53 protein-coding genes (1 of these 53 cut by a window edge) are annotated in these 55,730 nt (G+C 69.5%); 30 read left to right on the forward strand and 23 right to left on the reverse strand.

Going from position 1 to position 55,730, the window contains the following annotated elements; translation table 11 throughout:
- Positions 1-9: 9 nt before the first annotated feature.
- Positions 10-582, forward strand: coding sequence for a hypothetical protein (locus A3AG_RS0112735; RefSeq protein ID WP_018005770.1), 573 nt, complete (start codon positions 10-12; stop codon positions 580-582).
- Between the two features lie 84 nt (positions 583-666).
- Here the strand turns inward: A3AG_RS0112735 and A3AG_RS0112740 are convergent, their stop codons facing one another.
- Both A3AG_RS0112740 and A3AG_RS31630 read right to left on the reverse strand, forming a co-directional pair.
- Entirely contained in the window at positions 667-1,041 is a 375-nt protein-coding gene (locus A3AG_RS0112740; protein ID WP_012357073.1) for a hypothetical protein, read from the reverse strand.
- Between the two features lie 142 nt (positions 1,042-1,183).
- Positions 1,184-4,078: a M16 family metallopeptidase gene (locus A3AG_RS31630; RefSeq protein ID WP_181955795.1), complete on the reverse strand. Its 2,895-nt coding sequence runs from the start codon at positions 4,076-4,078 to the stop codon at positions 1,184-1,186.
- Positions 4,079-4,197: 119 nt separating this feature from the next.
- Here A3AG_RS31630 and A3AG_RS0112750 point away from each other — a divergent pair, with 119 nt between their 5' ends.
- From A3AG_RS0112750 to thpR, 3 genes are read left to right on the forward strand one after another with little or no spacing between them, the layout of a single operon-like run.
- Positions 4,198-5,679, forward strand: coding sequence for an AlkA N-terminal domain-containing protein (locus tag A3AG_RS0112750; RefSeq protein ID WP_018005771.1), 1,482 nt, complete (start codon positions 4,198-4,200; stop codon positions 5,677-5,679).
- Positions 5,676-6,176, forward strand: a complete 501-nt coding sequence (locus A3AG_RS0112755) for a methylated-DNA--[protein]-cysteine S-methyltransferase (protein WP_018005772.1) — start codon at positions 5,676-5,678, stop codon at positions 6,174-6,176. The genes A3AG_RS0112750 and A3AG_RS0112755 overlap by 4 nt, the downstream gene beginning before the upstream one ends.
- Positions 6,177-6,191: 15 nt before the next feature.
- On the forward strand, positions 6,192-6,773 hold the full coding sequence (gene thpR / locus A3AG_RS0112760) for an RNA 2',3'-cyclic phosphodiesterase (RefSeq protein ID WP_018005773.1): 582 nt from the start codon (positions 6,192-6,194) through the stop codon (positions 6,771-6,773).
- On the opposite strand, the gene A3AG_RS0112765 is transcribed toward thpR, so the two are convergent.
- On the reverse strand, positions 6,757-7,380 hold the full coding sequence (locus tag A3AG_RS0112765; RefSeq protein ID WP_018005774.1) for a LysE family transporter: 624 nt from the start codon (positions 7,378-7,380) through the stop codon (positions 6,757-6,759). The genes thpR and A3AG_RS0112765 overlap by 17 nt on opposite strands.
- A 134-nt stretch (positions 7,381-7,514) precedes the next feature.
- Between A3AG_RS0112765 and A3AG_RS0112770 the strand changes: the two genes are divergently transcribed.
- From A3AG_RS0112770 to A3AG_RS0112780, 3 genes are all read left to right on the forward strand, one after another.
- Positions 7,515-8,396: a LysR family transcriptional regulator gene (locus tag A3AG_RS0112770; protein WP_018005775.1), complete on the forward strand. Its 882-nt coding sequence runs from the start codon at positions 7,515-7,517 to the stop codon at positions 8,394-8,396.
- A gap of 207 nt (positions 8,397-8,603) precedes the next feature.
- Positions 8,604-9,374, forward strand: coding sequence for a flagellar brake protein (locus A3AG_RS0112775; protein WP_026164149.1), 771 nt, complete (start codon positions 8,604-8,606; stop codon positions 9,372-9,374).
- A gap of 86 nt (positions 9,375-9,460) precedes the next feature.
- Positions 9,461-10,636, forward strand: coding sequence for an NAD(P)/FAD-dependent oxidoreductase (locus A3AG_RS0112780; protein ID WP_018005777.1), 1,176 nt, complete (start codon positions 9,461-9,463; stop codon positions 10,634-10,636).
- Between the two features lie 25 nt (positions 10,637-10,661).
- On the opposite strand, the gene A3AG_RS0112785 is transcribed toward A3AG_RS0112780, so the two are convergent.
- The 4 genes from A3AG_RS0112785 to A3AG_RS0112800 form a co-directional block, all read right to left on the reverse strand.
- Positions 10,662-11,510: an IclR family transcriptional regulator domain-containing protein gene (locus A3AG_RS0112785; RefSeq protein WP_018005778.1), complete on the reverse strand. Its 849-nt coding sequence runs from the start codon at positions 11,508-11,510 to the stop codon at positions 10,662-10,664.
- Positions 11,511-11,602: 92 nt separating this feature from the next.
- The gene (locus tag A3AG_RS0112790) at positions 11,603-12,028 is read right to left on the reverse strand and encodes a DUF6691 family protein (RefSeq protein ID WP_018005779.1); all 426 of its coding nucleotides are present in this window, start codon (positions 12,026-12,028) and stop codon (positions 11,603-11,605) included.
- Between the two features lie 3 nt (positions 12,029-12,031).
- A complete protein-coding gene (locus A3AG_RS0112795; protein ID WP_018005780.1) occupies positions 12,032-12,466 on the reverse strand; it encodes a YeeE/YedE family protein in 435 nt (144 codons plus the stop codon).
- A gap of 239 nt (positions 12,467-12,705) precedes the next feature.
- Positions 12,706-15,003 (reverse strand): patatin-like phospholipase family protein, encoded by a 2,298-nt coding sequence (locus tag A3AG_RS0112800; RefSeq protein WP_018005781.1) that lies wholly within the window; start codon positions 15,001-15,003, stop codon positions 12,706-12,708.
- Positions 15,004-15,256: 253 nt separating this feature from the next.
- On the opposite strand from A3AG_RS0112800, the gene A3AG_RS0112810 reads away from it, so the two are divergent.
- The 3 genes from A3AG_RS0112810 (at position 15,257) to A3AG_RS0112820 (ending at position 17,659) form a co-directional block, all read left to right on the forward strand.
- Positions 15,257-15,463, forward strand: a complete 207-nt coding sequence (locus A3AG_RS0112810) for an oxidoreductase-like domain-containing protein (protein WP_018005783.1) — start codon at positions 15,257-15,259, stop codon at positions 15,461-15,463.
- Between the two features lie 59 nt (positions 15,464-15,522).
- On the forward strand, positions 15,523-16,386 hold the full coding sequence (locus tag A3AG_RS0112815) for an NAD-dependent protein deacetylase (RefSeq protein ID WP_026164150.1): 864 nt from the start codon (positions 15,523-15,525) through the stop codon (positions 16,384-16,386).
- Between the two features lie 382 nt (positions 16,387-16,768).
- Positions 16,769-17,659 carry a DMT family transporter gene (locus A3AG_RS0112820; protein ID WP_018005785.1) on the forward strand — a complete coding sequence of 297 codons (891 nt, stop codon included), beginning with the start codon at positions 16,769-16,771 and terminating at the stop codon, positions 17,657-17,659.
- A gap of 47 nt (positions 17,660-17,706) precedes the next feature.
- On the opposite strand, the gene A3AG_RS0112825 is transcribed toward A3AG_RS0112820, so the two are convergent.
- From A3AG_RS0112825 to A3AG_RS0112835, 3 genes are all read right to left on the reverse strand, one after another.
- Positions 17,707-18,264: a DUF1439 domain-containing protein gene (locus tag A3AG_RS0112825; RefSeq protein ID WP_018005786.1), complete on the reverse strand. Its 558-nt coding sequence runs from the start codon at positions 18,262-18,264 to the stop codon at positions 17,707-17,709.
- Positions 18,265-18,361: 97 nt separating this feature from the next.
- Positions 18,362-18,565, reverse strand: a complete 204-nt coding sequence (locus tag A3AG_RS0112830; RefSeq protein ID WP_018005787.1) for a SlyX family protein — start codon at positions 18,563-18,565, stop codon at positions 18,362-18,364.
- An 83-nt stretch (positions 18,566-18,648) separates the two neighbouring features.
- The gene (locus A3AG_RS0112835) at positions 18,649-19,074 is read right to left on the reverse strand and encodes a VOC family protein (protein WP_018005788.1); all 426 of its coding nucleotides are present in this window, start codon (positions 19,072-19,074) and stop codon (positions 18,649-18,651) included.
- A gap of 245 nt (positions 19,075-19,319) precedes the next feature.
- Here A3AG_RS0112835 and A3AG_RS0112840 point away from each other — a divergent pair, with 245 nt between their 5' ends.
- Positions 19,320-20,267, forward strand: a complete 948-nt coding sequence (locus A3AG_RS0112840; protein ID WP_018005789.1) for a LysR family transcriptional regulator — start codon at positions 19,320-19,322, stop codon at positions 20,265-20,267.
- A 14-nt stretch (positions 20,268-20,281) separates the two neighbouring features.
- Here the strand turns inward: A3AG_RS0112840 and A3AG_RS0112845 are convergent, their stop codons facing one another.
- From A3AG_RS0112845 to A3AG_RS0112855, 3 genes are read right to left on the reverse strand one after another with little or no spacing between them, the layout of a single operon-like run.
- A complete protein-coding gene (locus A3AG_RS0112845) occupies positions 20,282-21,058 on the reverse strand; it encodes an enoyl-CoA hydratase (protein WP_018005790.1) in 777 nt (258 codons plus the stop codon).
- Between the two features lie 15 nt (positions 21,059-21,073).
- Entirely contained in the window at positions 21,074-22,033 is a 960-nt protein-coding gene (locus A3AG_RS0112850; protein WP_018005791.1) for a Bug family tripartite tricarboxylate transporter substrate binding protein, read from the reverse strand.
- 43 nt (positions 22,034-22,076) lie between these two features.
- On the reverse strand, positions 22,077-23,240 hold the full coding sequence (locus tag A3AG_RS0112855) for a CaiB/BaiF CoA transferase family protein (protein ID WP_018005792.1): 1,164 nt from the start codon (positions 23,238-23,240) through the stop codon (positions 22,077-22,079).
- 323 nt (positions 23,241-23,563) lie between these two features.
- Here A3AG_RS0112855 and argG point away from each other — a divergent pair, with 323 nt between their 5' ends.
- The 4 genes from argG (at position 23,564) to A3AG_RS0112875 (ending at position 28,318) form a co-directional block, all read left to right on the forward strand.
- The gene (argG, locus tag A3AG_RS0112860; protein ID WP_012357049.1) at positions 23,564-24,889 is read left to right on the forward strand and encodes an argininosuccinate synthase; all 1,326 of its coding nucleotides are present in this window, start codon (positions 23,564-23,566) and stop codon (positions 24,887-24,889) included.
- A 230-nt stretch (positions 24,890-25,119) separates the two neighbouring features.
- Positions 25,120-26,475 (forward strand): MFS transporter, encoded by a 1,356-nt coding sequence (locus A3AG_RS0112865; protein WP_018005793.1) that lies wholly within the window; start codon positions 25,120-25,122, stop codon positions 26,473-26,475.
- Between the two features lie 17 nt (positions 26,476-26,492).
- Positions 26,493-27,086, forward strand: a complete 594-nt coding sequence (locus A3AG_RS0112870) for an RBBP9/YdeN family alpha/beta hydrolase (protein ID WP_018005794.1) — start codon at positions 26,493-26,495, stop codon at positions 27,084-27,086.
- Positions 27,087-27,154: 68 nt separating this feature from the next.
- Positions 27,155-28,318, forward strand: a complete 1,164-nt coding sequence (locus A3AG_RS0112875; RefSeq protein ID WP_018005795.1) for a porin — start codon at positions 27,155-27,157, stop codon at positions 28,316-28,318.
- Positions 28,319-28,384: 66 nt separating this feature from the next.
- On the opposite strand, the gene A3AG_RS0112880 is transcribed toward A3AG_RS0112875, so the two are convergent.
- Entirely contained in the window at positions 28,385-29,389 is a 1,005-nt protein-coding gene (locus A3AG_RS0112880) for an AraC family transcriptional regulator (protein WP_018005796.1), read from the reverse strand.
- Between the two features lie 117 nt (positions 29,390-29,506).
- On the opposite strand from A3AG_RS0112880, the gene A3AG_RS0112885 reads away from it, so the two are divergent.
- From A3AG_RS0112885 to A3AG_RS0112895, 3 genes are read left to right on the forward strand one after another with little or no spacing between them, the layout of a single operon-like run.
- Positions 29,507-30,565 carry a beta-keto acid cleavage family enzyme gene (locus A3AG_RS0112885; RefSeq protein WP_018005797.1) on the forward strand — a complete coding sequence of 353 codons (1,059 nt, stop codon included), beginning with the start codon at positions 29,507-29,509 and terminating at the stop codon, positions 30,563-30,565.
- A gap of 58 nt (positions 30,566-30,623) precedes the next feature.
- Complete coding sequence (locus tag A3AG_RS33370) at positions 30,624-30,815, forward strand: DUF1289 domain-containing protein (protein WP_018005798.1); 192 nt, start codon at positions 30,624-30,626, stop codon at positions 30,813-30,815.
- 10 nt (positions 30,816-30,825) lie between these two features.
- A complete protein-coding gene (locus A3AG_RS0112895; protein ID WP_018005799.1) occupies positions 30,826-31,800 on the forward strand; it encodes a tripartite tricarboxylate transporter substrate binding protein in 975 nt (324 codons plus the stop codon).
- 69 nt (positions 31,801-31,869) lie between these two features.
- Here the strand turns inward: A3AG_RS0112895 and A3AG_RS0112900 are convergent, their stop codons facing one another.
- From A3AG_RS0112900 to A3AG_RS0112910, 3 genes are read right to left on the reverse strand one after another with little or no spacing between them, the layout of a single operon-like run.
- Positions 31,870-33,516, reverse strand: a complete 1,647-nt coding sequence (locus A3AG_RS0112900; RefSeq protein WP_018005800.1) for a fatty acid--CoA ligase — start codon at positions 33,514-33,516, stop codon at positions 31,870-31,872.
- A 14-nt stretch (positions 33,517-33,530) separates the two neighbouring features.
- The gene (locus tag A3AG_RS0112905; protein ID WP_018005801.1) at positions 33,531-34,379 is read right to left on the reverse strand and encodes a TauD/TfdA dioxygenase family protein; all 849 of its coding nucleotides are present in this window, start codon (positions 34,377-34,379) and stop codon (positions 33,531-33,533) included.
- 25 nt (positions 34,380-34,404) lie between these two features.
- On the reverse strand, positions 34,405-35,385 hold the full coding sequence (locus A3AG_RS0112910; protein WP_018005802.1) for a quinone oxidoreductase family protein: 981 nt from the start codon (positions 35,383-35,385) through the stop codon (positions 34,405-34,407).
- Positions 35,386-35,588: 203 nt separating this feature from the next.
- Here A3AG_RS0112910 and A3AG_RS0112915 point away from each other — a divergent pair, with 203 nt between their 5' ends.
- On the forward strand, positions 35,589-36,587 hold the full coding sequence (locus A3AG_RS0112915) for an AraC family transcriptional regulator (RefSeq protein WP_026164152.1): 999 nt from the start codon (positions 35,589-35,591) through the stop codon (positions 36,585-36,587).
- Between the two features lie 12 nt (positions 36,588-36,599).
- Here the strand turns inward: A3AG_RS0112915 and A3AG_RS0112920 are convergent, their stop codons facing one another.
- Positions 36,600-37,730 (reverse strand): oxidoreductase, encoded by a 1,131-nt coding sequence (locus A3AG_RS0112920; RefSeq protein ID WP_018005803.1) that lies wholly within the window; start codon positions 37,728-37,730, stop codon positions 36,600-36,602.
- A complete protein-coding gene (locus A3AG_RS0112925; protein WP_018005804.1) occupies positions 37,727-38,125 on the reverse strand; it encodes a RidA family protein in 399 nt (132 codons plus the stop codon). The genes A3AG_RS0112920 and A3AG_RS0112925 overlap by 4 nt, the downstream gene beginning before the upstream one ends.
- A gap of 153 nt (positions 38,126-38,278) precedes the next feature.
- Between A3AG_RS0112925 and A3AG_RS0112930 the strand changes: the two genes are divergently transcribed.
- The 3 genes from A3AG_RS0112930 to A3AG_RS0112940 all read left to right on the forward strand — a co-directional run bounded on the left by A3AG_RS0112930 (position 38,279) and on the right by A3AG_RS0112940 (position 40,897).
- On the forward strand, positions 38,279-39,166 hold the full coding sequence (locus tag A3AG_RS0112930; RefSeq protein WP_018005805.1) for a LysR substrate-binding domain-containing protein: 888 nt from the start codon (positions 38,279-38,281) through the stop codon (positions 39,164-39,166).
- Positions 39,167-39,233: 67 nt separating this feature from the next.
- The gene (gene pip, locus A3AG_RS0112935; protein ID WP_018005806.1) at positions 39,234-40,190 is read left to right on the forward strand and encodes a prolyl aminopeptidase; all 957 of its coding nucleotides are present in this window, start codon (positions 39,234-39,236) and stop codon (positions 40,188-40,190) included.
- A 53-nt stretch (positions 40,191-40,243) separates the two neighbouring features.
- On the forward strand, positions 40,244-40,897 hold the full coding sequence (locus tag A3AG_RS0112940) for a glutathione S-transferase family protein (protein ID WP_018005807.1): 654 nt from the start codon (positions 40,244-40,246) through the stop codon (positions 40,895-40,897).
- Here A3AG_RS0112940 and A3AG_RS0112945 read toward each other — a convergent pair.
- Positions 40,855-42,162 carry an SGNH/GDSL hydrolase family protein gene (locus tag A3AG_RS0112945; RefSeq protein WP_018005808.1) on the reverse strand — a complete coding sequence of 436 codons (1,308 nt, stop codon included), beginning with the start codon at positions 42,160-42,162 and terminating at the stop codon, positions 40,855-40,857. The two genes, A3AG_RS0112940 and A3AG_RS0112945, sit on opposite strands and share 43 nt — an antisense overlap.
- A gap of 134 nt (positions 42,163-42,296) precedes the next feature.
- Between A3AG_RS0112945 and A3AG_RS0112950 the strand changes: the two genes are divergently transcribed.
- Positions 42,297-43,202: a LysR family transcriptional regulator gene (locus A3AG_RS0112950; protein ID WP_018005809.1), complete on the forward strand. Its 906-nt coding sequence runs from the start codon at positions 42,297-42,299 to the stop codon at positions 43,200-43,202.
- A 19-nt stretch (positions 43,203-43,221) separates the two neighbouring features.
- On the opposite strand, the gene fabG is transcribed toward A3AG_RS0112950, so the two are convergent.
- The 3 genes from fabG to A3AG_RS0112965 form a co-directional block, all read right to left on the reverse strand.
- Entirely contained in the window at positions 43,222-43,953 is a 732-nt protein-coding gene (fabG, locus tag A3AG_RS0112955) for a 3-oxoacyl-ACP reductase FabG (protein WP_018005810.1), read from the reverse strand.
- A gap of 70 nt (positions 43,954-44,023) precedes the next feature.
- Entirely contained in the window at positions 44,024-45,253 is a 1,230-nt protein-coding gene (locus A3AG_RS0112960; protein ID WP_018005811.1) for an NAD(P)/FAD-dependent oxidoreductase, read from the reverse strand.
- A 143-nt stretch (positions 45,254-45,396) separates the two neighbouring features.
- Complete coding sequence (locus A3AG_RS0112965; protein ID WP_026164153.1) at positions 45,397-46,713, reverse strand: MFS transporter; 1,317 nt, start codon at positions 46,711-46,713, stop codon at positions 45,397-45,399.
- Positions 46,714-46,877: 164 nt separating this feature from the next.
- Between A3AG_RS0112965 and cyoA the strand changes: the two genes are divergently transcribed.
- From cyoA to A3AG_RS0113000, 7 genes are all read left to right on the forward strand, one after another.
- A complete protein-coding gene (gene cyoA, locus A3AG_RS0112970; protein ID WP_018005813.1) occupies positions 46,878-47,894 on the forward strand; it encodes a ubiquinol oxidase subunit II in 1,017 nt (338 codons plus the stop codon).
- Between the two features lie 96 nt (positions 47,895-47,990).
- A complete protein-coding gene (gene cyoB, locus A3AG_RS0112975; RefSeq protein ID WP_018005814.1) occupies positions 47,991-49,994 on the forward strand; it encodes a cytochrome o ubiquinol oxidase subunit I in 2,004 nt (667 codons plus the stop codon).
- A complete protein-coding gene (gene cyoC / locus A3AG_RS0112980; RefSeq protein WP_018005815.1) occupies positions 49,987-50,661 on the forward strand; it encodes a cytochrome o ubiquinol oxidase subunit III in 675 nt (224 codons plus the stop codon). The genes cyoB and cyoC overlap by 8 nt, the downstream gene beginning before the upstream one ends.
- The gene (cyoD, locus tag A3AG_RS0112985) at positions 50,658-51,047 is read left to right on the forward strand and encodes a cytochrome o ubiquinol oxidase subunit IV (RefSeq protein WP_018005816.1); all 390 of its coding nucleotides are present in this window, start codon (positions 50,658-50,660) and stop codon (positions 51,045-51,047) included. The genes cyoC and cyoD overlap by 4 nt, the downstream gene beginning before the upstream one ends.
- Complete coding sequence (locus A3AG_RS0112990) at positions 51,044-51,892, forward strand: SURF1 family protein (protein ID WP_018005817.1); 849 nt, start codon at positions 51,044-51,046, stop codon at positions 51,890-51,892. The genes cyoD and A3AG_RS0112990 overlap by 4 nt, the downstream gene beginning before the upstream one ends.
- A 65-nt stretch (positions 51,893-51,957) precedes the next feature.
- A complete protein-coding gene (locus A3AG_RS0112995) occupies positions 51,958-52,995 on the forward strand; it encodes an aldo/keto reductase (protein ID WP_018005818.1) in 1,038 nt (345 codons plus the stop codon).
- Between the two features lie 227 nt (positions 52,996-53,222).
- Positions 53,223-55,730, forward strand: partial view of a transglycosylase domain-containing protein gene (locus A3AG_RS0113000; protein ID WP_018005819.1) — the 5' portion only. It continues 768 nt past the right edge of the window; the window shows 2,508 of its 3,276 coding nt (coding positions 1-2,508); the start codon lies at positions 53,223-53,225; the stop codon falls past the right edge of the window.

The following is a 55,730-nucleotide window of genomic DNA, read 5'->3' on the forward strand; positions in this document are numbered from 1 at the left end:
AGGAGCGACATGGACACGATGCAATACCGCGGGCGCGACGGTGCGCCGCAGGCAGGACATGATGACGGCGCGCCGCACCGGCTGCGCGCGGTGGTGGCGACGTATCGCCCCACGCTGCAGGCGTACACGCTGGCGGTGTCGCCGGCCGAGCTGATCGCGCTCTGCGCGCTGCCGGCCCAGCTGGCGGCCGGCGTCGGCGCCACCCCCGACCCGCGCGTGCAGGCCCACCTGGCGCGGCTGCGCACTGAGGTGCAGGGCAGCGGCATCGCCTTGCCCGGCGCCATCGTGGTGGCGGTCAGCGGCGGTAGCATGCAGTGCGAGTGCGACCACCTGTTTACGCTCACGCTGCAGCCGCGCCGTGGCGACCGGCTGATCGTGATCGACGGCTACGAGCGGCTGCTGGCGCTGGCGCATGGCGAGCGCCGCCAGTGCAAGACGCTGGTGTCGGCGGTGCTGTGGCGCACCGCGCTGGAGAGCGCCGCGGCGGCGCCGGCAGACGATGCCGCCAACGCGCTCATCGACGCGCCGGTGGCGCAGTCATCCGCGGCGCGCTGGGCCAGCGCGACGCGGGTCTGGCATTGATCGCGACGACCGGCGCAACGTAACGAAAGCCGCCTGCAGGGCGGCTTTTTCATTGTTCTGGTGAAACAGGCGCGCGCAGGCCGCTTATTGCGGCCACACGCCATCGACCTCGCGCAGCAGGTGGCCGGCGAGAATATAGTCCCCGAGCCGCGTGGCCTTGGCCTCGAGGTCGAGCAGTTCATGGTCCGCCAGCGTGCCGAGATCGAACTGGCAATAGAGATTGCGTTGACGGAATGTGGCCTTGGGTTTGGCCAGCCCTTCGATCAGGGCTTCGCGGGAACGGACGGCGATGCTTTCTTGTCCGCGGTACTGCACCTTGATACCGCGCTTTTCTCCGAGCCTGCCGAGTTCGACGGCGTCCTGCCATCCGGTCTCGTAGTCCAGCTCAAGCGCCAGCACGCCTTCCGAGGCCAGAAGCCTGAGCGCTTCTGCCTTGCTGCCAGCTCGCACGATTGACATCCACACCTCTTGTATCGACTTATACTGTACGAATATACAGTCAACCCGGGGTCGGGGCAAGGGCCTGGCGCCGCGTTGCCCCGCGCTCGCGGATGGCGCCACCGCCCGGCGAGTATGGTTGCCGATCTATGTCAGGCACATGTCAGAGGCGCGCGGGTGGCGTGTCGCCGCCTTGGTTGTTGCCGGTTCCGTTGTTGCCGGTTCCGCCGCCGCCGTCGTTGCCGCCGGCGCCCGAGCCGGTCGCAGTGCCGGCGGGCGTGCCCGCTGCCTGGCCGGTTGCACCGCCCGGCGCCGCCGCACTGGCGAAGTCGCCCGCATAGGCGCGTGACAGCGTGCCGGGCCGCATGTAGCGGCGGATGGCGGCGTTGACGGCCTCAGGGGTGGCGTCGCGCAGGCGTTGTTCGAGTTCCGCGGTAAAGGCCATGGTGCGGCCCAGGTAGAGCTGGCTGGCCAGCGCGCCGGCCAGCGCGGCGTCGTTGCTGCGGCTGACCATGCCCTGCTGCAGCAGGCCGCTGACGGCCTCGGCCAGTTCCTGCGCGGTAATGCCGTCGCGCACCAGCCGCTCCAGTTCCTCGCTGACGGCGCGCTGCACCCGCGCCAGGCTCTGCGGCGCATATTGCGCGCGCACGCCGAAGCGGCCGGCGCGGTCGAGCGCGCCCACCTGCACCCAGCTGCTGGCGCCATAGCTCATGCCTTCGCGCTGGCGCAGCCGGTCGGCCAGGCGGCTGCGCAGGCTGGCGCCGCCCAGCACGCGGTTGGCAATCATCATCAGCGCATAGTCGGGCGCATCGTTGGTCAGGTCGATCGGCGCGGTGGCCAGATACACGGCGTTGGCCTTGCCGGGCGTGGCCAGCGTGAACTCGGCGGGCGGGATCGGCACGAACGGACGGTCGACGCGCGCATACGGCTGCGGCGCGGTCCAGTCGCCAAACAACGCGGCCGCCTGCGCCGCGGCAGCCGCGCCATCGAAATCGCCAACCAGGCTCAGCTGCGCATGCCCCGTGCCGTAGAAGCGCGCATGGAAGTCGCGCACCTGCGCCAGCGTGGCCGCGCGCAGGTCGGCAATATTCTCGGCGATGGTGCGCGCATGGCGCGGGTCGCCCGCGGGGTAAGGGTCGCCGTGCCGGCCCAGCGCATTGGCGGCCAGCACGCCGGGTTCGCGCTGCACGCTTTCGAGCTCCGCGATGCTGATCTGGCGCAGGGTCTCGAACTCGCCTTCGGGGAAGGTCGGCGCGCGCAACAGGTCGCGCAACAGCGCCAGCAGCTCCGGCAGGTGCGCGCGGCGCGTCTCGAAACTGACCGTCACCTGCTCCGGGCCGCCCGCGATGCCGACGCGCGCGCGCAGCGCCTCGATGCGGTCGGCGATTTGCTGGCGGTCCATGCCGGCGCTGCCGCGGCGGAGCATCGCGGCGGTCAGCGTACCGACCGTGGTCAGCCCCTGCAGGCTTTGCGCGTCGCCCATGCGCAGCACCAGCACGCCGTGCACCACTTCCCCGCGCGCGGGCTTGGGCAGCAGCGCCAGCTGCATGCCGTTGGCGAGCGTCTGGCGCGTGGTATGGGCTTCGATGTTGGCGGGACTGGGATCGAATGCCGCCACCGCTGGCAACGCCGGCCGGCCCTGGTAGCCCTTGACCATGGCCGCGATGTCGGGCACGGCGGGCACCTGCGCGCGCTGCGGCTGTTCGGCCGGCAAGAAGATCCCCACGGTCCGGTTCGAGGCCTGGAAGTAGTTCAGCGCGACGCGCTGCACGTCGGCCAGCGTGGTGGTCTCGATGCGGTCGCGCGCCAGGAAGAACAGGCGCCAGTCGCCCTTGGCGATGGCCTCGGACAGCGCAATCCCCAGTGCGCCGGGGTCATTCATGTACTGCTCGTAGGCGTTGCGCATGCGCACGCGCGCGCGCTCCAGCTCGGCCTCGGTCACGGGCGCCTCGGCAAAGCCCTCGATCTGCGTGATCAGCCCGGCGCGCGCCGCCGCGAGCGGCTGGTCCTTCGACGCCTGCGCCATGAACAGCAGCGCGCCGGGGTCCTTCATCGCATAGAACGCGCTGCCGATCGACGTGGCCTGGCCGCGCTCCACCAGCGCCTTGTACAGCCGCCCGCCGGGGGTGTCGCCCAGGATGATGGTCAGCAGCGACAGCGCGGTGGTGTCGGGGTGCGCGCCGGGGCTGACATGGTATTGCGCGGCCACCAGGCGGGTGTCGCCCGGGCGCATCACCACCAGCTCGCGCGCGCCCTCCTGCGCGGGCTCGACCGTCGGTTCCGGCGGCAGCACGCGCTGCGGGCGCGGAATCGGCCCGAAATAGCGTTGGATGCGCGCCAGCGTGGCGGCGGGATCGAACTTGCCCGCCACCACCAGCACCGCGTTGTCGGGCTGGTAATAGCGGCGGTAGAACGCGCGCAGGTTGTCGAGGCTGACGTTCTCCACGTCGCTGCGCGCACCGATCGGGGCCTTGCCGTAGTTGTGCCAGCGGTAGGCGGCGGCCATGGTCTGCTGCATCAGCATGCGCCCGGGACTGTTTTCGCCCATCTCCATCTCGTTGCGCACCACCGTCATCTCGCTGTCGAGGTCGGCGCGCGCGATCACGCTGTTGACCATGCGGTCGGCCTCCATGCGCAGCGCCCAGTCGAGGTTGTCGTCGCTGGCGGTGAAGGTCTCGAAGTAGTTGGTGCGGTCCTGCGCGGTGGTGCCGTTCACGCTCATGCCGCGCCGCGCGAACTCGGCCGGGATGGCCTTGCCCGGCAGCGACGGCGTGCCCTTGAACAGCAGGTGCTCGAGCAAATGGGCCATGCCGGTCTCGCCGTAGTTTTCGTGGCGGCTGCCGACCAGGTAGGTGATGTTGACGGTGGTGGTGGCCTTGGCGGCATCCGGCGCCAGCACGATGCGCAGGCCGTTGGGCAGGCGGTGTTCGGTAATGCCTTCGACCGACGCCACCTGCATCGCCTGCACCGCGGGCACCGGCGCTGCCGAAGGCTGCGCCAGTGCCGGCGGGCAGGCCAGCGTGGCAAGCAGTGACAGGTGCAGGGCGGTGCGGCGCATGGATTCTCCGATGGCAAGGATAAGAGCAGGGCAACTGTGCCCCAACCCATCCGCGCGCGCCAGAGGGAAATGTCCGAATCCAGCGCGTGCGCGGCGCCATCCGGCGGTAGCATGCCGTCATGAACCTGGATCCCGATACCTGCTACAAGGCCGTGGCCTCGCACGACCGCCGCTTCGACGGCCGCTTCTTCGTGGGCGTGTCGTCGACCGGCGTGTACTGCCGGCCCGTGTGCGCGGTACGCACCCCCAAGCGCGAGAACTGCTCGTTCTATGAAAGCGCCGCGGCGGCGGAAAAGCATGGCTTCCGCCCATGCCTGCGCTGCCGCCCGGAACTGGCGCCGGGGCACGGCCTGGCCGATATTTCCGGCCGCCTGGCGCAGGCCGCCGCGACGCTGATCGACGAAGGCTTCATGGCCGACGGCAGCGTGGCCGCGCTGGCGGCGCGCATCGGCGTGACCGAGCGCCACCTGCGGCGGCTGTTCGACGCGCAGTTCGGCGTGTCGGTGCTGGAGTACGCGCAGACCCAGCGGCTGCTGCTGGCCAAGCGGCTGCTGGCCGATACCGCGCTGCCGGTGACGGAAGTGGCGCTGGCGGCGGGCTTTGGCAGCGTGCGCCGCTTCAACGATGTGCTGAAGACCCGCTACGGCCTGACGCCGCTGGCGCTGCGCCGGCGTGCCGCCGACGGCGTGGCCGACCGGCTGGTGTTCGAGCTCGGCTACCGCCCGCCGTTCGCCTGGGAAGCTTGGCTGCGCTTCCTCGCCACGCGCGCGGTCGACGGCATCGAGGCCATCCGCGACGGCGCCTACCTGCGTACGCTGCGGGTGGACGCCGGCGGCAGCAGCCACCTCGGCTGGGTGCGCATCGAACATGTGCCGCGCCGGCTGGTGCTGCGCGTAACGCTGTCGGCATCGCTCGCGCGTGCGATTCCGCAAGCGCTGGGCAAGGTGCGGCGGCTGTGCGACCTGGGCTGCCGTCCCGACGTGGTGGACCGGCACTTGGGCGAACTGGCCGAAGCCATGCCTGGTGTGCGCCTGCCGGGTTGCGTCGACGGCTTCGAGATCGCGGTGCGGGCTGTGGTGGGGCAGGTGATTTCGGTGGTGCAGGCGCGGCGCATCCTGGCCGCGCTGGCACAGCGCGCGGGACAGGCGCTGGACGGCGCCCCGCCGGATGGCCTGCGTTACACCTTCCCGAACGCCGCCGCGCTGGCGGCATTGCCGGAGCCTGCGCTGCGCGAGGCCGGGGTGTCCCCGGGCAAGGCACGCACGCTGCAGGCCCTGTGCCGCCGCGTCGCCGATGGCACGCTGGTGCTCGACCCCCATGCGGCGCCGGAGCAGGCGGTGGCGGCGCTGCGCGAGATCGACGGCATCGGCGACTGGACCGCGCAGTATGTCGCCATGCGCGCGCTGGGCTGGCCCGATGCCTTCCCCGGCACCGATTATGCGCTGCGCAAGGTGCTGGGCGTCAGCACCGTGCGCGCGATGCACGAACGCACCGCGCAATGGGCGCCGTGGCGGGCCTACGCCGCGATTCACCTGTGGCATCGCTACGAAGCGATGAAGGACACGCCGCCGGCTGCGGCGCAAGCGGAGACCATCCCATGACCAGCTATCGCCATATCGACAGCCCGCTGGGCACCGTGCTGCTGCGTGCGCGCGACGGGCACCTGACCGGCGTCTTCTTCGCGGGGCAGAAGTACCATCCCGCCGGCGTTGCCGACAGCCGCGACGTGCCCGCGGCCGACGCCGCGGTGCTGGACCGTGCCGCCGCCGAGCTGGCCGAGTATTTCGCCGGCCGCCGCGACACCTTCAGCGTGCCGGTGCGCTTTGCCGGCAGCCCGTTCCAGCAGCGCGTGTGGCAGGCGCTGCTGGAGATCCCGTGCGGCACCACCGCCTCGTACGGCGAACTGGCGCGCACGCTCGGCCTGCCGCCGACGCATGCGCGCGCGGTCGGCGGCGCGGTCGGCCGCAACCCGCTGTCAGTGATCGTGCCCTGCCATCGCGTGCTGGGCAGCGCAGGTGCGCTGACCGGATATGCCGGCGGCATCGAGCGCAAGCGGGCGCTGCTGCGGCGCGAGGGCATCGCCGCCATGACGGGCTGAGGCGGCCGCGTAGCGATGGCACGCCTGTTCATCGCGGTGGAGGTGCCGCCGGCACAGGCGGCAGGGCTGCTGTCGACGCTGCCTGCCGCGCCCGGCGTGCGCGCCGCGAGCCCCGCGCAGGTCCACCTGACCCTGCACTTCCTCGGCGAAGGCCTGGGCGAGGCGGCACAGGCTGCCGACAAGCTTGGCGCCGCGCTCGGGGCGCTGCGTACCCCTGCGTTCACGCTGCGGGCCTACGGCACCGGGCGCTTCCGCAGCGGCCCGGGCTCGGTGCTGTGGGCCGGCCTTGCGCCCGGTGCGGGCCTGGACGCGCTGCGCGCCCTGCACGCCGAGGTGGGGCTGGCCCTGGCGCAGGCCGCCGGCTTCCCGCCGGAGCGGCGGCGCTTCCATCCTCACCTGACCTTGGCCCGCTGCAAGCCGACCGTGCCCGAGAGCGTGCTGCGCGCCTGGCTCGATGCGCACCGCACGCTGGCCAGCGCGCCGTGGCGCGTCGCGCGGCTGGTGTTGTTCGAAAGCCGGCTGGGTCCGCAGGGCCCGCAACACCTGCTGCGCCAGGACTGGGCGCTGGCGCCGCCGGATCCTACGCCAGGTTGCTGAAGCCCAGCGCCACGCCCAGTCCGCACAAGGCCGAGCCGATGGCACGGTCCAGCAGGCGCTGACGCCGCAGCATGGCCGCGCGCAGCGCCGGCGCGGTGAATACCCACGCCACCACGCCGAACCACGCCAGGTGCGCCACCGACATGAATCCGCCATAGGCCCACTGCAGCGGTGCCGGGGTGTGGGCGTCCACCACCTGCGTGTAGGTGCTGACGACGAACAGCGTGGTCTTGGGGTTCAACGCATTGGTCAGGAAACCCATGCGCAGCGCCGCCAGCGGGGCCAGTGCGCGGCCGCCGTGCAGGTCTACCGTCAACGCGTCGCGCTTGCGCAGCGTCTGCAGGCCGATCCAGAACAGATAGACGGCGCCCAGCGCTTTCACCACCGTCAGCACGCCATGCGCGTGCGCCATCAGCAGCGATACCCCGAACATCGTATAGAGCACATGCACCTGCACGCCCAGGGCGATGCCGAGCGCACTGAGCAGGCCGGCGCGGCGGCCGTACAGGTAGCTGTTGCGGGTGACCATGGCGAAGTCGGGGCCGGGACTGATCACGGCCAGCACGGTCACCGTGGCGACCGCCAGGGATTCGGCGAGAGGGGGCATGTTGCGTCAAGGATATGTTGAGTTTTCTGGCCGATCCTCACTCGTGAGGAATCAAAGCGTACCCAATTCTGCGTGCGGCAAGGTGCCCCTACAACCGATATATACTCGCGCAATTCCGTGAGAAAAACTGACCGATGCACTGGCTGGGATGGATCCGATTCTTCGAGGCCGCGGCGCGCCATGAGAGCTTTGCCCGCGCGGCGGAGGAGCTGCACCTGACCCATGGCGCGATCAGCCGGCAGATCCGCCAGCTGGAGGACACGCTCGGCGTGGCGCTGTTCGAGCGGCGCAACCGCGGGGTTTTCCTGACCGAGGCGGGGCGCTCGCTGTTTGCCGCGGCGACGCAGTCAATGCAGGGGCTGGCCGCCGCGGCCGCGCGCATCCGCACGCAGCCGCCGGGCCGGGCGCTGGTGCTGTCGTGCGAGCCGACCATCGCCATGCGCTGGCTGATTCCGCGGCTGCCGGGCTTTGCCGCGCGCCATCCGGATATTCCGCTGCACCTGATGGCGGCGGGCGGGCCGATCGACTTTGCGCGCAGCGGCGCTGACCTGGCACTGCGGCGCAACGACTTCGCCTTCGATGCGCGCTGGCATGCGCGCGAGGTGGTGCAGGAACGCGTGGGCCCGGTGTGCCGGCCCCGGTCGGCCGGGGGCGCAGCGGTGGCGCCGGTGCGGTTGCATACGCGCACGCGGCCCGAAGCCTGGCAGCGCTGGCAGGCGGCGTGCTCCCATGACGCGGGCCGCCTGCGCCTGGAAGGCGACGCCTGGTACGAGCATTTCTATCTGAGCCTGCAGGCCGCGGCGGCGGGCCTGGGCTGGGCCATGGCTTCGCAGTTGATGGCTGCCGACGAGATCGCCGACGGCCGGCTGGCCGCGCCGTTCGGCTTTGCGGCCGACGGCTCGGCCTACCACCTGCTGTCGCCCGCGCCGTTCGAGCACGACACGCGCCGGCTGGCGCTGCTGGCATGGCTGCGCGAATGCGCGCAGGCCACGCTCGCGCCGCCGCCGCAGGCCTGAAAGCCACGCCGGCGCTACCCCCCGGAAGTCTGTCCTCAAGTTCTGCCACAGATTTGCCGAAGTGAGATCATCGGCCTTGCCGGGCTATGGTGCAGGCGCTTAACATGCGGCGCGCGGCCGGCAGGCCGGTGCCGCCGACGGGCTTGGCTGGTCCGCGGCGGTCCAGTGAATGGTCGCTTCCAGTCCCTCCAGAAGTTGCGTGAACCTATGAACCAGCACGACGCCCCCGGGCCAGCCGATCCTGGCGCCGGTCCCGAAGCCGACGCCGAAGGCGATCCGGCGGACGACCGCTATCGCCTGACCCACAACTCGCAGATCGGCACGGTGCTGCGCGACCTGGCGTGGCAGAAGTGCATGCTGAGCGTGCGCACCCGCACCGCGCACCAGTTCGTCACCTCGATCCTGCATGTCGACCCGGTCAACCGCACCTTCGTGTTCGACTGGTGCAACGCCGAGCCCGAACGGATGTCCCTGATGACTTCCGACGAGAACGCATTCTCCGGACTGCTGCGCGGCGTGCCGGTCAATTTCGTGGTGGGCCAGCCGGCGGCCACGCGCTATGAAGACGGTCCCGCCTTTGTCGTCGAGTTTCCGGAAAAGCTCTATCACTTCCAGCGCCGCCGCCATTTCCGCGCACGCACGCTGGTGACCAAGGGCTACCGCTGCGAGATGCCGATGCCGGACAAGACCGTGCTGGGCCTCGATATCGCCGACCTGTCGCTGTCCGGCGTGGGCCTGCGCTCCAAGACCGTCACCGCCGATCACCTGCCGGTCGGCACCACGGTGGCGAAGTGCCGGCTGGACTTCCGCGAGCTGGGCAAGCTGGAGGTGGACATGCAGGTGGTGGGCCACTGGCTGGTGGGCCACGACGACAGCGCCATCCACCACTTCGGCTGCGCCTTCGTCAATCCGGACGGGCGCAGGGAGAACTTCCTGCAGCGGCTGGTGTTCGCACTCGAACTGGCCCACCGCGGCTGAGGCGCCGCCCCGGACCCGGCGCGCGCTCCCAGGCCGGTTTACGCTACATTGCCCGCCAGTTCGCATGACACGGGACGCGCACGGCAATGGTCCACAGCGATCCGGCTCCGGCCGGCGGCAAGCAGTTTTCGGCTGACTACCTCGTCATCGGCGCCGGCATTGCCGGGGCCTCGGTGGCGTACTGGCTGGCGTGCGCGGGCAGCGTGATCGTGCTCGAGCGCGAGGCGCAGCCGGGCTACCACGCCACCGGCCGGTCGGCCGCGCTCTACCTGGAAAGCTACGGCACGCCGCAGGTGCGCGGCCTGACCATGGCCAGCCGCGCCTTCCTCGATGCCCCGCCCGTGGGGTTTGCCGACCATCCCGTGCTGTCGCCGCGCGGCGCCATGATGCTGGCGCGCCCGGGCGAACAGGACCAGCTCGACGCGCACTGGCAGGTGCTGGCCGGGTTGAGGGCACGGGCGCAGCGGCTGGACCGGGCCGGCGCATGCGCGCTGGTGCCGGTGCTGCGGCCAGAACTGGTGCTCGGCGCGGTGCTGGAGCCCGATGCCGCCGACATGGATGTGCATGCCTTGCACCAGGGCTACCTGCGCGGCGTGCGCCATCACGGCGGCATGATCGCCTGCGGCGCCGAGGCCGGGGCGATCGAGCGGCGCGACGGCCTGTGGCACGTCCATGCCGGCGCCGACATCTATCGCGCGCCGGTGCTGGTCAACGCGGCGGGCGCGTGGTGCGACGTGGTCGCGGCGCGCGCGGGGGTGGCGCCGGTGGGACTGCAGCCGTGCCGGCGTTCGGCCTTTGTCTTTGCCCCGCCCGATGGCATCGATGTTTCGCGCTGGCCGATGTTCTACGGCTTCGACGAGACCTGGTACGTCAAGCCCGATGCCGGCATGCTGCTCGGCTCGCCGGCCAACGCCGACCCGGTGCCGCCGCACGACGTGCAGCCCGAGGAGCTGGATATCGCCATGGGCATCCACCAGATCGAGGCCGCTACCACGCTGACGATCCGCCGCCCCGCGCGGACGTGGGCCGGACTGCGCTCGTTCGTCGCCGACGGCGACCTGGTGGGCGGGTTCGATCCGGACACGGAAGGATTCTTCTGGGTGGCCGCGCAAGGCGGCTATGGCATCCAGACCTCGGCGGCAATGGGCGAAGCCTGCGCCGCGCTGGCGCAGGGACGGCCGCTGCCGGCGCATATCGCCGACCACGGCGTGACCGCGGAGATGCTCAGCCCCGCGCGGCTGCGCGCACAGCCGGGCCGGTAAGCCCGGCCGCGGGCTGGCGGCAGGATCAGGAGCCGATCATCCGGCCGATCGCCGCGGCGGCCTCGCGCATCGGTGCCAGCAGCCGCGTGATCATGTCCGCTTCGGAGACACGCGCGGCGCGCACGCTCACGCTCAGCCCCGCCAGCACGATGCCCGAGGCCGAGCGCACCGGCACGGCCATGGCGCGCAGGCCCGGCTCCAGCTCTTCATCGACGATCACATAGTCCACTTCGCGGGCGCGCGCGAAGCAGGCTTCCAGTTCCTGCCGCGAGACCTTGGTCTGCAGCGTGCGCGGGCGCAGCTCGGCATGCTCGAAGAAGCCGTCGAGCACGGTGGCGGGCTGGTGCGCCAGCAACAGCCGGCCGTTGGAGGTGCAGTAGGCGGGCAGGCGACTGCCCATGCCGAGCGAATAGTTCAGCACGCGCTGCACTTCGGAGCGCACCAGGTACAGGATGTCGGTGCCGTCCAGGATTGCCAGCGTGCAGGTCTCATGGATGCGCGCGCTCAGGTTGTCCAGGATCGGCTGCGCCAGCGACACCAGCGAGGTCGAGGAGAAATACGCGTGCCCCAGGTGCAGCACGCGCGGGCGCAGCGCGAACTGCCCGTCCTGCTGGCTGACATAGCCGAGCTGCTCAAGCGTATACAGGCAGCGCCGCACCGACGCGCGCGAGAGCTGGGTGCGCTGTGCCACCTGCGAGATCGTCAGCGGACGCTTGCGCTCGGAGAACGCTTCCAGCACGGTCAGCCCGCGCGCCAGCGACAGCATGAAGTTGGGATCGCCGGCAAAGCTGGCGAGCAGGTCGGCCTGGGGCCGGGCAACGCGGACGGTGTCGGCCTGGGCATGGCCAAGACCGATGGGGCGGAGGACATCCATGGGAGGCTGGGTCGTCTACGGTCGTTCGATAATCGCGCAATGGTAAACCGCTCCGGCGCTGCGGGCCAGCACTGGTTGCATGCTGCGCCGCGTCATCCGCGGCGCGTGGCCAGGGCTTCGGCCGCTTCGAACAACGCCATGCCCGCGAGCATCGCGGCGACAAAGCCCCACGCCTTGGCATAGCCGGCACCCAGCGCAACCAGCGCCGGGCCCGGGCAAAAGCCGGCCAGGCCCCAGCCCACCCCGAAGGCAGCGCTGCCCAGCAGCAGGCGCGGCGTGACCGCTGTCAGCGCCGGCCACTGCATCGGCAGCCCCAGCCACGCGCGCTGGCGCCGGCGCGCCAGCGCAAAAGCCGCCGCGCCGACCAGGATCGCGCCCGCCATGACGAAGGCGAGCGACGGGTCCCAGGCGCCCGCGAGGTCGAGAAAGCCCAGCACCTTGGCCGGGTTGGCCATGCCCGACAGGATCAGCCCGATGCCGAACACCAGTCCGGCCAGCAGTGCCAGCAGCGTGCCCATGGCTCAGCCTCCCAGCACGTGGCGCTGCACCAGCACCGTCAGGAAGCCGGCCGCCATGAAGGTCACGGTGGCCGCCAGCGAACGCACCGAACCGCGCGACAGGCCGCAGACGCCGTGGCCGCTGGTGCAGCCGCCGGCGTAGCGCGTGCCCAGGCCGACCAGCAGCCCGGCCACCAGCACCTCGGTCCAGCCCGCGTCGATGTGCGCCGCGGGCATGGCATCGAACGCGGTGGCCAGCCATGGCGACAGCAGCAGCCCGATGACAAAGGCGGCGCGCCATGCGGTGTCGCCATGCGGCAGCCGCAGCAAGCCGCCGACGATGCCGCTGATGCCGGCAATGCGGCCCAGCCCGAGGATCATCAGCGCCGCCGCGACGCCGATGACAAGCCCGCCGGCGAGCGAAAGCCACGGCGTGAAATTCTGGAAGTCGATCTGCATGAAAAAGGTGCGCGCGGAAGCTGGCGCGGAGGCGGCCGCAAGTGCAGCCCAAGGCAGGGATTATAGGCGCGACCTCGTCGGCCACGGGCCCATAAAAAAGTCGCCGCTGGGGAAGCGGCGACCGGGGAAGGTGTCATTCAAGAGGGGGTCTTGGTGACAGGAAAAAGTATAGACATTTGAATTAAGACATTACATACAACTTTGGTGGGGTACGGCGGGCGCACATTGTTGCCTCGCGTTCAGAACGGCTTGCCGAGGAACAGATAGAAGCTGTACACGCCGGCCGTCGCGCGCCCATAGGCCAGGTACAGCGGCCCGAGCGGGCTGTCCAGCGCCAGGAACAGCGACCCCGACTTGAGCAGCCCGGTAGGGCTGCCGGGTACCAGGGCGTCGCCCACGCGTCCCGCCTCCAGCGAAAAGCCGGCGTAGACACCCTGCAGCAGGGTCTGCCGCGCCAGCTTGTTGTAGTACACCAGCCGTGCAAACTGCAGGTTGCCGCCCATCAGCTGCCCGGTGGCGTAGCCGGATTGCTGCAGGAAGCCGCCCCACTGGAACAGGTCGTAGCGCGGCAGCGGCTTGCCGCCGGGATTGCCGCCGACCTTGAAGGCGAGCGAGAGCGTATGGTCGCCGAACGAATGGGCATAGATGCCGTCGGCCTGCGCCTTGACATAGGACTGGTCGGCGCCCAGCCCGGGTTGCGAGGCATAGATCCGCACCCCGCCCGCATAGCCGAAGCGCGGGAAGTCGACGCTGTCGAGTTGGTCGAAGAAGAGCCGGCCGGTGATGGCCCCGCGCCGGATGCTGCCCGGACCCGGCGCCAGCGACGCGGGGCCGGTGCTCAGGGTGGCATGCTCCGAGCCGGTCTGGACCCCGATCCGCAACTCGCCGTACTTGGTGAACTGGCTGCCGACGTCGAGCGCGAGATCAAAGCGGCGCACGTCGTAGGTGGCGATGCGCGTGCTGCCCTGGAACACATGGACCGGGCGCCGTTCGAGCTCGATGCGCGGCGCGATGAAGAAGAACTGGCGCGTGTCCAGCGGCTGGTAGAACTCGCTGGACAGCGCCGAGGTCTGGCCCACCTGCGCGTCGGTGCGCCATTCCGCGCCCAGCGTATTGAGCCAGGTGCGCCGGTAACTGCCGACCAGGTTGAAGTACGCGTCGCCGCGGAAGTCCGAGCTCAGTCCCAGCCCGAAACGCAGGTAGTCGGGACCCCACGATTTTTCCACCGCATCGACCGTCAGCACGCGCCTGCCGGGCTCTTCCAGGATGCCGTAGTTGACGTGCTCGAAGTCGCCGGTGCCGAACAGGCGGCGCATGTCCTGGTCCAGCGCGGCCTGGTCAATCGGCTCGCCCGGCCGGGTCTGCATCACCGCGGTGGCATAGTCGGGGTTGACGCGATGCAGCGGCGCCAGCCGGATCTCGTCGACGGGACGGGTGTCGGGCGGCTGCACCGCCTGCTGGGCCGCGCGCAGCTCGGCATACTGTGCCGGCGGCAGCGCCAGCGGCGCGAGCCGGTCGGCCACCTTGCGCGCGGCGGCCTCGCCGATCGGGATGGTGGCCGACAGGTGGTCGAAGTCCGTCGCGGAGAAATCGCCCAGCGCGGGCTCGATCAGCACGTCGGTGGGCCGCAGCGAGGCCAGCGACGCGCGCACGTTCTGTTCGGTCAGGATGTTGAGCATCTGCCCGGTCACGCCGATGACCGAGGTCAGCGCCTCGCGCTTCATCAGCGGCGTGCCGAGGTTCACGGCGATGACGATATCAGCGCCCATGCTGCGCGCCACGCCCACCGGCAGGTTGTCGGTCAGCCCGCCGTCGACCAGCAGCCGGCCCTCGTATTCCGCCGGCGCCACCGCGCCCGGCACCGACATGCTGGCGCGCATCACCTTGGCCAGCTCGCCCTGGCTGAACACCACCGGCGTGCCCGCCACCAGGTCCGTCGCCACCGCGCGGTACGGGATCGGCAGGCGGTCGAAGTCGCGAAAGCCAGGAGTCCTGGCCAGCTGGCGCAGCACCGTCTCCAGCTGCACGCCCGAGACCGCGCCCTTGGGCAGCAGCACGCCGCTCGCCTGCAAGCCGATCTCCGGCGTGATCAGGTTGGTGAAGTCGTCCTGCCTGCGCCGCACGGCCAGGTCCTGGCGCGGCGGCCGTTCCTTGAACAGTTTGTTGGTGCTCAGGCCGCCGACCAGCCGCTCCATTTCAGCGGGCCCCATGCCGGTGGCGTAGGCGCCGCCCACCAGCGAGCCCATGCTGGTGCCGGCAATGCAGTCGACCGGGACGCGCATCGCCTCCAGCACCTTGAGCACGCCGATATGCGCGGCGCCGCGCGCGCCGCCGCCCGACAGCACCAGGCAGATGCGCGGGCGGCCCGCCGCGGCAGGCTGCGCATGGGCAGGCACTGCGGGGCTCGCGGCCGCGCTGGCGTCGTGGCCGGGTGGCGGGCGCTCCGCGGCCGTCGCGGCGCCGGCAGCCACCGCGATGGCGGCAAGCAGGCGCTTCGTGCCGGCGTGGCGCGGGCGTTGGTGTGGGGCTGCCTTCATGGCTCGATCGGGGTCGCAGTACGCTGCGTGGCCAGTTGCCGGCGAGGGAAGTCCGGCTATCTTGCGGCAAAACGTGGCGTGCAGGCCCCTGTGCTGGCCGCCCGCCAAAACAATTCAACACGCGGCTCGGAAGCGTTCAGATCGGCATCGGGCGCAGCCGGCTGCGGGGCAGCGGCGCGCGCGCCGGAATATACTGGGGGCTGGTCTGCCATGGCGCCGCGCGCGCGATTTGCAAGTGTCTCAAGTGTCCCCCGTGGTCCCCCTCGCCGGTTCCACGCTTACCCCCGACGATCCCCGCCCGGAGCCGCCGGAGCGGCCCGCCGATAACGAGTGCTGCGGCTCCGGCTGCGATCCCTGCATCTTCGATTACTACTATCAGGAGATGGACCGCTACCGCGAAGCGCTGCGGGCATGGGAAGCGCGCCAGGCCGCGCGCCATGCCGAGGATCCGGCTGCCTGAGTGCCCACCTGAGCGCGCACGTGAGCACCCACCTGAGCACCCACCTGAGCACCCTGACGATGCAGCCATCGCATTCCTCCCCGGCAGCCGGTGCGGCGCTGTTCGATTTCGTGCAGCGCCACCCGCGCCTGTTCGTGCTGACCGGCGCCGGCATCAGCACCGATTCCGGCATTCCCGGCTACCGCGACGCGCGCGGCCAGTGGCAGCGCTCGCCCCCTGTCACGCTGCAGGCCTTTCTCGGCTCGCACGCCGGGCGCCAGCGCTACTGGGCGCGCAGCATGCTCGGCTGGCCGCAGGCGTGGCAGGCGCGGCCCAACCATGCCCACCATGCGCTGGCGCGGCTAGGCGCGCTGGGCCGCATGACGGCGCTGGTGACGCAGAATGTCGACGGCCTGCACCAGCGCGCCGGCAGCCAGGGCGTGATCGAACTGCACGGCAGCCTCGCCAACGCCATCTGCCTGGACTGCGGCGCCAGCCACGACCGCGCCGCCCTGCAGGACTGGCTGGTGTCCCGCAACGCCGCGCTGCGCGACGTGATCGCCCCGCCCGCGGCCGATGGCGACGTGCATTTTGAATCGCCGCTGTTCGCGCAGTTCCAGGTGCCCGATTGCAGCCATTGCGGCGGCATCCTCAAGCCCGACGTGGTCTTCTTTGGCGAATCCGTGCCGCGCACGCGTGTCGACGCCGCCCGCGCGGCGCTGGCCGAAGCGGATGCGATGCTGGTGGTGGGATCGTCGCTGATGGTCTATTCGGGCTACCGCTTCTGTGTCTGGGCCGGCCAGATGGGCAAGCCGGTGGCCGCGCTCAACCTGGGCACCACGCGTGCCGACGCCATGCTGGCGCTGAAGGTCGAGGCCGGCTGCGCGCCGGCGCTGCAGGCACTGGTGTCGCGGCTGACGCAGGACACTGCAGGATCCCGTTGACGCGAGCGCCGTGCAGGCATAGCATCGCCACACCACTTTGATCGACGCCGCTCGGTCTTTCATCAAGGCTTCCGATTTCCACCATGACCGCAGACCGCCAACGCCCCGTCATCGCCGCGCCTCCGGGCCGCGCGTTGCCGTGCCCGCGTCGCCAGCCTGCGTTCACATCTGTCGCGCCGCCGCCGCCGTTCTCCGGCGGCGCACATCCGCCGCCGCCGCGCGGCTGACGGGCACGCGCCCCAGCCCTTCTCGTCTCCGGTAGTCCCGCCTCCGTGTGTTCGCGCGCACGGCAGCCGCACGCCCGTGCGCGCTGTCGCCGTGCCGTGGCCGCATGCCGATGCGCGTTGCCGGAGCCCGCCAAGCTGACGACAGATGACAAGCCATGACCAACCACGAAGACTGCGCGGCGCGCTTCGACGCCGCGCGCACCCCATCCACCGCTCTCTGGGCCACGCCGCTGTTCGTGCTGCTATGGAGCAGCGGCGCCATCGCCGCCCGGCTGGCGCTCGACCACGCCACGCCATTTGCCCTGCTGACGCTGCGCTTTGCCCTGGTCTGCGCCGTACTCGGCGCGCTCGGCCTGGCGCGCAAGCGCCTGCTGCCGCCGCGCGGTGAACGGCTACACACGGCCTGCGCGGGCCTGCTGCTGATCGGCGGCTACGCCGTGTTTTATTTTCTGGCGCTGGACCACGGCATGACGCCCGGCGTGCTGGCCACGGTGCTGGGCGCGCAGCCGATGCTGACGCTGCTGCTGACCGAGCGCCGCGCCGGCGCCGCGCGCCTGGGCGGCCTGGCGCTGGCGTTCGCCGGCCTGGCCATGGTCGTCGCCGACAGCCTGCTGCTGGCCCGGCTGTCGCCGGCAGGGGTGCTGTGCGCGCTGGCCTCGCTGGCCAGCATGACGCTGGGCGCCATCCTGCAGAAGCGCAGCCCGCGCGCGCCCGCCGAAGTGCTGCCGCTGCAGTACGGCGCAAGCCTGGCGGCCTGCCTGTTGTGCCTGCCGTTCCAGCCCTTCGCCTTCGAAGCGTCGCTGGCGTTTGCCGCACCGCTGCTGTGGCTGGCGCTGGGGATTTCGATCGGCGCGACGTTGCTGTTCTACCGCCTGATCCACGCCGGCAACCTGGTCAATGTGACCAGCCTGTTCTACCTGGTGCCGGCAGGCACCGCGGCGCTGGATTACCTGCTGCTGGGCAACCGCATGGCGCCGCTGGCGCTGGCGGGAATGGGGGCGGTGCTGGCGGGGCTGGGGCTGGTGTTCCGCGGCACCAAGGGCTGAGGAAGCGACCGGTGGGGCAGTGGAGAGACGTGGCCCCCAAGGCGCGCCTACCGCTGCTTCACCTCCACCCGCACCTCATCCTTGCCCACCGTGATCGCCCCCGGTTCCACCTCCTTGCCGCCCACGCGCAGCTCCTCCGGCTTGAAGGTATAGATCGGGTAATCCTTCAGCAGCTGCTGCGCGACTACCGCGCCGATGGCGTTGAGCTGTTCGCGATAGGGCCCCATGCCGGCGACTTCGACCTGCTGTACGGTAGGGTTGTCGAGCAGCACCGCGCGCCTGGTAGCGTCATAGCGAACGCCGCTGTTCAGGGCGAGCTTGCCGTCGACAGGGGGCGAGGGCAGCAGGGCGTTGGTCAGGCGGGCGTCGACGTGGGTGGTGATGCGGTTGCTGGCTTCATCCAGCACCAGCCGCGGGTGGCTGAGCTGGACGCTGACGACTTCGGCGTAACGCAGCGTGGCGGGGAAGCGCTTGTCGAGTTCGGTCTGCAGTTCCTGGCGGGTCAGGGAGTACTCGCCGGTCCAGATGTTGTAGCCGGCCAGGGCGGGAGCGGCGCCGCCCGCGATGCAGGCGGCGGCAAGCAGCAGGGAAGGTTTCAGGCGCATGTGCAGGATGGGGCGCGCCAGGGGACGCCGCCTTGATGGAACCAGCCGGTCAGACCGCGTGGCAGGGGCAGCGTTCCGTCACATCGGCCGGGCCGGCTCAGTAGTGCGGCGGGATTTCCTGCAGGGGGTCGGCTTCGGCCGCGGTGGTGGCGGCGCTGCGCACCTGCTGGTAAAGCGCGCGGAACTGCTCCTGCAGCAGGTCGATCTGCTGCTGCTGGCGCGCCACGGTGCTGTTCAGGGTATCGAGCAGGTCTTCCTGGAAGGCGAGCTTGATTTCGAGTTCGTTGATGCGATCGTCCATGGCTAGGTTTCTCCGGCGGGCGGCGCGCATTGTAAACCCATCGCGCAGCGGGCGCGCCGCCGGCCGGAAACCTGCTCCCGGGCTTACTTGGGCGCGGTCAGCAGCATCCACATGATGCCGAAACGGTCGGCCACCATGCCGAACTGCTCGGCAAAGAAGGTCTTGTCCAGCGGCATCAGCACCTGGCCGCCTTCCTTCAGGCCGTTGAAGGCCTTCTCGACCCCGGCCTTGTCGGGGAAGGTGATGGCCAGGCCGAAACCCTGGAAGGCGACCTGGTTCGAGCACTGTCCGTCGGAAGCCAGGATGACGCTGTCGCCGACCTGGAATTCCAGGTGCATGACCTTGTCCTGGGCGCCCGCGCCGGGCTGGCAGCCTTCGCCGCCCTTGCCGGCGTCCGGGTTGTCGGCGAACGTCATGCGGGCGTTGACCTTGGCGCCAAGGGTCTGCTTGTAGAACTCGACCGCTTCATCGCAACGGCCTTCGAAAAACAGATAGGGCTGGACTTGCATGACAACTCCTGTGAAGGGGCGGCCTGTGGGACTGCAGGGCCGCCGGGATCTCGGCAATGGCGCACAGGATTTGTGTACGCCGTCCACAATACCTTAGCAAAGAAAATGGACGGCGTCCACATTAAATGCGCGGGGCGGCGCGGCGGGGCGGCTGCCGGAACGCCGGCAGGGGTGCACTAGAATGGCCGGCGAGAGCGCTCCCAGGCGCCAACCGTTTCGACTGCCGCGGCCCGAATGGAGTTGCCTTGCGTTACGAACTGACCGACCTGCGCCTGTTCCAGGCCATTGCCGCTGCGCAAAGCCTGTCGGGCGGCGCGTCGGCCACCCACATCACCGCCTCGGCGGCGAGCTACCGGCTGAAGAACCTCGAGCACGCCATGGGCACGCCGTTGTTCGTGCGCACGGCGCGCGGCATGGAACTGACGCCGGCCGGCGAAACCCTGCTGGTCCATGTGCGCGAACTGCTGCTGGGCGTGGAGCGCATGCATGGCGAGGTCGGGCGCTTCTCCGCCGGGCTGAAGGGCAATATCCGGCTGCTGGCCAACAGCAGCTCGCTCAACGGCTTCATCATTCCCAGCGTGAGCCGCTTCCTGCTGGCCAATCCGGACGTGAACATCGACCTGGAGGAGCGCGCCAGCCAGGCGATCCTGGCCGCGGTGGCGGCGCACGAGGCCGATGTCGGCATCCTGGCCGGCGATTTCCACCCCGGCGACGACGCCGCCGGCGTGCGCTCGGTGCGCTACGCGCGCGACGAACTGATCCTGGTGATGGCGTCGGAGCACCCGCTGGCGCGCGAGCCGGAGGTGCGCTTCGGCGCGGCGCTGGCGTTCGACTTTGTCTGCATGAGCCGCACCAGCAGCAACTTCCTGTTCCTGCGCGAGATGGCGCAACGCGCCGGCAAGAGTCCCAACGTGCGCCTGCATGCGCACAGCTTCGACGCGGTGCTGTCGCTGGCCGAGGCCGGCGTGGGCGTGGCGCTGGTGCCGCGCAGCGTGGCGGCACAGGCGCTGCGCGAGGCGCGCGTCGCGGGGGTGCGGCTGGCTGAGCCGTGGGCCCTGCGCGAGCTCAACCTGATCGTGCGGGCCGACGGCAAGCTGCCCGCGTTTGCCGAAGCCTTTGCGCAATTCCTGCTCAACGACCCGCGCGTGGTGGCCACGCGCGCAGGCGGCGCCGTGGCCGCCACGGCGCCGTAGTTTCCGTTCCCGCTTCAGCGCTTGCGGTTCAGGAAGGCGGCCATGTGCTGCTGCGGCTCGCCGGTGTCGAAGGCGCTGCCGAACTCGGTCACGCTGTTGCCGATCGAGACCTCCAGCGGCGCGTCTTCCCACTCGCGCAGCAGGCGCTTCTGCTGGCGCACCGCGACCGGGCCAAAGCCGGCCAGCAGCGCGGCCACGCGCTCGACTTCCAGGTCCAGTCCGGCCAGCGGCACCACGCGGCTGACCAGCCCCCACTGCAGCGCGTCGGCGGCGTCGGAGATCTCGCCCGTCAGCAGCATCCACGCGGTGCGCGCATTGCCGATCAGGCGCGGCATCAGCGCGGCATGGATCACCGACGGGATGCCGACCTTCACTTCCGGCATGCCCAGCTGGGCGGTGTCGGCGGCGATGCGCAGGTCGCATGCCAGCGCCAGTTCGAGCCCGCCGCCCAGGCACCAGCCCGGCATGCGCGCGATCACCGGCACCGGCAGGTGGCGCACGGCATCGCACAGGCGGCGCAGTCCGCCGATAAAGGCCTCGGCGCTGGCGCGGTCGAGCGCGGCCATCTCCTTGATGTCGGCACCGCCGACAAAGCCCTTGTCGCCGGTGCCGCGCAGCACCAGCACGCGCAGCGCGTCCTGGGCTGCCAGCGCTTCGATGGCGCGCGTGAGCGAGGCGATCACCGGCGTGCTCAGGATATTGAGCGAGCCCGCCTCGCGGATGGTGACGGTGGCAATGCCGCGCGCGTCGATCTCGACGCCGGCGTGCGGTTCCTGCAGAAGTGTGCTCATGTCGGTCCTTGTGCCTTACTGAAGCCTGCTGAAGTGGATGGCCTCGACCACCTGCTTCCAGTGCGCGTTCTGCCCCCGGATCAGGTCGCCGAAGGCCTGGCGCGAGGTCGGTGCCGGGATCGCACCCTGTTTCTCGATGGCGGCGACCACCTCGGGCTCGGCCAGCACCTTGCGCACCGCGTCGTTGAGCTGGTCCAGGATGGCGGCGGGCGTGTCCGCCGGCGCGCCCAGGCCGAACCACGACGGGTTGTTCATCGCCGGCAGCCCGGCCTCGGCATAGGTGGGCACGTTGGGCAGCACCTTCAGGCGCTGCTTCGCGGCCACCGCCAGCGGCTTCAGGCGGCCGCCCTGGATCAGCCCGGATGACGACGGGATATTGTCGAACACCACCTGGATCTGCCCGGCCACCGCATCGTTGAGCGCCGGGCCCAGACCCTTGTAGGGCACGTGCAGCATGCGCGTGCCGGTGGCGTTCATGAACAGCTCGCCGTTCATGTGGCTGAGGCCGCCGTTGCCGGACGAGCCGAACGAATACTTGCCGGGATTGGCCTTGAGCTGCCTGATGAACGACGCCAGGTCCGTCGCCGGGAACGACGGATTGACCACCAGCACGTTGGGCACGTCGGCCAGGTTGCTGATCGGCGCGAAGTCCCTGACCGGGTCGTAGGCGGTCTTCGGGTAGACGTTGGGGTTGACTGCGTGCGAGCTTTCCACCTCCATCACCAGCGTGTAGCCGTCGGCCGGCTGCCTGGCCGCGTAGGCGCTGCCGACCGCGCCGCCGGCGCCGGGGCGGTTCTCGATCACCACCGGCTGGCCCAGCACCGGGCCCAGGCGGGTGCCGACGATGCGGGCGATGATGTCGGTGGTGCCGCCGGCCGCGTAGGGCACGATCAGCTTGATCGGCCGCTCGGGGTAGGCGGCGCGCGCGCTGCTGGCGATGCCGAGCAACGCCATGGCGATAAGGGCGGGCTTCATCGGGTGTCTCCGGGTCAGGGTTATCGGTGTAGTGAAAGGGTGGTCAGCGCGGCAGGCCGTGTTCACCCAGCAGCGGCGGCGGGGCCGGCGGGCTGTCGTGCCCGGCCAGCATCGGGTTGCGCACCATCGGCACGCGGCCCATGACCGGGTGCTCGGCCACCTGCATCAGCTTGCGGTGCCGGACCTGCGGATGGGCGAAGACTTCGTCCATGGTGTGGATCGGGCCCCACGGCACGCCGGCGGCATCGAAGGCGTCGGTCCACGCGGTACGGGTGCGCGTCGCGAAGAGCGCGACGAGTTGCGCGCGCAATGCTTCCAGGTGTTCGACGCGTGCGGAATTGGTGGCGTAACGCGGATCCTGCGCCAGCGCCGGGATGCCGGCCACGGCGCAGAAGCGCGCGAACTGGCTGTCGTTGCCGATCGCCAGGATCAGGTAGCCGTCGGCGCAGCGGAACACTTCATAGGGCGCGCAGTTGGGATGGGCGTTGCCGCTGCGCTGCGGATTCTGGCCGGACACCAGGTAGTTGGCGGCCTGGTTGGCGTTCATCGCCACGGCCACGTCGAGCAGCGCGATGTCCAAATGCGCGCCCATGCCGGTCGCCTGGCGCTGGTACAGCGCGGCCAGTACCGCGGAGGTGGCATACATGCCAGTGCTCAGGTCGACCACCGCGACGCCGGTGCGCAGCGGGCCGGCACCGGGCGTGCCGTCGGGCTGGCCGGTGTAGCTCATGAGCCCGCCCATGCCCTGGAACACGTAGTCGTAGCCGGGCTTGTCCGCCATCGGTCCGCTCTGGCCAAAGCCAGTGATCGACAGGTAGACCAGGCGCGGGTTGATCGCCTTGAGCGTGTCGTAGTCCAGACCGTAGCGGCGCAGCGTGCCGACCTTGTAGTTCTCGACCAGCACGTCGGCCGTGCGCGCCAGCTCGCGCACCTGCGCCGCGCCTTCGGGCGTGCCGTAGTCGATCGCGAGCGAACGCTTGCCGCGGTTGCAGCAGATGAAGTAGCCGGACAGGCGCGGATCGCCTTCGGTGCCGGCCGGTGCGTCGAGATAGGGCGGCCCCCAGCCGCGGGTATCGTCGCCGCGCTTGGGGTGTTCGACCTTGGTCACCTCGGCGCCCAGGTCGGCGAGGTTCTGGGTACACCAGGGACCGGCCAGGATGCGCGACAGATCCAGGACCCGGACACCTTCCAGGGCGCGATGCAGCATGACGACTCCGCTTTCCGATCACAGTGCGGCGCAGTATAGGGAGGGGTATCGGGCCGAACCAGTCGAGAGTTTTGAAAGGCGCGTTCGCCGGATTTGAACGGTACGGCCGGGCCGCGCCAGGTGCGCCCCGGGGTGGCGCCGGCGCCCCCGCCCGACCCCGCGTTTGGCGCGTGGGCGCCGCCGTGTCACAATTCGCGTTTGGCACTGACTCGGCACGTGACTCGGCCGGCCGCGTCGCCGTGCTTCCCGCCGCTCCCGGCCGCTTGCGGCCGACGCAGTGGAAGCCCGTCCAAGAGCCGACAAATTCACATTGATTTCTGGCGATGACTACCATCCTGCAGCACATTCCTACCGGCCAGCGCGTCGGTATCGCCTTCTCCGGCGGCCTTGACACCAGCGCGGCACTCCTCTGGATGCGCCAGAAGGGCGCCGTTCCCTACGCCTACACCGCCAACCTGGGCCAGCCCGACGAGCCCGACTACGACGACATCCCGCGCCGCGCCAAGGCCTACGGCGCCGAGGAAGCGCGCCTGGTCGACTGCCGCGCGCAGCTGGTGGCCGAGGGCATCGCCGCACTGCAGTGCGGTGCTTTCCATATCTCCACCGCCGGCATCACCTACTTCAACACCACCCCGATCGGCCGCGCCGTCACCGGCACCATGCTGGTCGCCGCGATGAAGGAAGACGGCGTCAACATCTGGGGCGACGGCAGCACCTTCAAGGGCAACGACATCGAGCGTTTCTACCGCTACGGCCTGCTGACCAACCCCGGCCTGCAGATCTACAAGCCGTGGCTGGACCAGCAGTTCATCGACGAACTGGGCGGCCGCGCCGAGATGTCCGAGTTCATGCGCCAGAACGGCTTCGACTACAAGATGTCGGCCGAGAAGGCATATTCGACCGACTCCAACATGCTGGGCGCGACCCACGAGGCCAAGGACCTGGAGCACCTGGATTCGGGCATCCGCATCGTGCAGCCGATCATGGGCGTGCAGTTCTGGCGCGACGATGTCGAAGTCAAGCGCGAGGAAGTTACGGTGCGCTTCGAGGAAGGCCAGCCGGTGGCGCTGAACGGCCAGACCTTCGCCAATGCCGTCGACCTGTTCATGGAAGCCAACCGCATCGGCGGCCGCCATGGCCTGGGCATGAGCGACCAGATCGAGAACCGCATCATCGAGGCCAAGAGCCGCGGCATCTACGAAGCCCCGGGCCTGGCGCTGCTGTTCATCGCCTACGAGCGCCTGATCACCGGCATCCACAACGAAGACACCATCGAGCAGTACCGCGACAACGGCCGCCGCCTGGGCCGCCTGCTGTACCAGGGCCGCTGGTTCGACCCGCAAGCCATCATGCTGCGCGAAACCGCCCAGCGCTGGGTCGCCGGCGCCATCACCGGCGAGGTCACCATCGAGCTGCGCCGCGGCAACGACTACTCGATCCTGAACACCACCTCGCCCAACCTGACCTACAAGCCGGAACGGCTGACGATGGAGAAGGGCGAGTCGATGTTCACGCCGCTGGACCGCATCGGCCAGCTGACCATGCGCACGCTGGACATCGTCGATACGCGCGAGAAGCTGCAGACGTATGCCAAGACCGGCCTGCTGTCGACGCAGGTCAGCGCGTCGCTGCCGAAGCTGGAAGACTGAGCTTCGCGCTTGCCCGCCTGACGGCGGAACCGCAGAAACCGGCACCTCGGGGTGCCGGTTTTTTTTGTCTCGGCGTTTTCCCCACCTGTCCCGTAATGTCAAGCGTACGTCCCGGAATATCAAACCGTGGTGTGCCGATCGCCAGATACTGGCTGCGCTCGCCCGCCACTTTGCGCGGGCACTGAACGCACGGCGGCGCCTAGACCGCCGGCCGGCTTCCGGAGACGCCCATGCCCAGATCCCGCCTCGCCCTTGCCGCCGCATCCGCCGCGCCGACGCCGGCCGCGCCCGCGGCCGCCGGACCGCGCTATGCGTGGCTGGTGTTTGCGCTGACCTTTGCGCTGCTGCTGTCGGACTACATGTCGCGCCAGGTGCTCAATGCCGTGTTCCCGCTGCTGAAGGCCGAATGGCAGCTGGGGGATACGGAGCTGGGCGCGCTCGGCGGCGTGGTGGCACTGATGGTGGGGGTGCTGGCGCTGCCGCTGTCGCTGCTGGCCGACCGCTGGGGCCGCGTGCGCAGCCTGATCCTGATGGCGGCGCTGTGGAGCCTGGCCACGCTGGGCTGCGCGCTGGCGGGCAGCTTCGGCCAGATGTTCCTGGCGCGGTTGTGCGTCGGCATCGGCGAGGCCGCGTACGGCAGCGTGGGCATCGCGGTGGTGGTGTCGGTGTTCCCGCGGCACCTGCGCGCCAGCCTCAGCGCGGCGTTCATCGCCGGGGGCGCGTTCGGCTCGGTGCTGGGCATGGGACTGGGTGGCATCCTGTCCGCGCATTTCGGCTGGCGCATGGCCTTTGCCGGCATGGCCGCGTTCGGGCTGGCGATGGTGGCCTGCTACGCGCTGACGATCAGCGAGCCGCGGCTGCGTCGGTTGCAGCAGCGCATTGGCGCCGCCAGCGAGGACGGCAACCTCGACCCGGCCACGGCGCGCCAGCTGGCGCCGCGCCGGATCGTGCGCGAATTGCTGACGCTGCCCTCGATGCTCTGCGCCTGTGCCGGCAGCGCCTTGCAACTGCTGGTGATGGCCGCGCTGCTGGCGTGGCTGCCGAGCTTCCTGGCGCGTGCGTACGGCATGGCCACCGGGCGTGCCGGTGTGGCGGCGGCGCTGCTGGTGCTAGTGGCCGGCGCCGGCATGGTGATCTGCGGCGCGCTGACCGACCGCGTGGCGCGGCGCGCGCCCGGGCGCAAGTGGCACATGGCCATCGCCTACAGCCTGGCCTGCTGTGTGTTGCTGATGACGGCGTTCCGGCTGCCCGCCGGTACCGCCCAACTGGTGCTGATCGGGGCGGGCATGCTGGTGGTGGGCGGCTGCGCCGGCCCGGCCAGCGCGATGGTGGCCAACCTGACGCGGCCCGCCATCCACGCCACCGCGTTTGCCACGCTGACGCTGATCAACAACCTGCTGGGCCTGGCGCCGGGCCCGTTCCTGACCGGCGTGCTGGCCGACCGCATCGGCCTGACCGGCGCGCTGCAATGGATGCCGCTGGCCGGCGCGGCCGCCACGCTGCTGTTCTGTATCGGCCGCCGCCACTATGCCGCCGACCTGCGGCGCCTGGATGGCCAGCCCGTGCCTCACGACGTTCCTGCCTGACCCTTTCCGATCCCACCATGACTGCTACCCCTTCGCCCACCATCCTGATGGTGCCGGGCCTGCGCGACCACGTCGCCGAGCACTGGCAGACCCTGCTGCAAGCCGAACTTCTGGCCCGGGGGCATGACGCCCGCTGCGTGCCGCCGCTGGAGCACGACAAGCTCAGCCGCACCGCCCGGGTCGCCGCGCTCGAGGCGGCGCTGGCGGACATCGACGGGCCGGTGGTGCTGGTGGCACACAGCGCCGGCGTGATGATCACGGTGCATTGGGCGGCGCGGCACCGCCGCCCCATCCGGGGCGCGCTGCTGGTGACGCCGCCGGACTTCGCGCAGCCGCTGCCGCCGGGCTATCCGGCGCAAGAAGCGCTGGCGCAAGCCGGCTGGTTGCCGACGCCGCTGGCGCCATTGCCATTCCCCAGCCTGGTCGCGGCGAGCCGCAACGATCCGCTGGCCAGCCATGCGCGCGTCACCGAAATGGCCGCCGCCTGGGGCAGCAGGCTGGTCGACCTGGGCAACGTCGGCCACCTCAACCCGGCCGCCGGCTACGGCCCCTGGCCGCGCGCCCATGCGTTGCTGGCGGAGCTTGAGACGCTGGTCGCGCAGCAGGCCTGAGCGCGCCGCGGCGCGCGCCATGACAAGAACATCCGGCCAGCAAGGCCGGGCCAACAAGGAGGAGAGAGATGAAAACCAGAAACACCGTCATGGCCCTGATACTGGGGTGCCCGCTGGCGGCCGCCGCGCAATCGTCGGTCACGTTGTATGGCGTGGCCGACATCAACGTCGAGTACGTGAACCGCGTCGGCGCCGTGCCGGTCGCGGCGAACGGCTTCAACCGGGGCCCGGGCGACAAGGTGTTCCGCATGGCGTCGGGCGGCCTGTCCGGCTCGCGCTGGGGCCTGCGCGGCATGGAGGACCTGGGCGCCGGATGGCAGGCATCGTTCGTGCTGGAAAGCGGCTTCGGCGTGGACAACGGCGCGTTGCAGCAAGCCGGGCGCCTGTTCGGTCGCCAGGCCTTTGTCGCCGTGCGCCAGGCCAACATCGGCCAGTTCAGCTTTGGCCGCCAGTACACGTCGATCTTCGAAGCCCTGGCGAACTTCTCGCCCACGGCCTACGCCACGCAATACGAACCGGTGGTGCTGCAGGCCGGCGCCAATTTCCGCGAGGACAACACCGTCAAGTACACCGGCCAGTTCGGCCCGCTGACGGCGCGTGCGCACTGGTCGTTCGGCGTCGGGCTGGCGCTGCCGCAGACGGTCGGCGTCGCCACGCCGATCGGCGGCAACGGCGAAGTGCCGGGACAGTTCCGCCGCGATACCGCCTATGGCGCCTCGCTGGCGTATGCCGCCGGACCCTTCGGCGCCACCGTCGGCTACGACCAGTGGAATCCGACCATCGGCACCAGCAACGGCACCCTGCGCAAGGCCGTGGTGGGCGCCAGCTACACCTTCGGCCCGGCCAAGATCATGGGCGGCTATCGCTGGGGCCAGAACACGAACGCCGCCGACGTGGTGATCCAGCGCGACGACTTTTACTGGATCGGCGCCAACTACCAGCTCACCCCGGCCGTGGGCCTGACGCTCGAGTACAACTACGACAACGTCAGGAACCTGTTCGGCGACACGCAGGTGGCCAATCCGTGGCAGGTGGCCTTTATCGCCAACTATGCGTTCTCGCGACGCACCGACGTGTACGTGTCCACTGCCTATGCGCGCAATGCCGGGCTGATGCTGGAATCGCTGGCGACGGTCTATGCCAACAGCCTGTCGCTGGGCAACAGCTATGCCGCGGCCAACGGGCAACGCAGCATGGTGGGCGTGGCGCTGGGGATCCGGCACAAGTTCTGATCCGGGCCCTGCTGCCAGACGGGGCTCGTTATGGCCGCCGCGCCGTGGTTGCGCAGGCGGCCTTTTTTACTGTCCGGACTGCGCTCGCCAAACCGACACGCTGCACCCGAAACGTGCGCTGAACCAGCGCGAGAACGCGCTCAGCGACGAAAAGCCCAGCAGCGCCGCCACTTCCGACAGCGGCCGCTCGCGGTTTTCCAGGTAGCGGATCACCAGGTCGGCGCGGGCCTCGGCGAGGATGTCGGAGTAGCTGGTATGCGCCTGCCCGAGGCGCCGGTGCACGGTGCGGCGGTCGACGCTGAGATGCTGGGCCACGCGCTCCACCGAGCACAGCCCGGTCGGCAGCAGCGCATAGACCAGCTTGCGCACCATGTCCGGCATGGTGGCCGCGGTCGACTGTGCCAGCAGCGTGCCGAGATATTGCTTGACCTGCTGCGCCATCACCGGGTCATACGATGGCAACGGCGCTTCCAGGTCGGCGGCCTGGCAGACGATGCCGTCGAAATCCTGGTTGAACGAGCCGGCCATGCCGAACACGCGCGCGTAGGTCGCCGTGCTGGCCGGCGCCGGATGCGTGAAGCAGATGCTGCGCGGCCGCCACGATGGCCCCAGGAACAGCTTTAGCATGCGGAACACCACGCCCACCGCCAGGTCGGTCGCCTGCCGCAACGTGCCCGGCGCTTCGCTGAAGACCTGCAGCCGGATCATCACCAGGTCATCGCTGTCTTCCACGCGCATCGACAGCGATTCATTCTGCAGCCCCATGTAGCGCACCATCGACTCCAGCGCGCGGCGCAGCGTCGGTTCCTCGCGCACTACGAAGGCCAGCGGGCCCAGGTTGGAGAACTCGCGCAGCTCGGCCATGCGCAGGCCGAAATCCTCGGCCCCGGCGGCGCGCGCCGACGCATCCAGCAAGCGCCCCACCGATGCCGCCGGGATGCGGATGTCGGGGTCCAGCAACACCGAGCGGTTGATCTTCGCCGCCCTGAGCTGCTGGTACGGGTCCAGCCCCAGCGCACGCGCGACTTCGACATAGTTGGTCAGGCTGGCACTGCGCAGGTAGTAGGACATGACAGCGGCTTCCGGGCTTTCCCTGAGTGTCCCGAAATGTAAATCGGTTGTCCCGGATCGTCAAATCGCGGCGGTCCGTTGATCGATACTCCAGTCACCAACCAACCGGAGCGATCTATGCAATTCCTCGACGATTCCCTGCACCCCGAGAACATGGACAAGGTGGTGATCACCGTGGCCCCGTATGGCCCCGAGTGGATGCCGCAGGACTTCCCCGAGGACATCCCGGTGACCATGGAGGAACAGGTGCAGAAGGCGGTCGACTGCTACAACGCCGGCGCCACCGTGCTGCACCTGCATGTGCGCGAACTCGACGGCAAGGGCTCCAAGCGCCTGTCCAAGTTCAACGAGCTGATCGCCGGCGTGCGCGCCGCGGTGCCGGACATGATCATCCAGGTCGGCGGCTCGATCTCGTTCGCGCCGGAAGACGACGGCCAGGCGGCGAAGTGGCTGTCCGACGACACCCGGCACATGCTGGCGGAGCTGGAACCGAAGCCCGACCAGGTCACCGTGGCCATCAACACCACGCAGATGAACATCATGGAGCTGCTCTATCCGGAGTACCTGAAGGGGACTTCGCTGGAGCACCCGGCCTACCAGGCCGCCTACCGCGAGATGACGGTGCCGGCCGGCCCGGGCTGGGTCGAGGAGCACCTGCGCCGGCTGCAGGCGTCGGGCATCCAGCCGCATTTCCAGCTGACCGGCATGCATGCGCTGGAAACGCTGGAGCGGCTGGTGCGCGCCGGCGTCTACACCGGTCCGCTGAACCTGACGTGGATCGGCATCGGCGGCGGCTTTGACGGCCCCAACCCGTTCAACTTCTTCAACTTCGTGCACCGCGCCCCGGACGGCTGCACGCTGACGGCCGAGTCGCTGCTGAAGAACGTGCTGCCGTTCAACATGATGGCGATGGCGATGGGCCTGCATCCGCGCTGCGGCATCGAGGACACCATCATCGACCAGCACGGCAAGCGCATGACCTCGGTGCAACAGATCGAGCAGTGCGTGCGCGTGGCGCGCGAGCTGGGCCGCGAGATCGCCTCGGGCCAGGAAGCGCGCGAGATCTACCGCATCGGCACCTGGTACGACAGCGCCGAGGCCACGCTGCAGGCCAACGGCATGGCTCCCAACCGCAGGTCGGGGCAGAAGAACCTGCCGCTGCGCGCGGCGGCCTGACCTTTCTGCCCGCGCGGCCGGCGCACGCGCCGGCTGCGCGCCTTCACCGGAGTTCGCGATGCATCACGCCGAAGCCCTCGCCAATCCCTGCATCAACATTTGCCGCATGGATCTTGCCAACCGCTATTGCCAGGGCTGCGGCCGGACCCGGCTGGAAATCGGCCGCTGGCCGCGTATGAGCGGGACCGAACGCGCGCAAATCCTGGCCGCGCTGCCGGCACGCCGGGCAAGTAGCAGCCATACTAGATAACGGAGACAACATGACCACCCGACCCGCCTTCCTGCTGCGCATCGCCGCCGCGGCGGCCAGCCTCGCGCTGGCCGCGCCCTCCGCCATGGCCTGGACCAGCAAGCCGGTCCGGATGCTGGTGCCGGCCCCGGCCGGCGGCACCATGGACGTTCTCGCCCGGCTGCTGGCGGACCAGCTGTCGGCGGACCTCGGCCACCCCGTGGTGGTCGACAACAAGCCCGGCGCGGGCGGTGGCATCGCCATCACCACCATGCTGGCGGCGCCGGCCGATGGCCAGACCATCATGGTCACCGCGAGCAATGTGCTGACCGAGGTGCCGCACGTGCTCAAGCCCGCGTTCGACCCGCTCAGGGATGTCCGGCCCATTGCCGCGGTGTCGCGCTCGCGCATGGTGATGATCGGCGCGCCCGGCCTGCCGGCCAGCGACCTGAAGAGCCTGGTCAGCTACGCGCGCGCCAACCCGGGCAAGCTCAGCTTTGCCTCGTACAGCGCCGGCACCGCCTCGCACTACGCCGGCATGATCATGAACCAGAAGGCCGGGCTGGACCTGCAGCACGTGCCCTTCGCCGGCTCGGCGCCGGCGCTGGCGCAGGTGATGGGCAACCAGATCGCGGTGATGTACGACGGCATGGTGACCTCGCTGCCGATGATCCGCGCCGGCAAGGTGCAGGTCTATGCCGTGGCGTCGAAGAGCCGCTCGGCGCTGCTGCCGCAGGTGCCTACCTTCGCCGAAATGGGTTACCCCGACATGGAGTTCAGCAACTGGGTCGGCGTGATCGCGTCGGCGCGGCTGTCGCCCGAACTGGCCGAAAAGATCCACGCGGCGGCGTACAAGGCCGCGGCCGCGCCCCGGGTGCGCGAGCGCATGGAGGCGCTCGGCTATGAGCCGCTGCCGGCGCAGCCCTTGCCGCAGCTGGGCGAGTCGGTGCGGGCCGAGTTCGAGCGCAATGCCGGCATCGTCAAGGCCTTCAACATCCAGCCCTGAATCCCTGCCTTGGCAACGTAAAAAGGGCAGCCTCGTTTGAGGCTGCCCTTTTGCTTTCCTGCTGCCCGGTCAGGCCCCGGTGCCGCGCAAGCGCTTCTTGTCGATCTTGCCGACGCTGGTCTTCGGGATCGCGTCGACAAACACGATCCGCTCGGGTTCCGGTACCGCGTACTTGCTGAGCCGGTTGGCCTCGACGCGCGCCAGCAGCGACGCGCGAATCGCGTCCGCGCTCACCGTGGCGCCAGGCTTGCGCACCACGTATGCCACCGGCCGCTCGCCCCAGCGGGCGTCCGGCACGCCGATGACCGCGCACTCTTGCACGCCCGGCACCTGCGTGACCAGGCCCTCGACCTCGATCGACGAGACCCACTCGCCGCCGGTCTTGATCACGTCCTTGATCCGGTCGACGATCTGCACGAAGCCGTCGGCGCCCATCACCGCGATGTCCTGCGTATGCAGGTAGCCGCCAGCCCACAGTTCGGCCGATGCCTCGGGTTTGCCGTGGTAGGCGCGGGTCAGGAACGGCGCGCGCAGCACGATCTCGCCGCGCGCGCTGCCGTCGCGCGGCACGTCGTGCATGGACTCGTCCACCAGGCGGAAGTCCACCATCGCCACCGGACGGCCCGTCGAGCAGCGCATGCGCACTTCGGCCTCGCGATCGGCATCGGCTAGCCCCGGCGGCAACTGCGCCAGCGCGACGATGGGACCGGTCTCCGACATGCCATAGCCGGCAAACACATCCATGCCTTGCGCGAGCGCTGCCTCGCACAACGCCGGCGGCAGCGCCGAGCCGCCGATGATGAGCTTCCAGCCCGACAAATCCTGGCCGCTTGCCTGCGCCGCCTGCAACAGCATCTGCAGCAAGGTCGGCACGCAGTGCGAGAACGTGACCCGCTCGGTCTCGCGCAACTGCAGCAGGACGTCCGGTGCGTAGCGCCCCGGCAGCACGATGCGCAGCCCGAGCATGACCGCGACATAGGGGATGCCCCAGGCCAGCACGTGGAACATCGGCGTGATCGGCATGTAGACGTCTTCCCGGTGCAGGCGCTGCCCTGCGCGCGGCGCGCACAGGCTGGTGGCCGACGCCAGCGCATGCAGCACGATGTCGCGATGGCTGTAGCACACGCCCTTGGGATCGCCGGTGGTGCCGGTGGTATAGAAGGTGGCGGCGCGGGTGTTCTCGTCGAACTCGGGGAAGTCGAAGTCCGGTGAGGCCGCTTGCAGCAGCGCCTCGTACTCGCCGCGCAACGGCAGCGAGGTCGGCGGCGTCGGCTCGCCGTCGGCCAGCAGGACAAAGCTGCGCACGCTGGTCAGCTGGCCGCGGATCTCTTCCATCACCGGCAGGAAGTCGGGATGGAGCAGCACCACCTCGGCGCCGGAATCGTTCAGCGTGTACAGGATCTGCTGCGCCGACAGCCGCACGTTGACCGTGAACAGCGTCGCGCCCATCATCGGCACGCCGAAATAGCACTCGAGGTAGCGATGGCTGTCCCAGTCCATCACCGCCACGGTGGTGCCATGCGTGACGCCCTGCGCAGCCAGCGCGGAGGCGAGCCGGCCAACGCGCTGGCGGAACTCGCGATAGCTGTGGCGCAGCTGTCCGCGGTAGCTGATCTGCTGGTCGCCGTACAGCGACAGCGAGTTGAGCAGCAGTTGCCTGACGAGCAGGGGATAGGCATAGGCCTGCGGTGCCGCAGGCACAAGGTGTGGTTGCATGTCTGTCTCCTCTGTCAGAACGGCACGTCGCCGATGATGCCGGCGCGCTCCATCTTGCGCACCGTGGGCGCATAGTCCTGCACCGCGTAGTGCTGCGTGCAGCGGTTGTCCCAGATCGCCACGCTGTACTTTTTCCAGCGCCAGCGCACCTGGTACTCCGGGATCTCGGCCTGCGCGCACAGGTAGTGCAGCAGGTCGCCGGCGCCGGGCATGAAGTCCTTGCCGAAGCGGATCACGTCGCCGCGGTGGTAGTTGGCGAAGTGCGAGGTGAAGGCGTTGACGAACAGGATCTTCTCGCCCGTTTCCGGATGGGTGCGCACCACCGGGTGCTCGACCATCGGGAATTGCGCCGCCAGCGCCGCGCGCTTCTCCGGCGCCATGTTGGCGCCGAAGGTGTGTTCGATGCTGTGCTTGGCGCGCAGCCCTTCGATGCGCGCCTTGATGTCCTGCGGCAGGCGCCGGTAGGCTTCCCCCATGTTGACCCAGATGGTGTCGCCGCCGACCGCCGGCGTTTCCACGCAGCGCAGCACGCAGCCCATCGGCGGCGCCTGGCGCCAGGTGGCATCGCAATGGAAGGAATTCTCGTAGTGCTCGACCTTGCTGTCGGGCGACTTGTAGATCTGCACCAGTCCCGGGTGCTCCGGGTCGCTGCCCACCACGGGATGGTCTTCCAGTTCGCCGAACTGGCGGGCAAAGGCAACGTGTTCGGCGCGCGTGATGTCCTGGTCGCGCAGGAACAGGACCTTGTACTGCAGCAGCAGCGCCTTGATCTCGGCGAACAGGCCGGCGTCGCGCGAGGCATCGGCCAGGCTGACGCCGGTCAGTTCGGCGCCGATGGTGCAGGTCAGCGGTTCCGCATGCATGGGTTGTCTCCTCTTTGTTTGGGGTTCAGATGACGAAGATCGATGAGCCGGTGGTGCGGCGTGCTTCCAGGTCCTGGTGCGCCTGGACCGCGTCTTCCAGCGCATAGCGCTGGTTGATGCCGATGTGGATGCGGCCCGCGGCGACGTGTCCGAAGACTTCGTCGGCCAGCGCCTGCTTTTCCGCGGGATCGGCGATGTAGTCGGCCAGCGCGGGGCGGGTCAGGAACAGCGAGCCCTTCATCGCCAGCAGCGCCGGGTCGAACGGCGGCACCGGTCCCGAGGCGGTGCCCACGCACACCATGGTGCCGCGCCGCCGCAGCGAATCCAGCGAGCCCATGAAGGTGGTCTTGCCGACGCTGTCGAATACCACCGACACGCCCACGCCATCGGTCAGTTCGCGCACGCGTTTGGCCACGTCCTCGCGGGTGTAGTAGATGATGTGGTCGCAGCCGTGCGCGCGCGCCACCTCGGCCTTGGCCTCGGTCGACACCGTGCCGATCACGGTCAGGCCCAGCAGCCTGGCCCACTGCGACACGATCAGCCCGACCCCGCCCGCCGCCGCGTGCAGCAGGATGGTGTCGCCCGCCTGGAACGGATGGATGCGGCGCATCAGGTAGGCCGAGGTCAGCCCGCGCATGGTCATTGCCGCCGCGGTCTCGAAGGCGATGCTGTCGGGCAGGCGGATCAGCGGTGCGGCCGGCACCAGGCGTTCGGTGCTGTACGCGCCCAGCGTGTTGACGAAGCCGGTATAGGTGACGCGGTCGCCCGGCGCCACGTTGGTCACGCCCGGGCCGACGGACACCACCACGCCGGCGGCTTCCACGCCCATGCCGCTGGGCAGCGGCACCGGATAGGTGCCGTTGCGGAAATAGGTATCGGCGTAGTTCAGGCCCACCGCGACGTGGCGGATGCGGACCTGTCCCGGCCCGGGCTCGCCGACTTCCATGTGTTCGTAGCGCAGCACTTCGGGGCCGCCGGTCTCGTACATGCGGACAACATTTGCCATGATTCTGGTCTCCTTGGAATGTGCGTTGGTGCAGGATGCGCTGCACATGCCTGCCACTGTAGGGAGCGCGGGCCGGCCCGGCTTTGCATTGGCTACCGCTGACTTTGCATTTCATGCCAGGAGGCCTATGATCCTGCTGCGACGGGCCGTCAGGGCCCCGCAACGGCGCAGGACATCGCAACGCATCGCAAGGCAAGACCCGCTTGGAAACGCTCATACGTGCCGCCGCACTGACCAACTTCCTGGAGGTAGCGCGTGACCTCGGCCTGGACCCGCTGCCGCTGCTGCGCCAGGCGCGGTTGCGCCGCGCCTGGCTGGACGACCCCGACCAGCGGGTGCCGCTGAGCGCCTGCGTGGCGCTGCTGGAAGCCGCCGCGCAGGCCTCGGACTGCATGACGTTCGGGCTGCGCATGGCGGAGTCGCGCCAGCTGTCGGACTTTGGCGTGATGAGCCTGCTGATCAGCCAGCAGCCGACGCTGCGCGCGGCGCTGGCCACCACCATCCGCTATCGGCACCTGGTCAACGATTCGGTGGCGCTGTTGCTGGAGGATGCCGGCAGCGCCGTGGTGATCCGTCAGGAGGTGCTGAGCGAGGCGCCCTCGCGCCAGGCCACCGAGCTGGCCATCGGCGTCGTGTTCCGCATGTGCGCGCTGCTGCTGGGCCCGCGCTGGCAGCCGATCGGGGTGAGCTTCACGCATGTGGCGCCGGCCGACCTGCGCGTTCACCGCCGGCTGTTCGGCTGTCCGCTGGAGTTCAATGCGGACTGCAACGGCATCGTCTGCCGCGCCGCCGACCTCGACGCGCCCAACCCGGGCGCGGATCCCGTCATGGCGCGTTATGCGCAGCAGTTCATCGATACCCTGCCGCGCGCCAACTCCCAGTCCATCGGCCACGAAGTGCGCGCCGCCATCTACCTGATGCTGCCGATGGGCCGCGCCACCTGCCAGGCCGTGGCCGAGGGCCTGGGCCTGAGCCTGCGCACCATGCAGCGCCAGCTCGACGACGCGGGCGAGACCTTCACGGGCATCCTCAACGATGTGCGGCGCGAGCTGGCGCGACGCTATGTCGAGAACCCGCGCTACTCGCTGCTGCGCGTGTCGCAGCTGCTGGGCTATGGCTCGGCCAGTGCTTTCACGCGCTGGTTCTCGGCGCAGTTCGGCACCGCGCCGGCCAACTGGCGCCGGGACCGCGCCGGGCGGTAGGGCGGACAGGCATCAGCCCGCCACCGCTGCCGGCGCTTCGCGCAGCGCCAGTTCCGCGTCCTTGATGCCGGCCAGCGGCGCCAGCACCGCCGCATCGAACGGCCGCACCGCTTGTCCCGCGCGTACCCGCGCCGGCCAGTCCGGATTCGCCAGCGCCCCGCGTCCGAGCGCGACCAGCGTCGCACCCTGCGCCAGCATGGCGGTGGCGCGCACCGGATCCGCGAGGCTGCCGTTGGCGACGATGGCCAGCCCCGGCGCCGCGCGGCGGGCATGCTGCACCAGCGACGCAGCGCCGTCGGCGAAGGCAGGCTGCCAGGCTTCGTGCTCGGTCACATGGACGTAGTCGACGCCGCTTGCCGCAATCGCGGCGAATACCGCGGCAGCGCCCTCCGCACCTTCGGGCCACTGGTAGCTGAAGTCATTGACCTTGGCCTGCGAGATGCGCACGCCGACGACGACATCGCTCCCGGCGGCGGCGCGCACCGCGCGGATCGTCTCCAGCAGCAGGCGCATGCGCTGCGCGATGCCGCCGCCCCAGGCGTCCTGGCGCTGGTTGGTATGGCCGTTGAGGAACTGGTCGAGCAGGTAGCCGTTGGCGCCGTGGATCTCCACGCCGTCGAAGCCGGCTTCGCGCGCCCGCCGCGCCGCTTGCGCAAAGCCGTCGATGGCCTGCAGGATCTCTGCCTCGTCCATCGCGCGCGGGACCCGGAAGGCGCCCGTGCCGCCATACGCGGTCAGCTGCCGGCCCCGGGGCTGCACGGCCGAGGGCCCCACCGTATCGTCGCGGAAGCGGTTGGCCTGCGACAGCGCCCCCGCATGCATCAACTGCGCGACCATGCGCCCGCCGGCCTGGTGGACCGTGTCCACGATCCCGCGCCAGCCCTGCGCCTGTTGCGCGTCGGTCAGCCCCGGCTGGCCGGCATAGCCCTGCGCATGGGCGCGGTCGGTATAGATGCCCTCGCTGACGATCAGGCCAAAGCCGCCGCGGGCAAAGCCCGCGTAATAGCGGCGCATGGCCTCGGTGGGAACGCCGGTGTCGGTGGCGCTGATGCGCGTCATCGGTGCCACCACCAGGCGGTTGCGCAGCGGCACGCCGTTCAGCACCGGCGTATCGAACAGCGAAGGCGCGGCGGGCGTGGTCATTGCGCGCCCTCCGTGGCCAGCGCGATGGCTTCGATCTCGATCATCGCGTCCGGCGAATAGAGCGCCGAGACCTCGACGATGGTGTCGGCCGGATAGGGCGCGGAAAACCACTTGCGCCGCAACGCGACGATCTTCGGGAAGTATTCCATCGAGGTCAGGAAGATCGTCACCTTGGCCACGCGGTCCAGCCCCGAGCCACCCGCCTGCAGCGCGCGCCTGAGGTTGCTGAAGGCCTGCTCGGCCTGCGCGTCGAAGTCGCCGCGGCCGACGATGGCGCCGTCGTCGCCGACCCCGGCCTGGCCGGAAACGAACAGCAGGCCGCCGGCCCGGATGGCCTGCGACAGCAGGTAGGGGGCATAGGGATCGGGCTGGGTGTGGACTTGTTCCAGGTACATCGCTGACTCCGGTTTGATTAAGTAAAATTCATCTTGTGATCGGCTGCTTGCCTTGCGGTCCAGCCGATATATCAAGTATCAGAGCCAGCATCGGCCGCGACAAATGGTCGCTTTTCAGTCGATGCATGAAACAAGCTCATCCATGGAGAAACCTTGCGCAAACTGCCGCCCCTCGGCGCCCTGCGCGCCTTCGAAGCCGCCGCCCGCCGCGCCAGCTTCAAGCACGCCGCCGATGAACTGCACGTCACGCCGACGGCCGTCAGCCACCAGATCCGCGCACTGGAAGACAGCCTGGGCGTCAAGCTGTTCGAACGGCAGACCCGCAAGGTAAGGCTGACCGCGGCCGGGCATCAGCTGTTTCCCGCGGTGCGGGACGGCCTCGATGGCATGGAGCACGCCGTGCTGGCGGTACAGCGCAGCGGCCGCCCGCACGTGGCCACGCTGACGTCGACGGTGGCGTTCATGGCCAGGCGGCTCGCCCCGCTCGCCGGGCAGTTCCGGGCCGCGCATCCCGACTGGACCCTCCGCCTCGATGCCTCGGACCAGATCGTCGACCTCGACCACGATGCGGACGCGGCGATCCGCTACGGCAGCGGCAGCTATCCGGGCCTGGTGACCGAGCCGTTGTTCCGCGACCGCTTTGCGCCGGTCTGCAGCCCCGCCCTGCAACTGGCATCCACGCAGGACCTGAAGCACGCCACGCTGGTCCACTTCGAGTGGGGCGCCGCCGCGCGCGATGACGTGCGCGCGCCGGTCTGGCGCCACTGGCTGGCGCAGGCCGGCGTCGAGGTGGCCGATCCGCAGGCTGGCCTGCGCTTTACCGACGAGATCCACGCGGTGCAGGCCACCATCGCCGGACAGGGCGTGGGCCTGCTCAGCCTGACGCTGGTGGCGGAAGAACTCGCGTCGGGCGCGCTGGTGCAGCCCTTTGACCTGGCGCTGGAGAGCTTCCGCTATGACCTGGTCTACAGCGAGCGGGCGGCACAGCGTCCGGCTACGCGGTTGCTGCGGGACTGGCTGATGGGGGTGTTTGCGCGGTAGCCTTGGCACAGCCCAGCGCGACCACGTCCGGCGTACACTGTGCCTCCCGAATCCGGAGACCCCGCCCATGCCCGCCCTGCGCACCCTCTACCCCGAAATCGAGCCCTACGAAACCGGCACGCTGGATGTCGGCGACGGGCATGTCGTCTACTACGAGCGTGTGGGCACGCCCGGCGCCAAGCCGGCGGTGTTCCTGCATGGCGGGCCTGGTGGCGGCATCTCGCCGGACCACCGGCGCCTGTTCGATCCGGCGCGCTATGACGTGCTGCTGTTCGACCAGCGCGGCTGCGGGCGTTGGACCCCGCACGCGGGGCTGGAAGCCAACACCACCTGGCACCTGGTCGACGATATCGAGCGGCTGCGCGTGCTGGCGGGGGTGGAGCGCTGGCTGGTGTTCGGCGGTTCGTGGGGCTCGACGCTGGCGCTGGCCTATGCGCAGAAGCACCCGCGGCGCGTCAGCGAGCTGGTGCTGCGCGGCATCTACACGGTGTCGCAGGCGGAGCTCGACTGGTATTACCAGTACGGCGTGTCCGAAATGTTCCCCGACAAGTGGGCGCGTTTCCAGGCGCCGGTGCCGGAAGCGGAGCGCGGCAACATGATGGCGGCCTACCGCAAGCTGCTGACCGGCCCTGACCTGGACAAGCAGGTGGAAGCGGCACGCGCCTGGAGCGTGTGGGAAGGCGAGACCATCACGCTGCTGCCGGACGCAGGGAACAGCGCAAAGCATGACGACGGACACTTCGCCCTGGCCTTCGCCCGTCTGGAAAACCATTACTTCACGCACCGCTGCTGGCTGGAAGAGGGGCAGTTGCTGCGCGACGCGCACAAGCTGGCCGATATCCCCGGTGTGATCGTGCATGGCCGCTATGACATGCCGTGCCCCGCGCGCTACGCCTACGCGCTGCACCAGGCTTGGCCGCAGGCGGAGTTCCACCTGATCGAAGGCGCCGGCCATGCGTGGACCGAGCCGGGCATCATGGACCAGCTGCTTGCCGCAACCGATCGCTTCGCCGCGCAGCGCTAGACCCCCCCCGCAGGGGCTTCAGCCTTACCACTTGTTCACCACCGGAGGTCACGATGGAGCTGTACGCGCACCCTTTTTCGTCCTACTGCCAGAAGGTTCTCGTGGCGTTGTACGAGAACGCGATTCCTTTCGAATTCCGCATGCTGTCGCCCGACCACGCGCAGCACATGGACGAACTCGGCAAGCGTTGGCCACTGCGGCGCATGCCGATGCTGGTCGATGACGGTCGCGCGGTGTTCGAGTCCAGCATCATCATTGAATACCTGGACCAGCATCACCGCGGCCCGGTGCGCTGGCTGCCGGAGTCGCCCGACGCCGCGCTGAAGGTTCGACTGCTCGACCGCTTCTTCGACCAGTACGTGATGACGCCGATGCAGCGCATCGTGGCCGACTACCTGCGCCCCGCGGCAAACCGCGATCCCTATGGCGTGGCCGAGTACCGCAAGCTGCTGGACTCAGCCTATGCCTGGCTCGAAACCGAACTGGCGGCGCGGCAATGGGCCGCGGGCGATGCCTTCACGCTGGCGGACTGTGCCGCCGCGCCATCGCTGTTCTATGCGGACTGGGTGCAGCCGATTCCGCAGTCATGCGGCAACGTGCGCGCGTATCGCAAGCGGCTGCTGGCGCGGCCATCGTTTGCGCGCGCGGTGGACGAGGCGCGGCCCTATCGCCCGCTGTTCCCGCCGGGCGCGCCGGAGCGCGACTGACCGCCAAGGGCCGGCAGGCTCAGGTCGAACCGCGCCGCCATGGCGCGATAGCCGGCATCGCCCGGATGCAGGTGGTCGCCGCTGTCGAAGGCCGGCTGCAGCGCCTGCGGGCGCGCCGGATCACGCACCGCGGCGTCGAAATCCACCACCGCATCGAACGCGCCGCCATGGCGGATCCAGTCGTTGACCGCCAGCCGCACGGCTTCCTTGCCCGGGCTGTCATAGCCGCGGATCGGCGTGTCGCGCAACGCCCCGGCAAACGGCGTGATGGTGGCGCCGATCACGCGCACGCCGCGCGCATGCGCGCGGGCGATCAGGCGCCGGTAGCCCTCGATGAGTTCGGCGGCCTGTGGCACGGGGTCGTGCGGCGCGAAGGTCGAGCCCGGCCAGGCGATATCGTTGATGCCGATGGCGGCGATCACGGTGCGGACATGCGCTTGGCTCAGCACGTCGCGGTCCAGCCGCGCCAGCGCGGACACCCCCATGCCGTCGCGCAACAGCCGGCCGCCGGAGATGCCCGCGTTGAGCACGGCAACGCCGTCGCTGGCCAGCCGCTGCGCCAGAAAGTCCGGCCACCGCCGGTTCGCGTCGGGCGTGGAGCCGTTGCCTTCGGTGATCGAATCGCCGATCGCGACCACGGCCCCCGCGCCCGCCGGGGCTTCGACCTGCACCTCGCTCAGCAGGACCCGTGCGCTGAACACTTGTGGCGCAGCCAGCATGGCTTGCGCCGTAGCGTTGCCCGCAGTCAGCCACGCGGTCTGGCGGCCATCCCAATGGAACGATTCGATCGCGGTGCGCTGCGGCAGGTAGAGGCTGAGCGCAAGTTCAGCCAGGGCGGGTGTGTCGAGCGCGATTGCATCGCTTGCCACGGACTGGCCCGCCGGGAGGGTCACCGTAGCCTTGCCGCCGAACGTCACGGCGCGGCTGCCTGCGAGGTCAATGCGGCCGCCGCCGGCATGGCGCGCCAACTGCGCGGCGCCGATCACAACCGGTTGCCGGCCATAGGGGTTCGACAGCACCACGCGCAGCCGTTGCCCGCCCACGCTCAGCCGCACTACCTGGCGCACCGTCTGGTCCGTCATCACCGAGGGCACGCCTGCAGGCAGCGGCAGGGCGTCCGGTTGCCACACCGGCTGCTGGCTGGCCATCCAGCTGGTCAGCCAGCCCTGGTCTTGCAATGGGCTGGCGAGCGCTGCGCCGCCGGCGATGGCGGCGGCAAGGGCCGCTGTCGCGACGCGGCGCAGGAAACGAAGATTGGAAAACATGGATTGGTCCTGTCTGGTGGAACGGCAACGTTGCCGGCACGGGGCCAAAGTTAGGCCATTCCACTCATGCCAGGTAGCAGGCAAAATGGCATATTGCTCATTCCAATCCGGAATGACAGGAGACAAGGAGCGGCATGGACACCATCCGGGCAATGCAGGTCTTCGTGCGCGCGGTGGAACTGGGCAGCCTGTCGGCGGTGGCGCGCGAGCAGCAGTCGACGCAGCCGACCGTCAGCAAGATCGTGGCCGCGCTGGAGCGCGACCTGGGCGTGCGGCTGCTGGCGCGCAGCACCACCAGCCTGTTGCCGACCGAGGCCGGGCGGCGCTTCTACGAGCGCGCGCGGCGCGTGCTCGACGAATATGGCGAGGCCGTCAGCGATGCGCGGGGCAAGTCCGGTCAGCCGGCGGGCCGCGTGCGCGTGAGCGCGCCCGCCAGCTTCGGCGTGCTGCGGCTCAACGCGCTGGTGCTGGCGTTCCAGCAGCGCTATCCGGAAGTCGAGGTGGAATTGCTGTTCGACGACCGCTTCGTCGACCTGGTCGAAGCGGGGGTCGACGTGGCGGTGCGCCTGGGCGCCACGCTGCCGCCGCATGTGGTGGCACGCCGTATCGCGGTGTCGCCGCGCCTGCTGGTGGCGGCGCCGGACTACCTGGCGCGCCATCCGAGGATCCGGCAGCCGGTCGACCTGTCGCGTCACCAGATCCTGCGCTTTACCGGGCTCGCCAGCGGCGACGACATCGTGCTCGACGGTCCGGGCGGGCAGGCGCTGGTGAGCGCGCCGTGCCGCTACCGCGTCAACAACTCGCTGGCGATGCGCGAGAGCTTTCTTGCCGGCGCCGGCTTCGGCATGACGCCGGCGTGGCTGGTGCAGGACCTGCTCGACAGCGGCGCGCTGCGGCGGGTGCTGCCGCGCTGGCAGGGCCCGGCGCAGGAAGCCTTCCTGGTCTGCCCGACGCGGCGCTACCAGCCGGCGCCGGTGCGGGTGCTGCTCGAGTTCCTGGCCAGCGAAATCGCGGCGCTGCCGGGATTCGCGGCGGCCTGACGGTGCGTCAACCGGCGCGTCAGCCGAACATCCCGCCGTTGACCGAAATCACCTGGCGCGTGATATAGCCCGCGTCCGGCGACAGCAGGAAGGCCACGGTGGCGGCGACTTCCTCGGGTGTGCCCATGCGCCGCGCCGGGATCATGCGCAGCGCTTCGTCGCGCACGTGCGGCTCGACCATGTCGGTGTCGATCAGGCCCGGGGCGACGCAATTGACGGTGATCGCGCGCTTGGCCAGTTCGATCGCCAGCGCCTTGGTGGCGCCGATGATGCCGGCCTTGGCCGCGCTGTAGTTGGCCTGGCCGCGGTTGCCTACCAGCCCCGACACCGACGACAGCGTGACGATGCGGCCCGGCTGGCGGCGCTGCACCATCGGCATCACCACCGGGTTGAGCACGTTGTAGAAGGCATCGAGGTTGGTGTGCACCACCTCGTCCCATTCGTTGCCGGTCATGGCCGGAAAAGCCGCGTCGCGCGCCAGCCCGGCGTTGCAGACCACGCCGTAGTAGCAGCCATGGGCGGCGATATCGGTCAGCAGCGCGCTGGCGGCGTCTTCGCGCCGGGCCACGTCGAAGCACAGCACGCGCGACTTGCGTCCGCACGCGCGCACCGCGTCGGCAACCGAGTCGGCCTCGTCGCGGCGCGCGCGGCAGTGCACCACCACGTCATAGCCGTCGCGGGCCAGCCGCAGGGCAATGGCGCGGCCGATGCCGCGCGACGAACCCGTGACCAGCACGGTCGGATGGCTCATGGTTGTTGTCCGGTTGTTGTCCTTGCAGAACCGCCCGCGCCAATGGCAGGCAGGCATACGGTGAGGCGCATCAGACCTTGCAGAATTCTTCCAGCACCGCCAGGCGCCGGCGCGGCTCGGTGACGAAGGGATTGTCGCGGTCCCACGCGTAGCCGGCCAGGATCGCCGCGATCATGTCGCGGATTTCCGAGGTGGCGTTGGGATGGAAGATCAGTTTCTGGAAACGCCCTTCGTACCAGGCTTCGACAAACACGCGGAAGCAATCGACGCCGGCCTTGAGCGGCCGCGCGAAATCGTCTTCCCAGTCCACCGGCTCGCCGCGCAGCTGGCGTACCAGGCACTGCGCCGCCAGGCTGGCCGACTTGAAGGCGATGGTCACGCCGGACGAGAACACCGGGTCGAGGAACTCGCCGGCATTGCCGAGCAGCGCATAGCCGTTGCCCCACAGCGACTTTACATTGGCCGAGTAGCCGGCAATCTGGCGCGCCGGGGTGTCCCATTGCGCGTCGGCCAGCAACGCCGCCAGCCCCGGCTCCTCGGCCACCAGTGCCTGCAGCCGCTCGGTCTCGGTGCCGGTGTAGCGGTCCAGGAACGCCTTTTCGGCGACCACGCCCTGCGAGCAGCGCCCGTCCGAGAACGGGATGGTCCAGTACCAGACGTCCTGGTGCTGCGGATGCACGCTGATCAGGATCTTGTTGCGGTCGAAGGTGCCGGTCGGGATGCGGTCTTCCACATGCGTGAAGATCGCGCTGCGCACCGGAAAGCCCGACGGCGTCTCCAGCTGCAGCAGGCGCGGCAGGATGCGGCCGAAGCCGGAGGCATCGAGCAGGAACTTCGCACGCACGGTGTACTGGCTGCCATCGGGAGCGCGCACGGTGACTTCCGGCTGCGCGCCGCTGACATCGACGTTCTCCACCACATGCGAGAAGCGCACCTCGGCACCCTGGCGCTCGGCCTCGCGGATCAGCACGTGGTCGAACTGCGCGCGCTGCACCTGGTAGGTGGTGCCCCAGCCGGGCGAATACTTCTGGCGGAAGTCGAAGGCGGTGCGCTGCGTGCCGCGCGCGAACGCCGCGCCGTTCTTGTACTGGAAGCCGGCTTCGACCACCGCGCGCAGCATGCCCGCTTCCTCGAGGTAGGCCATGCTTTGCGGCAGCAGGCTTTCGCCGATGGAGAAGCGCGGGAAGGTTTCTTTCTCGATCACCAGCACCGGAATCCCGTGCTTGCGCAGCAGGCCGGCGGCGACCGAGCCCGCAGGCCCAGCGCCGATGATGACGACGTCCGTGGTTTCCGTTTTCATAAGCTTCGGTTCCGGAATCACATCCGGAACGACGGGATTTTGGCGGGCGTCAATTGTACTCAGAACGCTGCCGGGCCCCGGCAAAAGCGGCCCCGGCCCCGTTCGCGACTCACGGCGATAGCTGCGCGGGCGCGGCGCGCCCCTCAGACATGCGTCCCCAGCGCCCGGTTGATCCGCAGCGCCAGCAGCGTGCAGGCGACGCCGGAAAGCAGGTAGCCGCTCACCGCGACCAGGCCGAATTCCGCCGACAGCCCCAGCGCCACCAGCGGCGCGAAGCCGGCGCCGAACAGCCATGCCATGTCGGTGGTCAGCGCCGCGCCGGTGTAGCGGAAGCGCCGCTCGAAGTTGGAGGTCACGGCACCGGCGGCCTGGCCGTAGGACAAGCCCAGCAGGCCGAAGCCGAGCAGGATGAACAGGTCCTGCGCGAGCGGGCCGCCGCCCATCAGCCATGGCGCGAACAGGCTGAAGATGCCGATCAGGATGGCCATCAGCGCCAGCGTGGTGCGCCGCCCGATGCGGTCCGCGATTACGCCCGAGACGATGGTGCCGAGGATGCCGATGAAGGCGCCGGCGATCTGCACCGCCAGTACGTCGGTGACCGGCTGCGAGCCGTTGAGCGCGACCCACGACAGCGGAAATACCGTCACCAGGTGGAACAGCGCAAAGCTGGCCAGCGCGGCGAACGCGCCCAGCAGCAGGTTGTAGCCCTGCTTCCTGACGATCTCGGTGGTGCTGATGGGCTCGAGTTCGTCCTCGTCGAGCAGCTGCGTGTATTCGTGCGTCACCACCAGCCGCAGGCGTGCGAACAGCGCCACCACGTTGATCGCGAACGCGACATAGAACGGATAGCGCCAGCCCCAGGCCAGGAACTCGTGCGGCGCCAGGCTTAGGTTGAGGAACAGGAACAGCGCCCCCGCGACGATAAAGCCGGTGGGCGCGCCCAGCTGCCCCAGCATCGCGTACCAGCCGCGCCGCTGCGCGGGCGCGTTCAGCGCCAGCAATGAGGGCAGGCCGTCCCACGAGCCGCCGAAGGCCACGCCCTGCAGCGTGCGGAACACCGCCAGCAGCACGATGGCGGCCGGGCCGAGCGCGGCATAGCCGGGCAGGAAGGCGATGCCGACGGTGGCGGTGCCGAGCAGGAACAGCGACGCGGTCAGCTTGACGCCCCGGCCCCAGCGGCGCTGGATGCTCATGAACAGCGCCGTGCCGAAGGGCCGGCCGATAAAGGCCAGCGCAAAGATGGCGAAGGCGTAGAGCAGCGCGTCGAGCCGGTCGGCGAACGGAAAGTAGACCGCCGGGAACACCAGCACCGAGGCAATGCCGTAGACGAAGAAATCGAAGTACTCCGAGGCGCGGCCGATCACCACGCCGGTGGCGATTTCCGCGGGCGCGACTTGCGCGGCGCCGGGTGCGGGAGGTGCTGTAGGAGACGCCCGGTGCTGATGGGTCGCGGTGGTCATCGGCATACCTCCCGTGTCTGTGTGCGAGGGCGCTGCAAATTGCACCATGAAGAATGGCACTTGAGCGCCTACACTGCCATAGTTGCTCAGACCAGTCTAAGTCACTTGCGCCGCGGCGTACAAATGGCGCGGGCCCGAAAGCTATGCGATCTTCCGGTCAGACAATGTCCATGCACCGCCCGAGCCGCTGGTTGCTGCTGCCAGTCCTGCTGCCCGTCGTGCTTTCGCTGGCCGGCTGCAATGCCGTGCTGCTGGCGCCGGCCGGCGATCTTGCGGTCCGCCAACGTGACCTGATCATCATTTCCACCGGGCTGATGCTGCTGATCATCGTGCCGGTGATCGTGCTGACGCTGGTGTTCGCGTGGCGCTACCGCGCCGCCAACGCCGATGCGCACTACAACCCCGAGTGGGACCACTCCACGGTGCTGGAGCTGCTGATCTGGTCGGCGCCGCTGCTGATCATCATCGCGCTCGGCGCCATCACCTGGGTCAGCACCCACAAGCTCGATCCCTACCAGCCGCTGACCCGGCTCGACGACAGCCGTCCATTGCCGCCGGGCACGCAGCCGCTGACGGTGGAGGTGGTGGCGCTCGACTGGAAGTGGTTGTTCGTCTACCCGGAGCAGGGCATCGCTACCGTCAACGAGCTGGCCGCCCCGGTCGACCGGCCGATCCGCTTCAAGATCACGTCCACCACCATGATGAATTCGTTCTTCATCCCCGCGCTGGCCGGCCAGGTCTATGCCATGCCCGGCATGGAAACGCGCCTGCATGCGGTGGTCAACCGGCCGGGCGTCTACGAAGGCTTCTCCGCCAACTACAGCGGCGCGGGCTTTTCGCACATGCGCTTCCGCTTCCATGGCCTGAGCGACGATGAATTCGGCCGCTGGGTGCAGACCGTGCGGGCCGCCGGCGCGCCGCTAAGCCGGGCCACCTACACGCAGCTGGCGCAGCCCAGCGAACGCGAGCCGGTGCGGCGCTACGGCAGCGTCGACGCGAACCTGTTCGATGCCATCGTGAACCGTTGCGTGCAGGCCGGGCAGGTCTGCCAGAAAGACCTGATGGCGCGCGATGCGCAGCGCGCCGCGGGCCTGGGCGCCGCCGTCTGCACCGCCAGCAACACGCTGGCCGAACCGCTGTTCGGGACCGGCGCGGCCGGTGCCGGCGAGCTGCTGCGCTAGCGCGCCCCGAGTCCGTGGCAGGCGCTGCGCGGGACCGTGCGCAAGCCTGTGCGAAAGACCGTGACCTAGTACGCCGTTGTTGTCCTGGAGATCCACATGCCGGAGCGATCCGAACTCGCCACGCAACTCTTCGGCCGCCTGAGCTGGGAGGCCATCCCGCTGCATGAGCCCATCCTGATCGGCACCTTCGCGGTGGTGGCGCTGGGCGGGCTGGCGGTGGCCGGCGGCGTCACGTACTACGGCAAGTGGGGCTACCTGTGGCGCGAGTGGTTCACCAGCATCGACCACAAGCGCATCGGCATCATGTACATGATCCTCGGCATCGTCATGCTGCTGCGCGGCTTTGCCGATGCCATCATGATGCGCATCCAGCAGGCCATAGCCTTCGGCGACAACCTGGGCTACCTGCCGCCGCACCACTATGACCAGATCTTCACCGCGCACGGCGTGATCATGATCTTCTTCGTCGCCATGCCGCTGGTCACCGGCCTGATGAACTTTGTCGTGCCGTTGCAGATCGGCGCGCGCGACGTGGCGTTTCCGTTCCTGAACAACTTCAGCTTCTGGATGACGGTGGGCGGCGCCGTGCTGGTGATGATGTCGCTGTTCGTCGGCGAATTCGCGCGCACCGGCTGGCTCGCCTATCCGCCGCTGTCCGGCATCCTGCAGAGCCCGGACGTGGGCGTGGACTACTACCTGTGGTCGTTGCAGGTGGCGGGGGTGGGCACGCTGTTGTCCGGCATCAACCTGCTGGTCACCATCGTCAAGATGCGCGCGCCCGGCATGACGCTGATGCGCATGCCGATCTTCACCTGGACCGCGCTGTGCACCAACGTGCTGATCATCGCCGCGTTCCCGGTGCTGACCGCGGCGCTGGCGATGCTGGCGGTCGACCGCTACCTGGGCATGAACTTCTTCACCAGCGACCTCGGCGGCAGCGCCATGATGTACGTGAACCTGATCTGGATCTGGGGCCACCCCGAGGTCTACATCCTGATCCTGCCGGTGTTCGGCGTGTTCTCCGAGGTGGTCGCCACCTTCTGCCGCAAGCGCCTGTTCGGCTATGCCTCGATGGTGTATGCCACGGTGGTGATCACGGTGCTGTCGTACCTGGTGTGGCTGCATCACTTCTTCACGATGGGCTCGGGTGCCAGCGTGAACTCGTTCTTCGGCATCACCACCATGATCATCTCGATCCCGACCGGGGCCAAGCTGTTCAACTGGCTCTTCACCATGTACCACGGGCGCATCCGCTTCGAGGTGCCGATGCTGTGGACCGTCGGCTTCATGGTGACGTTCGTGATCGGCGGCATGACCGGCGTGCTGCTGGCGGTGCCGCCGGCGGATTTTTCGCTGCACAACAGCCTGTTCCTGGTCGCGCATTTCCATAACGTGATCATCGGCGGCGTGCTGTTCGGGCTGATGGCCGGCATCACCTACTGGTTCCCCAAGGCCTTCGGCTACCAGCTGGACCCGTTCTGGGGCAAGTGCTCGTTCTGGTTCTGGCTGGTCGGCTTCTACGTGGCATTCATGCCGCTCTACGTGCTGGGGCTGATGGGGGTGACCCGGCGCGTCAGCCATTTCGAGGACCATTCGCTGCAGATCTGGTTCCAGCTGGCGGGCGTGGGCGCGCTGCTGATCGCGCTGGGCATCGGCTGCTTCCTGGTGCAGCTGGTGGTGAGCTTCCTGCGCCGCGAGTCGCTGCGCGATGTCACCGGCGACCCCTGGGACGGCCGCACGCTGGAGTGGTCGACCTCGTCGCCGCCGCCGCCGTACAACTTTGCCTTCACGCCGCTGGTGCACGACAGCGACGCCTGGTGGCAGATGAAGGCGCACGGCTACCAGCGCCCCGCGCACGGCTTCATCCCGATCCACATGCCAAAGAATACTGGCGCGGGCATCATCCTGGCCGCGCTGAGCACGCTGTGCGGCTTTGCGCTGATCTGGCATATCTGGTGGCTGGCGGTGCTGGCCTTCGCCGCCACGCTGATCACGGCGATCGGCCATACCTTCAACTATCAGCGGGATTTCTACATCCCGGCCGACACCGTCGACCGCACCGAGGCAGAGCGCAGTGCGCTGCTGGCCAGCCATGGCTGATACCTTCGCTCCCTTTACCGCCGAGGGCGCGCGCCCGCACGAGGCGCCGCCGCAGCGCGCGCCCGCGCCGCCGGCCGAGCTGCGCTTCTACCTGACCGAGGAGTACCACGTGCCCAACGGCACGCTGCTCGGTTTCTGGCTCTACCTGATGAGCGACTGCCTGGTCTTTGCGTGCCTGTTCGCGGCCTACGGCGTGCTGGGCCGCAACTACGCGGGCGGGCCTTCCGGCGCCGAGCTGTTCGACCTGCCGCTGGTGGCGCTGAATACCTCGTTCCTGCTGCTGTCGTCGATCACCTACGGCTTCGCCATGCTCGAGACGCAGCGCGGCCGGCTGGGAGCGACGCAGGGCTGGCTCGCCGTGACCGGCCTGCTGGGCGCGGCCTTCCTCGCGGTCGAGATCTACGAGTTCGCGCACCTGGTCGGCGAGGGCGCCGGGCCGCAGCGCAGCGGCTTCCTGACCTCGTTCTTCGCGCTGGTCGGCACCCATGGCCTGCATGTGACCTTCGGCATCGTGTGGCTGGTCACGCTGCTAACGCAGCTGCGCCGCCACGGGCTGATCCCCGAGAACAAGCGCCGCCTGATGTGCCTGTCGATGTTCTGGCACTTCCTCGACGTGGTCTGGATCGGCGTCTTTACCTTTGTCTACCTGATGGGAGTGCTGCCATGAGCGCGCACGACGACACGCTGCCGGCCCACGGCCATGGGCACGACCACGGCGAAAGCGAGATCCATATCTCGCTCGGCGGCTACGTGACCGGCTTCGTGCTGTCGGTGATCCTGACCGCGATTCCGTTCTGGCTGGTGATGGGCAAGGTGTTCGAGCAGTCCTCCACCACCGCGATGGTGCTGCTGGCGCTGGGCGCGGTGCAGATCGTGGTGCACATGGTCTACTTCCTGCACCTGAACGCCAGGTCCGAGGGCGGCTGGAACATGCTGGCGCTGATCTTCACGCTGGTGCTGGTGGTGATCGCGCTGACCGGCACGCTGTGGGTGATGTTCCACCTGAATTCCAATATGATGCCGGGCATGCATACCACCAAGACCCTGCCTTGACCGGTTCCACCGACGACCGCGCGCCGGTCGAAAATCCGCGCACCGCCCACGCCGGCAAAGGCGCCCCCGAATCCCCGCGCCCGCTGTCGCCAGCCTGGCTGACCGCACTGGCCCTGTTCGCCGCGGCGGCCATTGCCGGCCTGGTGGCGCTGGGCAACTGGCAGGTCGAGCGCCGCGCCTGGAAGCTCGGCCTGATCGCCCAGGTGGCCGAGCGCGTCCATGCGCAGCCGGTGGCGGCGCCCGCGCCCGCGCAGTGGGCGGGGCTGACCAGGGCCAATGCCGAGTACCGGCGCGTGCGCGCCAGCGGCACCTTCCTCGACGAGCGCCAGACCCTGGTGCAGGCGGTGACCGAGCAGGGCGGCGGCTACTGGGTGATGACGCCGCTGCGGCTGGCCGACGGCAGCGTCGTGCTGGTCAACCGCGGCTTCGTTGCCGAGCCGTTCCGCGCGCGCGTGGCGCCCGCCGGCAGCGGCCCCACCGAAGTGGTCGGCCTGCTGCGCATGAGCGAGCCGGGCACCGGCCTGCTGCGCCACAATGACGCGGCGCGCGACCAGTGGTTCTCGCGCGACGTGGCGGCGATCGCCGCGCACCGCGGCCTGGGCGAGGTCGCACCGTATTTCATCGACGCCGCGGCGGTGCCGCCGCCGGCCGGGGCGGACCCCAAGGCCTGGCCCGCGGGCGGGCTGACGGTGACCACCTTTACCAACAACCACCTCGGCTACGCGCTCACCTGGTACGGGCTGGCGCTGATGGTGGCGGCCGCCGCGGCGTACGTGGGGCGCGAGGAATACCGCAAGCGTCGCGGCGCCCGCGCCGCCGCAGCCCAATCCGGTCCGCGCGACTGAGGTCGCGCCGGCAAGCCTGGCCGGCTGGCGGCACAATGTGGGCTGTCCCATCAGAAGGAGCCGCCATGCCAGACCTCTCCATGCCGTACCGCCGCCTCGGCGCCAGCAACCTGCGCGTCTCGGCGCTGTGCCTGGGCACCATGATGTTCGCTGACCAGACCGACGAGGCCGAGGCCGGCCGCATCGTCGCCAGCGCGCGCGACCACGGCGTGAATTTCATCGATACCGCCGACGTGTACAGCAAGGGTGCGTCCGAGCAGATGGTCGGGCGCCTGCTGACCGCCGGGCGCCACGACTGGGTGCTTGCCACCAAGCTCGGCAACGCCATGCAGGCCGCGCCCAACCACGGCCACTACTCGCGCGTGTGGATCACGCGCGCGGTCGAGGACAGCCTGCACCGGCTGGCGACCGACTACATCGACATCCTCTACCTGCATCGCGACTACCCCGGCGCCAACCTGGAAGAACCGGTGCGCGCCATGGGCGACCTGGTGCGCAGCGGCAAGATCCGCTACTGGGCGGTGTCGAACTTCCGCGGCTGGCGCATCGCCGAGATCGCGCGACTGTGCGCCGAGCTGGGGGTGCCGCGCCCGGTCGCGTGCCAGCCGTACTACAACCTGCTGAACCGGCTGCCGGAGGTGGAGATCCTGCCCGCGTGCGAGTACTACGGCCTGGGCGTGGTGCCCTACAGCCCGGTGGCGCGCGGCGTGCTGACCGGCAAGTACGCACCCGGCCAGGCGCCGGCCGAGGGCACCCGCGCGGGCCGCGCCGACCGCCGCATGATGGAGACCGAGTTCCGCGAGGAATCGCTGGTCATCGCCCAGCAGCTCAAGGCCCATGCCGAGGCGCGCGGGCTGACCCCGGGCCAGTTCGCCACGGCCTGGGTGCTGGCCAACCCGATCGTGTCGTCGGTGATCGCCGGCCCGCGCACGCTGGCGCAGTTCGAGGATTACTTCGGCGCGCTCGGTGCCGCGATCACGCCCGACGAAGAGGCGATGATCGATGCGCTGGTGTCGCCGGGCCATGCCTCGACCCCCGGCTACAACGACCCGGGTTATCCGCTGGTCGGGCGGCCCGTGGGACGCGTGGTGGCTGGCCGATAATCCGGGCCGCGTTTCGGACGCGCCGCAAGTGGCGCAGGCGCTGCCTGGAGTGACGTCCGTTTGCAACGCCACGCGGCCCGTGCGCATGCTTGATGCACCCGGGCGCGACTCCTACTAATATCAATACAGGCAGGCGCGCGTGCGGCGCGCACTGCGAAAACATCGCGCTTCGAGCCGGCGCATGAACCATTCTGCGCGCTGCGCCGGCCCATCAAGGAAGCCCAAACGTGTCGCGTCGTGGCTGGATTTTCGCTGGCTTGGCGGTCGCCCTGACGGGCGGCGCCTATGTCGTGTATAGCGTTGTCGCAAGCGAGGTGCGCAACTCGCACTGGCAGGCGCGGCTGATCGGCAGCCTGGGCCAGCGGCTGACGTTCGAGATCCAGCCGGGTGCCAGCGACAGCATCCGCTTCCCGCATTCCGGACCCTATGACGCCCGCATGGGCTATGGCAGGCTGCCGCTGTTCGCGCAGCGGCTGGAGCAGCGTGGCTACGTGCCGGCCGAACAGGCGCGCATGTCGCCCGACATGGTGCGGCTGATCGACGAGGGCCTGTTCACCCCCTATCGCGAGAAGAACCAGGCGGGCCTGCTGCTGCGCGACTGCAACGGGCTCACGCTCGCGTTCGAGCGCTACCCGCAGCGCCAGTACGCCGATTTCGGCGCGGTGCCGCCGGTACTGGTGAGCGCGTTGCTGTACGTCGAGAACCAGGGCCTGCTCAATCCGGAATACCCCAACATGAACCCGGCGCTGGACTGGCGCCGGCTGTCGCGCGCGGTGCTGGACCAGGTGATCCGGCTGGCCGACAAGTCCCATGACGCGCCCGGCGGCAGCACGCTGGCCACGCAGATCGAGAAATACCGGCACTCGCCCGAGGGCCGTACCACCTCGATCCCGGAAAAATTCCGGCAGATGGCGTCGGCTTCGCTGCGCGCCTACCTCGACGGCCCGGACACCCAGCGTGCGCGCGAGCGCATCGTGGTCGACTACCTGAACACGGTGCCGTTGTCGGCGCGCGCCGGCTTCGGCGAGATCAACGGCATCGGCGATGCGCTGTGGGTCTGGTACGGCGAGGATTTCAGCGAGGTCAACCGGCTGCTCAAGGAGATGGACCAGCGCGCGCCGGACCCGCGCCAGGCGCAGGCCTTCAAGCGGGCGCTGTCGCTGATCATCTCGCAACGCCGCCCGTCGTACCACCTGCGCCGCGACGACACCAACCTGGATGCGCTGACCGGCAGCTACCTGCGCCTGATGGCGGCCAACGGCATCATCACCGGCGAGCTGCGCGACGCCGCGCTGGCGCAGCCGCTGGACAAGGCGTCGGCGCCGCAGCGCCCGCCGCAGGAGCCCTTTGTCACGCGCAAGGCCGTCAACCGCGTGCGCGCCGACATCAGCCGGCTGACCGGGGTCGAGAGCCGCTACGACATGGACCGGCTCGACCTGACCGTGGACAGCACCATCAACCGCGAAGCGCAGCGCATCGTCGCCGAGACGCTGCAGCGCGTGAACAACAAGGACGACGCGCGCGCCATGGGCTTGTACGGCCACAACCTGCTGCGCGACCACGACGATCCGTCCCGGCTGATGGCCAGCTTCACGCTGTACGAGCGCGTCGGCAATGCCAGCGTGGTGCGGATCCAGGCCGACAATATCGACCAGCCGTTCGATATCAACAGCGGCGCGCGCCTGAACCTGGGTTCGACGGCCAAGCTGCGCACGCTGGTGACCTACCTGGAGATCATCAGCGAACTGCACGCGCGCTACGCCGGCATGACCAGCGCCGAACTGGCCGCGGTGCCGCTGGCGCGCCAGGACGCGCTCAGCCGCTGGGCGGTCGACTACCTGGCCAAGGCGCGCAAGCCGGCCGAGCGCGAGCTGATGCCGATGCTCGAGGCGGCGATGGAGCGCAAGTATGCCGGCGGTGCCGGCGAAGCCTTCTACACCGGCGGCGGCCTGCAGAGCTTCACCAACTTCGAGCGCGAGTCGGGCCTGCGCAACCTGACCGTGCGCACCGCGTTCCAGCACTCGGTCAACCTGGTGTTCATCCGCATGATGCGCGACATCGTGCGCTACGAGACCTTCCACGCCAGCCCGGACATCGGCAACCTGTTCGAAGACCGCGACGCGCCGGGCCGGCGCGCCTACCTGGAGCGCTTTGCCGACCAGGAAGGCAGCGCCTACATGACCAGCTTCTACCAGCGCTACCGCGGCAAGACTTCGGAGCAGCGCCTGGCCACGCTGCTGGGGCGGGTGCGCATGACCACGCCGCACCTGAACGCGGTGCGCATGTCGGTAACGCTGCTGAGCGCGCGGCCCGGCCTGGACGAGGACAGCTATATCCGCATCATGCGCACGCGCCTGGGCGACAAGCAGCTGGCCGGCGAAGACCTGCCGGCGCTGTACCGCAAGTACGGCAAGGACAAGTTCAACCTGAACGACCGCGGCTACCTGTCGCGGGTCCATCCGCTGGAACTGTGGATGGTGGAATACCTGGACCAGCACCCCGACGCGACGCTGGCGGAGATCCTGCGCGCCAGCACCGCCGAGCGCCAGGAGGTGTACAAGTGGCTGTTCAAGACGCGCAGCAAGGCCGGCCAGGATAACCGCATCCGCACCCTGCTGGAGCAGGACGCTTTCGTGCGCATCGCGCGGCGCTGGCAGCGGCTGGGCTATCCGTTCGACTCGCTGACGCCGTCGTATGCCAGCGCCATCGGCGCCGCCGGCGACCGCCCCGCGGCG

This window comes from Cupriavidus neocaledonicus (assembly GCF_000372525.1).
Taxonomy (GTDB): domain Bacteria; phylum Pseudomonadota; class Gammaproteobacteria; order Burkholderiales; family Burkholderiaceae; genus Cupriavidus; species Cupriavidus neocaledonicus.

Bases quoted from the DNA above. Each gene is read 5' to 3' on its own strand.
- A3AG_RS0112735 (WP_018005770.1), top strand. From the start codon at position 10: ATGGACACGATGCAATACCGCGGGCGCGACGGTGCGCCGCAGGCAGGA.
- A3AG_RS0112740 (WP_012357073.1), bottom strand. From the start codon at position 1,041: ATGTCAATCGTGCGAGCTGGCAGCAAGGCAGAAGCGCTCAGGCTTCTG.
- A3AG_RS31630 (WP_181955795.1), bottom strand. From the start codon at position 4,078: ATGCGCCGCACCGCCCTGCACCTGTCACTGCTTGCCACGCTGGCCTGC.
- A3AG_RS0112750 (WP_018005771.1), top strand. From the start codon at position 4,198: ATGAACCTGGATCCCGATACCTGCTACAAGGCCGTGGCCTCGCACGAC.
- A3AG_RS0112755 (WP_018005772.1), top strand. From the start codon at position 5,676: ATGACCAGCTATCGCCATATCGACAGCCCGCTGGGCACCGTGCTGCTG.
- thpR (WP_018005773.1), top strand. From the start codon at position 6,192: ATGGCACGCCTGTTCATCGCGGTGGAGGTGCCGCCGGCACAGGCGGCA.
- A3AG_RS0112765 (WP_018005774.1), bottom strand. From the start codon at position 7,380: ATGCCCCCTCTCGCCGAATCCCTGGCGGTCGCCACGGTGACCGTGCTG.
- A3AG_RS0112770 (WP_018005775.1), top strand. From the start codon at position 7,515: ATGCACTGGCTGGGATGGATCCGATTCTTCGAGGCCGCGGCGCGCCAT.
- A3AG_RS0112775 (WP_026164149.1), top strand. From the start codon at position 8,604: ATGAACCAGCACGACGCCCCCGGGCCAGCCGATCCTGGCGCCGGTCCC.
- A3AG_RS0112780 (WP_018005777.1), top strand. From the start codon at position 9,461: ATGGTCCACAGCGATCCGGCTCCGGCCGGCGGCAAGCAGTTTTCGGCT.
- A3AG_RS0112785 (WP_018005778.1), bottom strand. From the start codon at position 11,510: ATGGATGTCCTCCGCCCCATCGGTCTTGGCCATGCCCAGGCCGACACC.
- A3AG_RS0112790 (WP_018005779.1), bottom strand. From the start codon at position 12,028: ATGGGCACGCTGCTGGCACTGCTGGCCGGACTGGTGTTCGGCATCGGG.
- A3AG_RS0112795 (WP_018005780.1), bottom strand. From the start codon at position 12,466: ATGCAGATCGACTTCCAGAATTTCACGCCGTGGCTTTCGCTCGCCGGC.
- A3AG_RS0112800 (WP_018005781.1), bottom strand. From the start codon at position 15,003: ATGAAGGCAGCCCCACACCAACGCCCGCGCCACGCCGGCACGAAGCGC.
- A3AG_RS0112815 (WP_026164150.1), top strand. From the start codon at position 15,523: ATGCAGCCATCGCATTCCTCCCCGGCAGCCGGTGCGGCGCTGTTCGAT.
- A3AG_RS0112820 (WP_018005785.1), top strand. From the start codon at position 16,769: ATGACCAACCACGAAGACTGCGCGGCGCGCTTCGACGCCGCGCGCACC.
- A3AG_RS0112825 (WP_018005786.1), bottom strand. From the start codon at position 18,264: ATGCGCCTGAAACCTTCCCTGCTGCTTGCCGCCGCCTGCATCGCGGGC.
- A3AG_RS0112830 (WP_018005787.1), bottom strand. From the start codon at position 18,565: ATGGACGATCGCATCAACGAACTCGAAATCAAGCTCGCCTTCCAGGAA.
- A3AG_RS0112835 (WP_018005788.1), bottom strand. From the start codon at position 19,074: ATGCAAGTCCAGCCCTATCTGTTTTTCGAAGGCCGTTGCGATGAAGCG.
- A3AG_RS0112845 (WP_018005790.1), bottom strand. From the start codon at position 21,058: ATGAGCACACTTCTGCAGGAACCGCACGCCGGCGTCGAGATCGACGCG.
- A3AG_RS0112850 (WP_018005791.1), bottom strand. From the start codon at position 22,033: ATGAAGCCCGCCCTTATCGCCATGGCGTTGCTCGGCATCGCCAGCAGC.
- A3AG_RS0112855 (WP_018005792.1), bottom strand. From the start codon at position 23,240: ATGCTGCATCGCGCCCTGGAAGGTGTCCGGGTCCTGGATCTGTCGCGC.
- argG (WP_012357049.1), top strand. From the start codon at position 23,564: ATGACTACCATCCTGCAGCACATTCCTACCGGCCAGCGCGTCGGTATC.
- A3AG_RS0112865 (WP_018005793.1), top strand. From the start codon at position 25,120: ATGCCCAGATCCCGCCTCGCCCTTGCCGCCGCATCCGCCGCGCCGACG.
- A3AG_RS0112870 (WP_018005794.1), top strand. From the start codon at position 26,493: ATGACTGCTACCCCTTCGCCCACCATCCTGATGGTGCCGGGCCTGCGC.
- A3AG_RS0112875 (WP_018005795.1), top strand. From the start codon at position 27,155: ATGAAAACCAGAAACACCGTCATGGCCCTGATACTGGGGTGCCCGCTG.
- A3AG_RS0112880 (WP_018005796.1), bottom strand. From the start codon at position 29,389: ATGTCCTACTACCTGCGCAGTGCCAGCCTGACCAACTATGTCGAAGTC.
- A3AG_RS0112885 (WP_018005797.1), top strand. From the start codon at position 29,507: ATGCAATTCCTCGACGATTCCCTGCACCCCGAGAACATGGACAAGGTG.
- A3AG_RS33370 (WP_018005798.1), top strand. From the start codon at position 30,624: ATGCATCACGCCGAAGCCCTCGCCAATCCCTGCATCAACATTTGCCGC.
- A3AG_RS0112895 (WP_018005799.1), top strand. From the start codon at position 30,826: ATGACCACCCGACCCGCCTTCCTGCTGCGCATCGCCGCCGCGGCGGCC.
- A3AG_RS0112900 (WP_018005800.1), bottom strand. From the start codon at position 33,516: ATGCAACCACACCTTGTGCCTGCGGCACCGCAGGCCTATGCCTATCCC.
- A3AG_RS0112905 (WP_018005801.1), bottom strand. From the start codon at position 34,379: ATGCATGCGGAACCGCTGACCTGCACCATCGGCGCCGAACTGACCGGC.
- A3AG_RS0112910 (WP_018005802.1), bottom strand. From the start codon at position 35,385: ATGGCAAATGTTGTCCGCATGTACGAGACCGGCGGCCCCGAAGTGCTG.
- A3AG_RS0112920 (WP_018005803.1), bottom strand. From the start codon at position 37,730: ATGACCACGCCCGCCGCGCCTTCGCTGTTCGATACGCCGGTGCTGAAC.
- A3AG_RS0112925 (WP_018005804.1), bottom strand. From the start codon at position 38,125: ATGTACCTGGAACAAGTCCACACCCAGCCCGATCCCTATGCCCCCTAC.
- pip (WP_018005806.1), top strand. From the start codon at position 39,234: ATGCCCGCCCTGCGCACCCTCTACCCCGAAATCGAGCCCTACGAAACC.
- A3AG_RS0112940 (WP_018005807.1), top strand. From the start codon at position 40,244: ATGGAGCTGTACGCGCACCCTTTTTCGTCCTACTGCCAGAAGGTTCTC.
- A3AG_RS0112945 (WP_018005808.1), bottom strand. From the start codon at position 42,162: ATGTTTTCCAATCTTCGTTTCCTGCGCCGCGTCGCGACAGCGGCCCTT.
- A3AG_RS0112950 (WP_018005809.1), top strand. From the start codon at position 42,297: ATGGACACCATCCGGGCAATGCAGGTCTTCGTGCGCGCGGTGGAACTG.
- fabG (WP_018005810.1), bottom strand. From the start codon at position 43,953: ATGAGCCATCCGACCGTGCTGGTCACGGGTTCGTCGCGCGGCATCGGC.
- A3AG_RS0112960 (WP_018005811.1), bottom strand. From the start codon at position 45,253: ATGAAAACGGAAACCACGGACGTCGTCATCATCGGCGCTGGGCCTGCG.
- A3AG_RS0112965 (WP_026164153.1), bottom strand. From the start codon at position 46,713: ATGACCACCGCGACCCATCAGCACCGGGCGTCTCCTACAGCACCTCCC.
- cyoA (WP_018005813.1), top strand. From the start codon at position 46,878: ATGTCCATGCACCGCCCGAGCCGCTGGTTGCTGCTGCCAGTCCTGCTG.
- cyoB (WP_018005814.1), top strand. From the start codon at position 47,991: ATGCCGGAGCGATCCGAACTCGCCACGCAACTCTTCGGCCGCCTGAGC.
- cyoC (WP_018005815.1), top strand. From the start codon at position 49,987: ATGGCTGATACCTTCGCTCCCTTTACCGCCGAGGGCGCGCGCCCGCAC.
- cyoD (WP_018005816.1), top strand. From the start codon at position 50,658: ATGAGCGCGCACGACGACACGCTGCCGGCCCACGGCCATGGGCACGAC.
- A3AG_RS0112995 (WP_018005818.1), top strand. From the start codon at position 51,958: ATGCCAGACCTCTCCATGCCGTACCGCCGCCTCGGCGCCAGCAACCTG.